This is a genomic window from Arthrobacter sp. Y3221159, assembly GCF_059089885.1.
The window spans coordinates 55,820-108,984 of the sequence record NZ_JBNHFC010000014.1; the positions used below are offsets into that span (position 1 = coordinate 55,820).

At 65.9% G+C, this 53,165-nt stretch carries 50 protein-coding genes and 1 tRNA gene (1 of these 51 cut by a window edge); 34 read left to right on the top strand and 17 right to left on the bottom strand.

Features of this window, described 5'->3' with window-relative positions; all coding sequences use genetic code 11:
• The 3 genes in view from AC5RT3_RS14935 to AC5RT3_RS14945 are tightly spaced (at most 60 nt apart) and all read left to right on the top strand, a layout consistent with a single transcriptional unit that may run on beyond the window.
• Positions 1-63, top strand: partial view of a circularly permuted type 2 ATP-grasp protein gene (locus AC5RT3_RS14935; protein ID WP_494124568.1) — the 3' end only. It extends 1,494 nt beyond the left edge of the window; 63 of the gene's 1,557 nt are visible here — the last part of the coding sequence; its start codon lies beyond the left edge, outside the window; it ends in the stop codon at positions 61-63.
• 60 nt (positions 64-123) lie between these two features.
• Complete coding sequence (locus tag AC5RT3_RS14940) at positions 124-1,050, top strand: alpha-E domain-containing protein (RefSeq protein ID WP_009358288.1); 927 nt, start codon at positions 124-126, stop codon at positions 1,048-1,050.
• Positions 1,047-1,898 (top strand): transglutaminase family protein, encoded by an 852-nt coding sequence (locus AC5RT3_RS14945; protein WP_494009145.1) that lies wholly within the window; start codon positions 1,047-1,049, stop codon positions 1,896-1,898. The genes AC5RT3_RS14940 and AC5RT3_RS14945 overlap by 4 nt, the downstream gene beginning before the upstream one ends.
• 36 nt (positions 1,899-1,934) lie before the next feature.
• Here AC5RT3_RS14945 and AC5RT3_RS14950 read toward each other — a convergent pair whose 3' ends face one another.
• The 3 genes from AC5RT3_RS14950 to glgC all read right to left on the bottom strand — a co-directional run bounded on the left by AC5RT3_RS14950 (position 1,935) and on the right by glgC (position 5,387).
• Entirely contained in the window at positions 1,935-2,420 is a 486-nt protein-coding gene (locus AC5RT3_RS14950; RefSeq protein WP_494124569.1) for a pyridoxamine 5'-phosphate oxidase family protein, read from the bottom strand.
• A gap of 15 nt (positions 2,421-2,435) precedes the next feature.
• On the bottom strand, positions 2,436-3,887 hold the full coding sequence (locus tag AC5RT3_RS14955) for an SDR family NAD(P)-dependent oxidoreductase (RefSeq protein WP_494124570.1): 1,452 nt from the start codon (positions 3,885-3,887) through the stop codon (positions 2,436-2,438).
• 90 nt (positions 3,888-3,977) lie between these two features.
• On the bottom strand, positions 3,978-5,387 hold the full coding sequence (glgC, locus tag AC5RT3_RS14960) for a glucose-1-phosphate adenylyltransferase (RefSeq protein ID WP_494124571.1): 1,410 nt from the start codon (positions 5,385-5,387) through the stop codon (positions 3,978-3,980).
• Positions 5,388-5,488: 101 nt separating this feature from the next.
• On the opposite strand from glgC, the gene glgA reads away from it, so the two are divergent.
• Positions 5,489-6,694, top strand: a complete 1,206-nt coding sequence (gene glgA, locus AC5RT3_RS14965; protein WP_494052320.1) for a glycogen synthase — start codon at positions 5,489-5,491, stop codon at positions 6,692-6,694.
• Between the two features lie 90 nt (positions 6,695-6,784).
• On the opposite strand, the gene AC5RT3_RS14970 is transcribed toward glgA, so the two are convergent.
• On the bottom strand, positions 6,785-8,893 hold the full coding sequence (locus AC5RT3_RS14970; protein ID WP_494052321.1) for an acyl-CoA dehydrogenase family protein: 2,109 nt from the start codon (positions 8,891-8,893) through the stop codon (positions 6,785-6,787).
• 1 nt (position 8,894) lies between these two features.
• On the bottom strand, positions 8,895-9,680 hold the full coding sequence (locus AC5RT3_RS14975) for a TetR family transcriptional regulator (RefSeq protein WP_494124572.1): 786 nt from the start codon (positions 9,678-9,680) through the stop codon (positions 8,895-8,897).
• Between AC5RT3_RS14975 and AC5RT3_RS14980 the strand changes: the two genes are divergently transcribed.
• The 3 genes from AC5RT3_RS14980 to AC5RT3_RS14990 are packed head-to-tail and all read left to right on the top strand — an operon-like array spanning position 9,679 to position 13,284.
• On the top strand, positions 9,679-11,025 hold the full coding sequence (locus AC5RT3_RS14980; RefSeq protein WP_494124573.1) for an acetyl-CoA C-acetyltransferase: 1,347 nt from the start codon (positions 9,679-9,681) through the stop codon (positions 11,023-11,025). The two genes, AC5RT3_RS14975 and AC5RT3_RS14980, sit on opposite strands and share 2 nt — an antisense overlap.
• Positions 11,026-11,035: 10 nt before the next feature.
• On the top strand, positions 11,036-12,376 hold the full coding sequence (locus AC5RT3_RS14985) for a 3-oxoacyl-ACP reductase (RefSeq protein ID WP_494124574.1): 1,341 nt from the start codon (positions 11,036-11,038) through the stop codon (positions 12,374-12,376).
• Positions 12,373-13,284 (top strand): MaoC/PaaZ C-terminal domain-containing protein, encoded by a 912-nt coding sequence (locus AC5RT3_RS14990; protein WP_494052325.1) that lies wholly within the window; start codon positions 12,373-12,375, stop codon positions 13,282-13,284. Before AC5RT3_RS14985 ends, AC5RT3_RS14990 begins: the two co-directional genes overlap by 4 nt.
• Here AC5RT3_RS14990 and AC5RT3_RS14995 read toward each other — a convergent pair.
• The 5 genes from AC5RT3_RS14995 to AC5RT3_RS15015 all read right to left on the bottom strand — a co-directional run bounded on the left by AC5RT3_RS14995 (position 13,281) and on the right by AC5RT3_RS15015 (position 17,900).
• The gene (locus tag AC5RT3_RS14995) at positions 13,281-14,333 is read right to left on the bottom strand and encodes an FUSC family protein (RefSeq protein WP_494052326.1); all 1,053 of its coding nucleotides are present in this window, start codon (positions 14,331-14,333) and stop codon (positions 13,281-13,283) included. The genes AC5RT3_RS14990 and AC5RT3_RS14995 overlap by 4 nt on opposite strands.
• Positions 14,334-14,488: 155 nt before the next feature.
• Entirely contained in the window at positions 14,489-15,598 is a 1,110-nt protein-coding gene (locus tag AC5RT3_RS15000) for a serine hydrolase domain-containing protein (RefSeq protein ID WP_494052327.1), read from the bottom strand.
• 31 nt (positions 15,599-15,629) lie between these two features.
• Entirely contained in the window at positions 15,630-16,721 is a 1,092-nt protein-coding gene (locus AC5RT3_RS15005) for a glutathione S-transferase family protein (protein ID WP_494124575.1), read from the bottom strand.
• A 9-nt stretch (positions 16,722-16,730) separates the two neighbouring features.
• Positions 16,731-17,459 (bottom strand): M50 family metallopeptidase, encoded by a 729-nt coding sequence (locus AC5RT3_RS15010; protein WP_494124576.1) that lies wholly within the window; start codon positions 17,457-17,459, stop codon positions 16,731-16,733.
• A 138-nt stretch (positions 17,460-17,597) separates the two neighbouring features.
• Positions 17,598-17,900 carry a DUF4193 domain-containing protein gene (locus tag AC5RT3_RS15015; RefSeq protein ID WP_494052330.1) on the bottom strand — a complete coding sequence of 101 codons (303 nt, stop codon included), beginning with the start codon at positions 17,898-17,900 and terminating at the stop codon, positions 17,598-17,600.
• Between the two features lie 209 nt (positions 17,901-18,109).
• Here AC5RT3_RS15015 and AC5RT3_RS15020 point away from each other — a divergent pair, with 209 nt between their 5' ends.
• Positions 18,110-19,252: a glycosyltransferase family 9 protein gene (locus AC5RT3_RS15020; RefSeq protein ID WP_494052331.1), complete on the top strand. Its 1,143-nt coding sequence runs from the start codon at positions 18,110-18,112 to the stop codon at positions 19,250-19,252.
• Complete coding sequence (locus AC5RT3_RS15025; protein ID WP_494124577.1) at positions 19,249-20,214, top strand: glycosyltransferase family 9 protein; 966 nt, start codon at positions 19,249-19,251, stop codon at positions 20,212-20,214. The genes AC5RT3_RS15020 and AC5RT3_RS15025 overlap by 4 nt, the downstream gene beginning before the upstream one ends.
• Before the next feature lie 305 nt (positions 20,215-20,519).
• Here the strand turns inward: AC5RT3_RS15025 and AC5RT3_RS15030 are convergent, their stop codons facing one another.
• Positions 20,520-21,203 (bottom strand): SGNH/GDSL hydrolase family protein, encoded by a 684-nt coding sequence (locus tag AC5RT3_RS15030; RefSeq protein ID WP_494052333.1) that lies wholly within the window; start codon positions 21,201-21,203, stop codon positions 20,520-20,522.
• A 146-nt stretch (positions 21,204-21,349) separates the two neighbouring features.
• On the opposite strand from AC5RT3_RS15030, the gene AC5RT3_RS15035 reads away from it, so the two are divergent.
• Together AC5RT3_RS15035 and AC5RT3_RS15040 are read left to right on the top strand one after the other, a co-directional pair.
• The gene (locus tag AC5RT3_RS15035; protein ID WP_494052334.1) at positions 21,350-21,850 is read left to right on the top strand and encodes a DUF805 domain-containing protein; all 501 of its coding nucleotides are present in this window, start codon (positions 21,350-21,352) and stop codon (positions 21,848-21,850) included.
• A gap of 1,157 nt (positions 21,851-23,007) precedes the next feature.
• Positions 23,008-23,859: a phosphotransferase family protein gene (locus AC5RT3_RS15040; protein ID WP_494124578.1), complete on the top strand. Its 852-nt coding sequence runs from the start codon at positions 23,008-23,010 to the stop codon at positions 23,857-23,859.
• A gap of 119 nt (positions 23,860-23,978) precedes the next feature.
• Here the strand turns inward: AC5RT3_RS15040 and AC5RT3_RS15045 are convergent, their stop codons facing one another.
• The 3 genes from AC5RT3_RS15045 to AC5RT3_RS15055 all read right to left on the bottom strand — a co-directional run bounded on the left by AC5RT3_RS15045 (position 23,979) and on the right by AC5RT3_RS15055 (position 24,991).
• Positions 23,979-24,212: a hypothetical protein gene (locus AC5RT3_RS15045; RefSeq protein ID WP_494009164.1), complete on the bottom strand. Its 234-nt coding sequence runs from the start codon at positions 24,210-24,212 to the stop codon at positions 23,979-23,981.
• A gap of 6 nt (positions 24,213-24,218) precedes the next feature.
• Entirely contained in the window at positions 24,219-24,695 is a 477-nt protein-coding gene (locus tag AC5RT3_RS15050; protein WP_494009165.1) for a hypothetical protein, read from the bottom strand.
• 213 nt (positions 24,696-24,908) lie between these two features.
• Positions 24,909-24,991, bottom strand: a tRNA-Leu gene (locus tag AC5RT3_RS15055).
• A 170-nt stretch (positions 24,992-25,161) separates the two neighbouring features.
• On the opposite strand from AC5RT3_RS15055, the gene AC5RT3_RS15060 reads away from it, so the two are divergent.
• Together AC5RT3_RS15060 and AC5RT3_RS15065 are read left to right on the top strand one after the other, a co-directional pair.
• A complete protein-coding gene (locus AC5RT3_RS15060) occupies positions 25,162-26,466 on the top strand; it encodes a M20/M25/M40 family metallo-hydrolase (protein WP_494052336.1) in 1,305 nt (434 codons plus the stop codon).
• Between the two features lie 12 nt (positions 26,467-26,478).
• Positions 26,479-27,639 carry an acyl-CoA dehydrogenase family protein gene (locus AC5RT3_RS15065; RefSeq protein ID WP_494009167.1) on the top strand — a complete coding sequence of 387 codons (1,161 nt, stop codon included), beginning with the start codon at positions 26,479-26,481 and terminating at the stop codon, positions 27,637-27,639.
• 80 nt (positions 27,640-27,719) lie between these two features.
• On the opposite strand, the gene AC5RT3_RS15070 is transcribed toward AC5RT3_RS15065, so the two are convergent.
• Complete coding sequence (locus AC5RT3_RS15070; RefSeq protein WP_494009168.1) at positions 27,720-27,953, bottom strand: DUF5703 family protein; 234 nt, start codon at positions 27,951-27,953, stop codon at positions 27,720-27,722.
• A gap of 39 nt (positions 27,954-27,992) precedes the next feature.
• On the opposite strand from AC5RT3_RS15070, the gene AC5RT3_RS15075 reads away from it, so the two are divergent.
• Entirely contained in the window at positions 27,993-28,256 is a 264-nt protein-coding gene (locus AC5RT3_RS15075; RefSeq protein WP_013600974.1) for a hypothetical protein, read from the top strand.
• A gap of 26 nt (positions 28,257-28,282) precedes the next feature.
• On the opposite strand, the gene AC5RT3_RS15080 is transcribed toward AC5RT3_RS15075, so the two are convergent.
• Entirely contained in the window at positions 28,283-29,218 is a 936-nt protein-coding gene (locus AC5RT3_RS15080; protein WP_494009169.1) for an aldo/keto reductase, read from the bottom strand.
• Between the two features lie 52 nt (positions 29,219-29,270).
• On the opposite strand from AC5RT3_RS15080, the gene AC5RT3_RS15085 reads away from it, so the two are divergent.
• Together AC5RT3_RS15085 and mshC are read left to right on the top strand one after the other, a co-directional pair.
• A complete protein-coding gene (locus AC5RT3_RS15085; protein ID WP_494009170.1) occupies positions 29,271-30,104 on the top strand; it encodes an undecaprenyl-diphosphate phosphatase in 834 nt (277 codons plus the stop codon).
• Between the two features lie 15 nt (positions 30,105-30,119).
• Positions 30,120-31,397, top strand: a complete 1,278-nt coding sequence (mshC, locus tag AC5RT3_RS15090; protein ID WP_494124579.1) for a cysteine--1-D-myo-inosityl 2-amino-2-deoxy-alpha-D-glucopyranoside ligase — start codon at positions 30,120-30,122, stop codon at positions 31,395-31,397.
• 88 nt (positions 31,398-31,485) lie between these two features.
• On the opposite strand, the gene AC5RT3_RS15095 is transcribed toward mshC, so the two are convergent.
• Positions 31,486-32,391: a PAC2 family protein gene (locus tag AC5RT3_RS15095; protein WP_494124580.1), complete on the bottom strand. Its 906-nt coding sequence runs from the start codon at positions 32,389-32,391 to the stop codon at positions 31,486-31,488.
• Between the two features lie 150 nt (positions 32,392-32,541).
• Here AC5RT3_RS15095 and AC5RT3_RS15100 point away from each other — a divergent pair, with 150 nt between their 5' ends.
• The 18 genes from AC5RT3_RS15100 (at position 32,542) to AC5RT3_RS15185 (ending at position 53,020) form a co-directional block, all read left to right on the top strand.
• A complete protein-coding gene (locus tag AC5RT3_RS15100; RefSeq protein ID WP_494124581.1) occupies positions 32,542-33,288 on the top strand; it encodes an HAD family hydrolase in 747 nt (248 codons plus the stop codon).
• Positions 33,275-34,447 carry a site-2 protease family protein gene (locus AC5RT3_RS15105; RefSeq protein WP_494124582.1) on the top strand — a complete coding sequence of 391 codons (1,173 nt, stop codon included), beginning with the start codon at positions 33,275-33,277 and terminating at the stop codon, positions 34,445-34,447. The genes AC5RT3_RS15100 and AC5RT3_RS15105 overlap by 14 nt, the downstream gene beginning before the upstream one ends.
• 96 nt (positions 34,448-34,543) lie before the next feature.
• Positions 34,544-35,608 (top strand): tRNA (adenine-N1)-methyltransferase, encoded by a 1,065-nt coding sequence (locus tag AC5RT3_RS15110; RefSeq protein ID WP_494009175.1) that lies wholly within the window; start codon positions 34,544-34,546, stop codon positions 35,606-35,608.
• A gap of 81 nt (positions 35,609-35,689) precedes the next feature.
• On the top strand, positions 35,690-37,441 hold the full coding sequence (gene arc / locus AC5RT3_RS15115) for a proteasome ATPase (protein ID WP_494052343.1): 1,752 nt from the start codon (positions 35,690-35,692) through the stop codon (positions 37,439-37,441).
• Complete coding sequence (gene dop / locus AC5RT3_RS15120; RefSeq protein ID WP_494052344.1) at positions 37,438-39,111, top strand: depupylase/deamidase Dop; 1,674 nt, start codon at positions 37,438-37,440, stop codon at positions 39,109-39,111. The genes arc and dop overlap by 4 nt, the downstream gene beginning before the upstream one ends.
• A gap of 85 nt (positions 39,112-39,196) precedes the next feature.
• Positions 39,197-39,400, top strand: coding sequence for a ubiquitin-like protein Pup (locus AC5RT3_RS15125; protein WP_009358585.1), 204 nt, complete (start codon positions 39,197-39,199; stop codon positions 39,398-39,400).
• Between the two features lie 79 nt (positions 39,401-39,479).
• Complete coding sequence (gene prcB, locus AC5RT3_RS15130; RefSeq protein ID WP_494052345.1) at positions 39,480-40,301, top strand: proteasome subunit beta; 822 nt, start codon at positions 39,480-39,482, stop codon at positions 40,299-40,301.
• 1 nt (position 40,302) lies between these two features.
• Positions 40,303-41,013, top strand: a complete 711-nt coding sequence (prcA, locus tag AC5RT3_RS15135; RefSeq protein ID WP_494009180.1) for a proteasome subunit alpha — start codon at positions 40,303-40,305, stop codon at positions 41,011-41,013.
• Between the two features lie 8 nt (positions 41,014-41,021).
• Complete coding sequence (gene pafA, locus AC5RT3_RS15140) at positions 41,022-42,386, top strand: Pup--protein ligase (protein ID WP_407709467.1); 1,365 nt, start codon at positions 41,022-41,024, stop codon at positions 42,384-42,386.
• 113 nt (positions 42,387-42,499) lie between these two features.
• Positions 42,500-43,429: an FKBP-type peptidyl-prolyl cis-trans isomerase gene (locus tag AC5RT3_RS15145; protein ID WP_494052346.1), complete on the top strand. Its 930-nt coding sequence runs from the start codon at positions 42,500-42,502 to the stop codon at positions 43,427-43,429.
• A 70-nt stretch (positions 43,430-43,499) separates the two neighbouring features.
• Positions 43,500-43,895 (top strand): FKBP-type peptidyl-prolyl cis-trans isomerase, encoded by a 396-nt coding sequence (locus AC5RT3_RS15150; RefSeq protein ID WP_009358590.1) that lies wholly within the window; start codon positions 43,500-43,502, stop codon positions 43,893-43,895.
• Between the two features lie 129 nt (positions 43,896-44,024).
• Positions 44,025-46,010, top strand: coding sequence for a helix-turn-helix transcriptional regulator (locus tag AC5RT3_RS15155; RefSeq protein ID WP_494052347.1), 1,986 nt, complete (start codon positions 44,025-44,027; stop codon positions 46,008-46,010).
• A 10-nt stretch (positions 46,011-46,020) separates the two neighbouring features.
• On the top strand, positions 46,021-46,368 hold the full coding sequence (locus AC5RT3_RS15160) for a hypothetical protein (protein WP_494052348.1): 348 nt from the start codon (positions 46,021-46,023) through the stop codon (positions 46,366-46,368).
• 32 nt (positions 46,369-46,400) lie between these two features.
• On the top strand, positions 46,401-46,673 hold the full coding sequence (tatA, locus tag AC5RT3_RS15165; protein ID WP_009358592.1) for a Sec-independent protein translocase subunit TatA: 273 nt from the start codon (positions 46,401-46,403) through the stop codon (positions 46,671-46,673).
• A 48-nt stretch (positions 46,674-46,721) separates the two neighbouring features.
• Positions 46,722-47,516 (top strand): twin-arginine translocase subunit TatC, encoded by a 795-nt coding sequence (gene tatC / locus AC5RT3_RS15170; protein ID WP_494009186.1) that lies wholly within the window; start codon positions 46,722-46,724, stop codon positions 47,514-47,516.
• A 20-nt stretch (positions 47,517-47,536) separates the two neighbouring features.
• Positions 47,537-50,470 carry a DEAD/DEAH box helicase gene (locus AC5RT3_RS15175; protein ID WP_494052349.1) on the top strand — a complete coding sequence of 978 codons (2,934 nt, stop codon included), beginning with the start codon at positions 47,537-47,539 and terminating at the stop codon, positions 50,468-50,470.
• 52 nt (positions 50,471-50,522) lie between these two features.
• Positions 50,523-52,178, top strand: coding sequence for an amidohydrolase (locus AC5RT3_RS15180; RefSeq protein ID WP_494052350.1), 1,656 nt, complete (start codon positions 50,523-50,525; stop codon positions 52,176-52,178).
• Positions 52,179-52,276: 98 nt separating this feature from the next.
• Positions 52,277-53,020: a polyprenol monophosphomannose synthase gene (locus tag AC5RT3_RS15185; RefSeq protein ID WP_494052351.1), complete on the top strand. Its 744-nt coding sequence runs from the start codon at positions 52,277-52,279 to the stop codon at positions 53,018-53,020.
• The last annotated feature ends 145 nt before the right edge of the window (positions 53,021-53,165 follow it).

Sequence of the window (53,165 nt, forward strand, 5' to 3'; positions counted from 1 at the left end):
CGGGTTTCCGTGTGGCCGGTGGAAAGCAACTGGCGCGACCGCCAGTCGGAGCAGCAGCAGTGAGCCGGGATGCAACCCGGCAGAAGTCTTTTCCCTTTTCGGGCCCGCAGGAGGTAGCCGCGAATGCTTAGCCGAATTGCCGAATCCCTGTTCTGGATCGGCCGCTACGTGGAGCGTGCGGACGGCACCGCACGCATCCTGGACGTCCACCTGGAGCGGCTGAACCACCTGCCCATGGAAGAACGCAAGAGCGTGGCTCAGGAACTCCTGGCCGTCATGGGCGCCCGGCCGCAGAACGAGGACTTCGGGCTGCCGGAACTCCTGCACGCCCTGGCGTATGACAAGACCAGCGCCACGTCCATCGCCGGCTCCCTCGGGGCTGCCCGCGAGAACGCACGGCGTGCCCGCGAAACAGTGTCCTCCGGCCTTTGGGAAAGCCTCAACACCACGTATTACGGTTTGAGCCAGCACCGCAAGGACGTGGTGGGCACTTACCGGTTCTGCAACTGGACGCTGGAACGCACCGCCATGGTCAGCGGCCTGGCGGACACCACCGTGAGCCATGACGAGAGCTGGCTGTTCCTGGTGCTCGGCCGCTCCCTGGAACGCGCGGACATGACCGCCCGGATGCTGTCCACCCGGGATGTGCTGTCCGCAGGCATGTCCTGGGTGAACATGCTCCGCTGCGCGGGCGCCTACGAGTCCTTCCTCCGGACCCGCCGGGCGGCCTTCGGCGACCAGCACGCGGCCGAGTTCCTGCTGCTGGATCGGCTGTTCCCCCGCTCCATCGTCTATGCCCTGCGCGACGCCGACGAATGCTTGGCCAAACTCGATCCTTCCGCACAGCGGGTGGGCTTCATCAACGATGCCCGCCGCATCGTTGGCCAGGCCCGCACGTTCCTTGAGTTCCACCGCACCGACGACCTCATGTCCGAGCTGCCCGAACACATGGAGCGCGTGCAGAAGGCAGTGTCCCAGGCTTCGGACGCCATTTCCCGTAAGTACTTCAATCAGGCGGACGAACTGGCCTGGGTGGGAGAAGTTTCATGACCCGGCTGAGCATCGCCCACAAGACGGCGTACAAGTACAACAAGCGCGTCACCCTGTCCTACAACGAGGCCAGGATGACGCCGTTAACGGACTCCCAGCAGGTGGTTCTGGAATCGGTGGTGAAGGTCTCGCCGTCGCAGGCGGCCGTCAGCACCTACCGCGACTACTGGGGCACCAGGGTCACGGCCTTCGACATGCAGATGCCGCATGAGCACCTGGAGGTGGTCTCCAACATCACCGTCGAGGTGCACCGGGCCGAGAAGATCCCGTCCGAGGCGGACATCGTGGGCTGGGACGTCCTCGCGTCGCCGGAAACCCTGAACACGTTCAGCGACTGGCTGCCGCAGTCCCGGCTCAGCGGCCCCGGTGGGGAGGTCCTGGGAATCATCCCGCAGGTGGTTGCCGGCAAGAACCCGCACGAGGCCGCCATGGCGATTTTTGCGTGGATGCGCGGCGAGATGACGTACATGTCCGGTTCCACCGGCGTCACCACCAACGCAGAAGAGGCCTGGGGCCAGCGCCAGGGCGTCTGCCAGGACTTGGCCCACCTTGCGATCGGGGCGCTGCGCAGCTGCGGCATACCGGCCCGCTACGTCTCCGGCTACCTGCACCCGCGCTCCAGCGCCGGCATCGGGGAAACTGTCGCCGGACAGTCCCACGCCTGGCTGGAGTGGTGGGACGGGGAGTGGCGGAGCTGGGATCCCACCAACCACAAGCCCGCCGGCGATTTCCACGTCACGGTGGCACGGGGGCGGGACTACCGCGACGTCTCCCCGCTCAAGGGCATCCTGTCCGGCGGCGGCGGTTCGGCCCTGAGCGTGAGCGTGGAGATCACCCAGCTCGCCTGACCACGCCCGCGGCCCAGCTCAGGGTCCCTGGCCGGATTATTCCGGCGAGGACTTTGCAGCGCTGCTGTGCTGGGTCCACCACGTCAAGGGTTCGGTCACCTTGAACCGGCGGCCGGTCACGCTGTCCGGCGTGATCCGGACAAAGGCGTCCTTGTGCCCAGCCTGCCAGGGAAAGAGGTACAGCCGGGCGGTGTCCAGGACGTCCTCGGTGCCCCTGACCACTGCAGAGGTGCCCTTGACCACCACGCTCCACGCCATGCCCGTCGAGGGATCCACGCCGTCGGCCTCAAGCGCCACGGCAGAGTCGCCCGAGGCACCGGACAGCTTGGTGCCTTCGCCGGTGCGGAAAACCACCGTGCCGCCGTCCACGGCGTAGTTGATGGGGAAGATGTCCGGGCGCCCGTCAGCCACAATGGCGAGCCTGCCGACGGATACCGTCCGGAGCATGGCCCAGCATTCATGGTGTTCGAGGTTCTGCACGGCGGACGGCGGCTGTTCAGTGGAGGCTGGCTCGGCGTTCATGCCGCGAGCTTACCGCTACCAGGGGCTGGGTTTGTAGTCCTTCAGGAACACGCCGTACTGGTCCTCTCCGGCCTCACCCATGACGATGGGATCGTAGACCCGGGCGGCGCCGTCCACGAGGTCCAGCGGGGCGTGGAAGCCTTCCTCCATGAGCCGGACCTTGGTGTAGTGCGGGCGCTCGTCGGTGATCCACCCGGTATCGACGGCGGTCATCAGGATCCCGTCCGTCTCCAGCATTTCCTGCGCACTGGTCCGCGTCATCATGTTCAGCGCGGCTTTAGCCATGTTGGTGTGCGGGTGGCCCGGGCCCTTGTAGGCGCGGGAGAACTGGCCTTCCATGGCGGAGACGTTGACGATGTACTTGCGCCGTGCAGTGGACCGTCTCATGGCTTCCCGCAGCCGGCTGACCAGCAGGAACGGGGCTGTGACGTTGCAGAGCTGCACTTCCAGCATCTCCAGCGGGTCCACCTCGTCCACCACCTGGGTCCAGCTGTTGATCGTGGCGAGGTCCGGCACCAGTCCGCCGGCGTCGATTGCAGTCCCGGACGCGATGCGTTCCAGTGAAGCCGAGCCCGTGGACAGCGCCAGTGACGTGATGGCGTCACCGGCCAGGACGGGATGCTCCGTGACGCTGCCGGCCAGTGCCAAAGGGTGTTTGTCGTGCGCGTGGCCGAACGTCAGCAGCTCCGGACCGCCGTTGGCCCGCTCCAACGCGGCGGGGAGGGGCTCGTCCTCGGCATCCACCAGCGGCTTGTAGGCATTGCCGGAGCGCCGGACGGTTTGCGCCGCGTTGTTGATGATGATGTCCAGCGGGCCTGCCTCGTTGAGGGAGTCCGTGAGGGCCATAACCTGCGCGGGGTCGCGGAGGTCGATGCCCACGATGCGGAGCCGGTGCAGCCAGTCACCGCTGTCCTCCATGGCAGCGAAGCGGCGGGCGGCATCCTTGGGGAAACGCGTGGTGATGGTGGTGTGGGCGCCGTCGCGCAGCAGCCGCAGCGCAATGTACATCCCGATCTTTGCCCGGCCTCCGGTCAGCAGGGCACGGCGGCCGGTCAGGTCGGTCCGGGCATCGCGTTTGCTGTGGCTGAAGGCAGCGCACTCCGGGCACAGCTGGTGGTAGAAGGCGTCCACCTGTGTGTAGTGCTGCTTGCAGATGTAGCACGGCCGGGACCGGATGAGGTGCCCGGCCACTTTCCCGGTGGCGGAGGGAGCGAGCTTGTTGCCGCGTGTTTCGTCGTCGATCCTGTCCGGTGCGGCGGTTGCCGTCTGGGCGAGGACGGCGCGGTCGGCTTCGGCGATGAGGTCCCGCTTGGTGACCCGGCGGTGCCGCTTGACGGCCTTGAACATCTTCCCGGTGGCGCGGCGCACCGAGACGTAGTCCGGGTGCTCCTCGTCATAGGCGTGGATGGTGTTCAGGACCTTGAGGCAGGCCTGGATTTCCTCAGGGGTCAGGTCGGGGGAGCTCATTAGGCTAATTTTACAGCCCGGAGCGGCAGCTTAAACGCGGCCGGCGGCACCCCAACGGGTGCCGCCCACCGTGGAAAAGCCAGTCAGCAGCTAGGAGAGCCGGGCCCGGGGTCCGGCGTCAGCCGCGGCAGCGGCGTGGGTCTGGGCCACCTTGTCTACGGACTCCCGGACATCCGGGTACTGTGCCGCGGCGGCCTTGACCGCGTTGGGGACGAGGTGCAGGTTCCTGGCTGCCAGCTGCCTCTCCTCTTCCCCGGGCTCGGGAACTTTCTGGCCTTTGGCGAGGACGGTGATGCCGGACTCGGTGACCTTGTAGCCGCGCGCCCGGTCCAGATCGGCGTCGAGTCCGATGGCTGCCCCGGCGGGAACCTTGACGTTCTTGTCGATGATGGCCCTGTTGATGACTGCGCCCGCACCCACCTGCACCTTGTCCATCAGGACGGAGTCGATGACGCGGCTGCTGGTTGCCACGTAGACGTCGTTGGACAGGACGGACCCCTCCACCACGCCGCCCGAGATGACCACGCCGCTGGAGACGATGGAGTCCAGCGCCGTGCCCACGGTGTTGTTCTGGCCGCGGACGAACTTGGCCGGCGGGGAGATGCTCTGGCGGGTGTAGATGGGCCATTCGGAGTTGTAGAGGTTGAAGACCGGCAGCGGGGAGATCAGGTCCATGTGCGCGTCGTAGAAGGAGTCGATGGTTCCAACGTCACGCCAGTAGGTGCGGTCCCGCTCGGTGGATCCGGGAATCTCGTTGAGCGTGAAGTCGTAGACGCCGGCCTCGCCCTGGTTGACGAAGTAGGGGATGATGTCCCCGCCCATGTCGTGCTTGGTGTCCAGCCGCTCGGCGTCCACGTGCAGGGCGTCCACCAGGGCGTCGGCGTCGAATACGTAGTTGCCCATGGAGGCGAGGAACTGGGTGGGATCGGCTGCCAGGCCGGGCGTGGAGGCGGGCTTTTCCACAAACGCGGCAATCTTCTGCGGATCGTTCTGGTCCACCTCGATGACGCCGAACTGGTTGGCCATATTGAGGGGCTGGCGGACGGCGGCCACGGTGGCCTTGGCACCGCTGCTGACGTGCTGCGCCACCATCTGGGCGAAGTCCATGCGGTACACGTGGTCGGCGCCGACCACCACCACAATGTCCGGGTTGGCGTCGTGGATGAGGTTCAGGGACTGGTAGATGGCGTTGGCGCTGCCCAGGAACCAGCTCTTGCCGACGCGCTGCTGCGCCGGCACCGAGGCAACGTAGTTGCCCAGCTGCGTTGACATCCGCCAGGTCTCGGAAATATGTCGGTCCAGGCTATGCGACTTGTACTGGGTCAGGACGACGATCTGCAGGTAGCGGGAATTCACCAGGTTGGACAGGGCAAAGTCGATAAGGCGGTAGCTGCCCGCGAAGGGCACCGCCGGTTTCGCGCGGTCTGCCGTCAGTGGCATCAGTCTGTTTCCCTCGCCGCCTGCGAGGACAATGGCCAGGACTTTTTTGTTCAACGGCATAGTGGTCGCTCCTGTACGCCTTCGTATCTCCCCAAACAGTCCGGCATGCCCGGACTCCTTCACACTAGAACAGTTATGCGTGAAGGACTACCTTGGGTCTTGTGCGAATAGACATTGTGACTAAAGAGTTCCCGCCGGAGATCTACGGCGGCGCCGGGGTGCATGTGGCCGAATTGAGCAGGGTGCTTAGTAAGCACGTTGACCTGCAGGTTCGTGCTTTTGGGGCTCCCCGCGACGCCGATTACCATGGCGCCCATGTGACGTCCTACTCCGTGCCGGAGGATCTGGGCTCGGCCAATGCCGCCGTCCAGACGCTCGGCGTGGACCTGCGGATCGTTCCGGACGTCGAGGGCGCGGACCTGGTCCATTCGCACACCTGGTACGCCAACATGGCAGGGCACCTGGCCTCGCTGCTCCACGGCATCCCGCACGTCCTGAGCGCCCACAGCCTGGAGCCGCTGCGTCCGTGGAAGGCCGAGCAACTCGGCGGCGGGTACGCGCTCTCATCCTGGGTCGAGAAGACCGCTTACGAGGCAGCAGCGGCAATCATCGCGGTGTCCGAAGGCATGCGCCAGGACATCCTGCGCAGCTACCCAAGCGTGGATCCGGCCAAGGTCCGCGTGGTGCACAACGGCATCGACGTCGAGCTGTGGAACCGGGACGAAAACGACGACGCCGTCCGTACCCTGGGCATCGACCCCGCCAAGCCGAGCGTCGTGTTTGTGGGCAGGAACACCCGCCAGAAGGGTGTGCCCTACCTCCTCCGGGCCGCAGCGAAGCTGCCCGATGACGTCCAGTTGGTCCTGTGCCTCGGCGCGGCAGACACCCCGGAACTGGCCGCCGAGACCGCCCGGCTGATCGAGGACCTGCAGAGCCAGCGGACCGGCGTTGTGCTGATCGAACGTATGCTGCCCCGGCATGAACTGATCCAGGTGCTCAGCCACGCCACCGCCTTCGCCTGCCCCTCCATCTACGAGCCGCTGGGCATCGTGAACCTCGAGGCGATGGCCTGCGGCGCCGCCGTCGTTGCCAGCGCCACGGGCGGCATCCCCGAAGTAGTCGAGCACGGCCAGACCGGCCTGCTGGTGGACCTGGAGCAGGTCACGGACGGCACCGGCACGCCGCTGGACCCGGACAAGTTCGTCAGCGAGTTCGCCGCGGCCCTGACCGAGGTGGTGTCGGACCCCGAACGCGCCCGCGCCATGGGACAGGCGGGCCGGCTCCGCGCCGAGAAGCACTTCTCCTGGGAGTCCATCACCGAAACCACGCTTGAGGTGTACCGCTCGGTGCTGCCCGCGGCACGCTGACCGTTCCTTACAACAGAACGACGACGGCGCCGCTTCCCTCGCGGGGAGGCGGCGCCGTCGTCATGTCCTCAGTCAGCAGCCGGGCCTGGGTCAGCTGTGGCGCCCGGCCGCGGTCCTGGCCAGCAGCACCTTTTCGTCGACAGGTGCCTTGCCGCTGGCCCGCTGGGTCCGGAAGTGCGCCCGGGCTTCGTCCTGGCGGGTCTTCTCGGCGCCGGTGGCAATGGCTGCCCGGACGTGCTCGTCGCCGTAGCCGAAAGCATCAACCAGGTCCAGGGCGTGCGGGCGGATCTTCACCAGCAGCCGGTTGATGTATTCACCCACGGTACGGCCGCGCTGCATGGAGAGGCGGCCGTTCATGAGGTACCACGACAGGTTCTTTTCGATCAGGCTGAGTCCGAAGAGGTCCCGAAGCCAGGTCAGCACTGTTTTCGTGCCGGGATCGGTGACGTCGCGGAGCGCCTCCGTGAAGGCCTCCCACTGCAGCAGCTCGGCATGGGCCTGCGCTGCGTCGATCAGCTCGTTCTGATGCCGGTTGAACAGAGCGGCGCCCTGTTCCTGCGAGAGCCTGTTGCTGCCTTTCAGCGCCGCGGCCGCCTCGGCCACCATGGTCTGTACCCGGTCGGTGAGGAGGGCGCGCTGGCCTTCCTCGTCACGCAGGGCAATCGCCGCCTTCTGCACCGAACCCGTGTCCGCCATGAACTGGGCCACCTGCCGCAGCCCTGTGCGGTGGATGGCAGCGCCGGTGGCCTGGCCCACCACGTAGCGGGCCAGGACGCCGAAGTCCACGCTGCGGAATTCCTTCGCGTAGTCGGCCAGTAGGCGTTTGGCCACCAGTTGCAGCAGGACGGTGTTGTCCCCCTCGAAAGTGGCATAGACGTCCAGGTCCGCCCGGAGCGATGCGAACCGGTTCTCGATCAGGAAGCCGGCGCCGCCGCAGGCTTCCCGGCATTCCTGCAGCGTATCCAGGGCGTGCCAGGTGCTGAGCGGTTTCAGTGCCGCGGCGAGGGTTTCCAGGTCCTGGCGGTCCGCGTCTGTGTCGGTGGCGCCGGAGAAGACGTCGTCGAACTTCTGCAGGAGCTGTTCGTGGGCGAAACCGGCGGCGTATGTGGTGGCGAGCCGGGTGAACAGCCGCCGCTGGTGGCGCTGGTAGTCGAGCAGGACTTCTTCGTCCGTGTGGCTGGACGCGTTGAACTGGCGGCGCTCGGCGGCGTAGTGGACGGCTGCCTTGAGGGCTACCTTGGAGGCAGCCACTGCCGCCCCGTCCAGGGAAACCCGCCCCTGGACCAGGGTGCCGAGCATGGTGAAGAAACGGCGGCCCGGGCTCGCGATGGGGGACGAGTAGGTGCCGTCGGCGGCCACGTCACCGTAGCGGTTCAGGAGGTTGGCCCGGGGGATGCGGACGTTCGTGAAGTGCAGCCGGCCGTTGTCGATGCCGTTGAGCCCGCCCTTGACGCCGTCATCCTCACCGCCTATGCCCGGAAGGAATTCCCTCGTCCGGGGATCGCGAAGGTCGACGTAGAAAGCGTGGACGCCATGGTTGACCCCCCGGGTGATGAGCTGGGCAAACACCACTGCTCCCAGCCCGTCGATGGCGGCGTTTCCGATGTAGTCCTTCCATGCGGCGCGGAAGGGAGTGTGCACCACAAACTCTTCGGTTTCCGGGTGGTAGGTGGCGGTGGTGGCAATGCTGGCCACATCGGAGCCGTGGCCGGTTTCGGTCATGGCGAAGCAGCCAGGGATTTCCAGGCTCATGATGCCGGGAAGCCATTTGGCGTGGTGTTCTTCCGTGCCCAGGTGCATGACGGCCGAACCAAAGAGGCCCCACTGCACACCTGCCTTGATCTGCAGGGACGGGTCGGCCACGACAAGTTCCTCGAACCCGGCGATGTTGCCGCCGTGGTCGTCCGAGCCGCCCAATGCGGAGGGGAAGGCGCGGTGGACGGCGCTGTTATCCACAAGGTACTGCAGCTGCCCGGACACCCGTTCGCGGTGCTCCGTAAACGGAAGCCCCTCGATCTTGTAGAGTTCGGGGCGCCCTGCCAGGTCCCTTGACTGCAGGCGGACGGCCGCCCACTTGCCGAGGAGCTGCTTGCCCAGCGCGTCAACGTTGACCGCAGGCTGGGCGTGGTCGGTTACGGGGTGGGCCGTGGTGGCAGGCTTGTGGCCCTTGCCGGCGGGGCGGTCCACTACTTCGGTCATGTCAATATCCTTTGCTGGTGCTGACAGGCGGTTTGGTGGTGCTTGAAGGGGTCAGTTCGGGGGCAATGCCAACGCACAGCCAGGCGGTGATCTGCCGTGCCATGGCTTCCTGGCCCGGCTTTGCGGGGGAATCAGGCGTGCTCAGCCACTGTTCGCCCGCATTGCGGACCAGGCCGATGGCTGCCTTGGGCCAGTAACCGATAACGGATTCCTTGCCGTCGCCCAGATGCGAGCGCATGGGCGTTGCGATCATCTCCGCTACGGCGTCAAAGAAGTGTCCCAAGGCGCCGGACACCGGCCCTCCCGGGGCAGCGTCGGCAGACTCCGCGGCAGCGGAACGGGTTACGAAGGTATAGACATTCGGGCTCGTGTCGGCCATCTGCAAGTAGGCCGCCACCATCGCCAGCAACCCCTCCCGAGGCGTCAGTGCGCTCTGGGCAGCCTCCCGGATGCGGCGCTGCATCTGGTCGAGGACTACCTCACCCACGGCCTGCTGCAGGCCGGCCTTGTCTCCGAAGTAGCGGTAGAAAACCGACTTGGATGTTCCAGCAGCCGCGGCGATGTCTTCCATGGAGGCGTCGCTGCCCAGCGCGTGGACCGCGCGCCGCGCCTGCTTGATCAGTTCGCGCCGCCGCTCCTCCCGGTGGGTCTGCCAGCGTGACGATCTGCCGTCCTCGGTTGCCCCGGCAGGTGACGCGTCAGGGAAGGGTTCTGAAATATTCACGATACTCAGCGTATCAGGTACGCTGGGTATCGGTAATTGCTTGTGACCAGAGGAGACAGCCATGTCCAATGACGGACCGTCCATCAACGGCCCCGCAGCCGGTTCAACCCCCGCCCTCCGCAGGGCGGTGGTTGTGGGAGGAAACAGGATTCCGTTTGCCCGTGCCGGTGCCGCCTACGCCAAGTCCTCCAACCAGGACATGCTGACGGCGGCCCTTGACGGCCTAATCGCACGGTTCGGGCTCCAGGATGAACGGCTGGGCGAGGTGGCGGCCGGTGCGGTTCTGAAGCACTCCAGGGACTTCAACCTCACCCGCGAGGCAGTCCTGGGTTCGGCCCTGTCCCCGGAGACACCGGCCTATGACCTGCAGCAGGCCTGCGCCACGGGACTGGAAACCGTGGTGGGGCTTTCGAACAAGATCAAGCTGGGACAGCTCGACTCGGCAATTGCCGGCGGCGTGGACTCCGCCTCCGATGCGCCGGTGGTGGTGAGCGAGGGGCTCCGGGAAGTGATCCTGGACCTTAACCGCGCCAAGACCCTTCCCCAGCGGCTGCAGATCCTCAGCCGCCTTCGGCCCAAGGACCTGGCCCCGCTGGCGCCGGGTACCGCTGAACCGCGGACGGGCCTTTCAATGGGGGAACACCAGGCGCTCACCACGGCGCAGTGGAAGATCTCCCGTGAGGCGCAGGACGAGGTGGCCCTGAACAGCCACCGGAACCTTGCCGCGGCATACGACTCGGGATTCTTCGACGACCTCATCACGCCATACCGCGGGCTCACGCGGGACGGCAACCTCCGGGCTGATACCTCGAGGGAAAAGCTGGCGTCCCTGAAGCCGGTATTCGGCAGGAGCCTGGGCTCCGATGCGACCATGACGGCCGGCAACTCCACCCCTCTGACCGACGGCGCCTCCACCGTCCTGCTGGCCTCGGACGAGTGGGCCGACGCCCGTGACCTTCCCAAGCTCGCCGCGGTGGTGGACGCCGAGGCCGCTGCGGTGGACTTTGTGCACGGCAAGGACGGGCTGCTAATGGCGCCGGTCTTCGCTGTGCCCCGGCTGCTGGCCCGGCACAACCTCACCCTGGCGGACATCGACTACTTCGAGATCCATGAGGCGTTCGCCGCCACTGTTCTCAGCACGCTTGCCGCCTGGGAGGACGAGGAATTTGGCCGGACCCGGCTCGGCCTGGACGGGGCATACGGCAAGATCGACCGGGCACGCCTCAATGTCAACGGATCGTCGCTGGCAGCCGGGCACCCCTTCGCCGCTACCGGAGGCAGGATTGTGGCCTCACTCGCCAAACAGCTGCACGAAAAGGGCAGCGTCGACGGTCGCCCGGCCCGGGGACTGGTCTCTGTTTGCGCGGCCGGTGGACAGGGCGTCGTCGCTCTTCTCGAATCGCTGTAGGGGGAACCTGATGACGGACAAGTACGCCCAGCTGGTGAACCAGGGGCTCGGCAAGAATGTGGCCAGGAAGCTGGGACTGCCGCAGCCGGCAGTCCTGCGCAGGTATGAACCCGGGCAACCGCTGGTTACCGGACCTGTTGTAGTCCTGGGTGAATCGGCAGCGGCCGACAAACTGGCCGCAGAACTTTTGTCATGGGACCTCGATGTCCAGCGGCATGCCGTACCGCGGGAAAAGCTTGGCGCCATCATTCTGGTCTTGGACGAGGTGGCACATCCCCAGGATCTTGAGAAGCCGGTCCTTGCCGCAGCGGGCTCCCTCCGGGACCTCGGCCCCTCTGCCCGCGTGGTGACCGTTTCGCGCCCGTCCCGGGAGGCAGACACGCCGGCGGCGGCCGCTGCCCGGCAGGGCGTCGACGGGTTCCTCCGCTCCCTGGCAAAGGAGCTCCGTGCCGGTGCCACCGGGAACGGTATCCTCCTCGCCGGGGGAGTGGAGGCAGCCAGTCCTTCTGTTCTGGCTGCGCTGCGGTTCTTCCTTTCCGGCCGTTCGGCCTATGTGGACGGCCAGTTCCTGACCGTATCCAGCGCCGCCGGAAGCCTTCCGGACGACGTCGAGAGGCCGCTGGCATGCAAGGTGGCCGTGGTAACCGGGGCCGCCAGGGGTATTGGCGCCCAGATTGCCCGCACGCTGCACCGCGACGGCGCAACGCTGGTGCTGGTGGACCTGCCCTCGGCAGGAGACTCTTTGGCTGCTGTGGCCAATGCGGTGAAGGGGACCGCCCTCCAGCTGGATATCACCCGGGAAGACGCCGGCCAGAAGATCCTGGAACATGCCGTGCAGCGGCATGGGCGGCTGGACATCATGGTCCATAACGCAGGCATCACCCGGGACAAGCTGCTGGCCAACATGGACCACGGGCGCTGGAGTTCGGTGATCAACATCAACATCTCCGCCCAGTTGCGGATCAACGAGGCACTGCTCGCATCTGAACAGTTCGGGCCGGCACCACGTATTGTTTCTGTTGCCTCCACCAGCGGCATTGCCGGCAACCGGGGGCAAACCAACTACGCCGCGTCCAAGGGGGGAGTGATGGGGATGGTCCGCGCAACGGCACCACTGCTGGTGACTGCCGGTGGCACCATTAACGCCGTCGCGCCGGGGTTCATCGAGACCGAAATGACCGACCGGATTCCGTTCGCCCTGCGGGAAGTGGCGCGCCGGGCCAACTCCCTGCAGCAGGGCGGCAAGCCGTCCGACGTCGCCGAAACCATAGCGTTCCTCGCCAGTGACGCCGCCGGGGGCATCAACGGTGAGGTGTTGCGGGTCTGCGGGCAGAACATGGTGGGGGCATGACGCCCGCGCAGCCGGTCATCCTCGGCGACATGCCGTCGCTGTCAAAGCTGTATGTCAACGCGGCCGCCCAAGCGGCCAGGCGCCGGCTGCTGGGGACCCACGACCAGGCGGCCCTTCCGTCGGAGAGCCATGAAGTCCGTGGCGTGACCGTGGATGTGGCCAACCTGACCGCCTACCAGCACCTGCTGGGAGAGACGGCCAGTGACGTCCTGCCCGCCGGGTTCATCCACGCCCTGTCCTTCCCGGTGGCCATGAGCGTGATGAACAGGGATGACTTCCCGCTGCCCCTGCTGGGCATGATCCACCTGCACAACAGCGTGGAACAGCGCTCGCCCGTCCTGTTCACGGACGCCTTGGACATCACGGCCAGGGTGGAGAACCTCCGGGGTCACCGCGCAGGTACGCAAGTGGACGTCGTCGCGGAGGTGCGCCTCGCAGGAAAAGAGGACATCTCCTGGCGGGGAACCTCCACATATTTGGCCAAGGGGGTGTTCCTGCCCGGAGTCGATAAGCCCTCGGCGGCACCGCCGAAGGGCGATTTCAAGGCGCCGGATCCGACCGCGCTGTGGCAACTGGGTGTGGACGCAGGACGGGCGTACGCCGCCGTGTCCGGCGACTTCAACCCGATCCACCTCAGCGTCCTGTCGGCGAAAGCCCTGGGTATGCGGCGTTCCATCGCCCATGGCATGTACCTGGCCTCACGGGCGCTCGCCGACGTCGGTTCCGTCCGCGGCGATTCCTTCACCTGGGAGGTCGATTTCGACGCGCCGGTGTTCCTCCCGTGCAGGGTGGCCCTGGAGATCGGAAGCGAGCAGACCGATTCGGGGGCCTGGCGGCGTTCGGGCTTTGTCGCCTGGAACCCCCGGTCCGGCCGACGCCATTTCAGCGGTTCCGTCAGCGCGCTTTAGTCGGCTGGCCGGACGGCCCGCAGGATGCGGTGGAGGCTCAGCAGGATCGATTCCGACGCCGGAACCGTGCCGCCCGTTGTTTTCCGGGATGCGGTGGCGGCCATACTGGCCTCCACCGCATCCCTCGCTGCCTGGAACCGCTCGCACTGCGTCGGCTCATCGCTGTCGCTGTACGAGTGCAGCAGCTCACCGGTCGCCGTCAAGGCATCAGCAAGCGGGCCGCTGTCCTGCACCGGCACCGCGTAAGGCACGTCGCTGACCCAGATCACGTCCGAGAGCACATCGGTCATGTCCTGGATGTAGAAAGTCACGCGTTCAAGCTCACGAAGGGTCCGGTAGTCAAGGTCCACGTCCCGCGGGTGGCGTTTCCGGCGGGGATTCGCCCGGCGGCTTGCGTCCGCTTCGTTGACCAGGTGCCGGACGGAACGGGCAGCCTCCGCAAGTTCGTCCGATCGGCGGGACCAGTCTTCATGCTCCGGAGGCCACTCCTCCTTCAAGGCCGTTCCCATATCGGTCAGTTGCCGGCCGAGGGCACGCCGGAGATCGTCCAGGCTGGCTGCTGCTGCCTTGAAGTGCAGCGGCGGCCAAAGCAGGAAGTTCACGGCGATGCCCACCGAAACGCCCACGCCCATCTGGAGCAGGTAGCCGAACGAAAAGTCGTCCGCATTGCTACCGCCCACCAGCAGGACCAGCAGGGCCGCCGTCGGAATCCAATCGCTGCCTGACCCGATGCGGGGGAGTCCACCCAGCAGCACACCAATCCCCATTAGCGCTGCGACGGCGAGCGGGGACGGGTCGGTGATGGTGACCAGGACGATGGCGATGCCGATGCCCAGGGCGAGCCCGACCAGGGCCTGCAGGCCCTGCCTTACGGAGCCGGCAACGTTGTGGTACATCGCCACCAAAGCGCCCAGCGGTGCGTAGTAGGGATAGTTGGCGGCGGCTCCCGGCATGAACGGCGCGATGGCGAAAGCCAGTCCGGCCGCAACGGCGGCCTTCGCCGCCAGTTGAAGCCGCTGGGCGGCGAATGCCGCCGACAGTCCTTCCAACGACTGCTTCAGAAGACGGGTTCCCCTGGCCCACCGGACTTGCTGCCGTACTTGAGTATTACCCATCCGTTCCACACTATGGCGCATTCCGGGAGCGTCCAAAGCCGCTGGTCAGGCCCGGAAAAGCACGCGAAAAGTGGGCTGCCGAGGTACTCCTAGGACAATGCAGCCGCCGAACGGCGTACCTCTGCAGCGAGCCGGTGGGCCTTTCCAGGGGTGCGTCCGTCCTCCTGCCGGCGGGGGATGTAGCCGAAGGACAAGGAGTAGGCCGGGTCGGCAAAACCCAACGCGGCGCTGGCCCCTTCATGGCCGAAAGCGCGGTGGCTGCCGAAGTTCCGGGAGGGGTGCGGCTTCATGAAGACGACGGCGAAGGCGTTGTCCAGCCCTGAGGACCGATCGAGCCCCCACACCTGTTCCTCCGCCATCAGGTCAATTGTTTCGGAAGTGAGGAACGGCGACTCGCCCTCCGCGCCGGTGGTGGCGGCAGCATAGAGCCTGGCGAGGCCTTCGGCCGATCCTACGCCGCCGGCTGCTGACATTCCTGCCGCGCGGACGCTGCGGATGTTGGGGAGCTCCATGATGGTGCTGACCGGAGCGTTGCTGTTCAGGCCATCCAAACTGAGTGGATCGAGCCAGGGCTGCCCGGCCGGTTCCTGGTAGAGGACGTTACGGTAGCGCGGTTCCAGGTCTACCGGCAGGCCCAGGAAGAAGTCGACGTTCTCCGGCTTGCGGATCCGGCGCTCATAGACGCTTTGCAGCGATTCGCCCGCCGCACGCCGGCAGAGCTCCTCCATGAGGATCCCGATGGTCAGGGCGTGGTAGCCGAACTGGCGTCCCGGCTGCCAGGTGGGTTTGGCCGCAGCCAGCCGTGCCGCAGCAGCAGGCGTGGTGAACTCGTCCAGGCCGAACCCTCCCTCAAGGCCCATCAGCCCCGCCTGGTGGGACAGGGCCTCGCGGACCAGCAGCCGGTCCTTGCCATGTGCAGCGAACTCGGGCCAGTAGCTGGCCACGGTGTTGTCCAGGTCAAGGAGTCCGTCCTGTACCAGCAGGGCCACGACCATCGCTGCCACGCCTTTGGAACAGGAGTACGCCCCGGTGAGGGTATCCGGGCTAATGTCGGGGCCGCCCGTGATGTCTACAACGCGTGTCCCGTGATGATAGGCAGCCACTTGGGCGCTGTAGCCGGGATTCTCGGCGAGGAAGGACTCGAACAGGTCCAGGACGTTGTCAAAACCGGGCGCTACGAAGCCGTGGGGTGTCTGCACCGGGACAGTCTATCCAGAAAACGCTTTCCTTCTAGTGGCCGGCTCCGTGTCCTGCTGCCACTTCCTCACCCTTCCTGACGGGGCCCGGGGGAGTCCCGTCCCCGAAAGGCCGCCCGCCCAGCGCCTCGCGGCCGTGCTTTTCGAGCCAGCCGCCAAGGTCGGGGCCGGCAGGGACGATCCCGGTGGGGTTGATGTCTTCATGGACGATGTAATAGTGCTGCTTGATCTGCACGAAGTCCGTGGTGTCCCCGAAGCCAGGCGTCTGGAACAGATCCCTTGCGGAAGCCCAGAGGGCCGGCATCTCGGTGAGCTTCTGGCGGTTGCATTTGAAGTGGCCGTGATAGACGGCGTCGAAGCGCGCCAGCGTGGTGAAAAGCCGGACGTCTGCTTCCGTGATGGTGTCTCCCACCAGGTAGCGCTGGCGGGACAACCGGTCCTCCAGCCAGTCCAGGGCGGCCCACAAACGCTCATAGGCTGAGTCGTAGGCCTCCTGGGACCCGGCAAAGCCACACCGGTAGACCCCGTTGTTCACCTCGGTGAACACCCTCTTATTGACCTGGTCGATCTCTTCGCGCAAATTTTGCGGGTAGAGCCTTGGCGCCCCTGGCCGGTGGAATTCGGTCCACTCAGTGGAAAAATCGAGGGTGATCTGTGGGAAATTGTTCGTGACCCCCTCTCCACTCGCGACGTCCACGATCACGGGGACCGTGATGCCGCGGGGATATCCCGGGAAACGCTTGACATATGCTTCCTGGAGCCGTTCGATCCCCAGGACAGGATCCACGCCGCCCGGGTCGAGGTCGAACGTCCAGGAACGTGCGTCATGGGTGGGGCCAGGCTGTCCCAGGGAAATGGCGTCCTCCAGGCCCAGCAAGCGCCGGACGATCACAGTCCTGTTGGCCCAGGGGCATGCCCGCGCTGCAATGAGGCGGTAACGCCCCGCTTCCACCGGCCAGCCCGGCTCTCCGTTGTCCCCGGGCCTGGCGTCCCGGGTGATCCGGTCCTCGATGTAGTTGGTATCCCGGGTGAATTCGGCACCCCCGGTCACGTACGCGCCGCGGGTGCTGTGGTCCGCCGTCGTGCCGCTGGCGGCCTGCTGGATGCTGTCCGTTTCCTGGCTCATGGCACTAGCCTAGGCGCCCCGGGCAAGGATCAGGGAGATGGGCTGCCAGGCGGCCAACCAGGAGACGGCCACAAGAACGGCGAACAGGGCAATCCATACAGCGGACGGCACGGCGGTGGCGCGGTACAGGAGGTAGGCGTCGGACGTCCCCAGCCGGTCCCTGCGGCGGAGGTGGACGTTTGCCAGTTTGAAAAGGTCCCTGACGGCTGCCACCAGCATGGCCACGCCCAGGACGACGGCGACATGGCCCACGAAAGCGTCCGGCACCAGCAGGATGAGGGCCAGCGCACAGGCAATGGCAAGGGCGGTGACAAGGAATCCCGCCACGTTCCGGAGGAAGAGCATGGATGCCGCCAGGACAAGGATGCTGGCCGCAATCGCTGCCGGTCCCCATCCGCTGAAACCGGCGATCACGAATCCGGCGCCGACGATGGCGGGCACGGGGTAACCCCAGAAGCAGGACCAGGCCGCCGCGGCCCTGCTCCGGCTGTAGCTGGTGGTGGTTCCGGAATGGTCGAGCCGAAGCCTGATGCCGGACAGCCGTTGCCCGCTGGTGACTGCGGCGAAGGCGTGGCCCATCTCGTGGACCGCTGTTGCCAGCAGGCCAAAGTACCGCCAGGAGCGCCGGGGAATGGAAAGCGCCGTTGCCACGAGCAGCACCAGCAGGAGCTCCTGGAAGGTAATGGCCGGAACCTCCGTACGGCGGAGCGATTCGACCAGGGTTTGCCACAATTCCATAGCCACCTACAGTACTAGCGGCTGCTGGACGCTGCCTTGACGCCGGCTTAAAAGCGGAATGGCACGCTGCCGGGCAGCGTGCCATTCGAGCCGGCGGGGCCACGGACTAATCCGCAGCGCCGCGTCTGGCCTGTCTTCCTAGCCCTCGCACTCGGTGCAGTAGCTGTGCCCATCCTTCTGGCGGGCAATCTGCGACCGGTGGCGGACAAGGAAGCAGGAGTAGCAGGTGAACTCGTCGTCAGCCTGCGGAATGACCTGTACCACGAGCTCCTCGGCGACGAATTCGCCACCGGGAACGCCGGCGCCGTCGAGCCCGTCAGCTTCATCCAGCTCAAGGACGACGCTGCGCGCGTCGGGAGCATTTGCTGTCTGGAGCTGCTCGAGGGAGTTGTCCTGCGATTCCTTGACGTCGGAGCGCAGTTCGTCGTAATCGGTTGCCACTTTGGGTGCTTCTCTTTTCTTTGGTTCGCCTGTCGCGTATGAAACGTACAGCATCGGACGGCTATTCCCCAATAAGCGGAGTATATTTGCCCCCGCCTGGGTACGGGTTCAGGGGAGGCGGCCATCACACCTGGCGGGTAGCATGGCCGCGCAGGCAGCGGAGGCCCGCGGCAAGCGGCGCGGTCTCCGCCCGAAGCGAAGGGGCGTATGTGGAGCAGCTCACTGCAGAGTTCGGTGGTGCCGGGCAGGTTGGCCTAGGAGTCGGCCCGGTGCTGGAAAAGTTCGACTCCGTGTCCAGGATCGCTGTGTTGCGGGGCGGCGGTTTGGGCGACTTGATCTTCGCCATCCCGGCCATGGCCGCCCTAAAGGCGGCATATCCGGATGCCACCTTGACCCTTTTGGGCTCACCAATCCATAAGTCGCTGCTTACGGCAGTGAAAAGTCCGGTGGACGAGGTGTGCATACTCCCGTATTCAGAGGGAGTCCGTCCCGGTGATGAAGACCCGGAAGCGCTGGAGGCTTTTTTTGCGGACATGCGGGCCCGGCACTTCGATCTCGCCGTCCAGGTGCACGGCGGGGGCAGATATTCAAACCCTTTCCTGCTCCGGCTCGGAGCCCGTCACACGGTGGGCACCCGGACGCCCGACGCCGCCAGCCTGGAACGGACTGTTCCATACCTCTACTACCAGCACGAACCCCTGCGGGCGGTGGAGGTGGCGGGGTTCGCCGGCGCGTTCCCGGTTGACCTCGAGGCCCGCCTCGAACCTCACGCAAAGTTGCGCGGCGAATATAACGGAACGGACGACGGCGGCCAGCCCCTCGTGGTGATCCATCCCGGCGCGACTGATCCCCGCCGTCGTTGGCCGGTTGGGCAGTTCGCCGAACTTGCCGGCGCCTGCGCAGCCGACGGCTGCCGGGTGGTGATCGTCGGGGACAAGAGCGAGCAGGAACTGGCGGAGCAGATTGCGGAACAGGCGGCATCGGCAGCCGTCACCTCGGTGGCCGGGGCACTGGACATGGCCGGGTTAGTGTCCCTGATGGCGGAAGCCGCCGTGGTGGTCGGAAATGACAGCGGCCCGCGCCACCTTGCCCAGGCCCTCGGTGTGCCCACGGTAGGGATCTTCTGGGCAGGAAACGTTATTAATGCTGGGGCACTGGGCCGAAGCCTGCACCGGATCCATGCCGCCTGGGTGACCACGTGCCCCACCTGCGGCATTGATGTCACGCAGGTAGGCTGGACCGCCCCGCGCTGCGTGCACAACGACTCCATTGTTGCAGGCGTCCCGGTGCGTGATGTGTACGAGGATGTGCGGAGCCTGATGGCAACGGCAGCAGTCAGGCAGGGCGCGTGAGCGTGGGGCAGAACCTTGAACGTGGCAGCGACGTCCTCGATGGAAAACCGGAGCTTTTGGTCCTGCGTGCCCTGAAGCTGGGTGACCTCCTGGTTGCTGTCCCGGCGCTGAAGGCGCTCCGGCGGGCGTATCCCGAACACAGGCTTCGGTATGCGGCGCAGGGGTGGCTTTCGGAAGCTTTGGGGCTGGTGGGCGGTTACGAGCTGCTGCCCACACACGGCCTTGACGAGCCGCTTGCTATGGAAGCGGGAGTGGTGGATGTCGCGGTCAATCTGCACGGAAGCGGCCCGGAAAGCCAGGGACGGATCGACGCGCTCAAGGCCCGGCGGACCATCGGGCATCGAAGCCCGGACCGGGAGGGCCCGCCGTGGCGCGCGGAACTGCATGAACGGGAACGCTGGGTCCGGCTCTTGGAGTGGCATGGCATCGACGCGGACCCGTTGGATGTAGGGCTGCACCCGCCGCACGTCCCGAGCCCCGTTCCCGGCGCCACGGTCCTGCACGTCGGGGCAGCCTACGGCAGCCGGCTGTGGCCGGCTGAGCGTTTCGCTGCGGTTGCCGCCATACTCGTGGAAGCTGGCCACAAGGTCGTTTTTACGGGGGGCAGCGGGGAGAAGGACAGGGCCGTGGACGTGTGCCGCCGGGCCGGCCTCCCGCCCGGGGCTGTGCTGGCCGGTGAACTTTCGCTGGGGGAGTTCGCGGCGACGATCGCCGCGGCACGCCTGGTGATCTCTGCGGATACCGGGGCCGCGCACCTGGCCTCGGCGTACGGCACCCCCTCTGTGGTGCTGTTCGGGCCCGCGCCGCCTGAAATCTGGGGGCCGCCACCGGGCCCGCATATTGTCCTGACTCGTGCGGATTTGCGGCGGGGTGACACGTTCTCAGCGGAGCCGGACCCTGCTTTGCTGGCGATTAAGGTCCCGGACGTTCTGGCTGCCGTTCGGGAGTTGGGCCTGTTCTAGGTGGTGATTACCCTGATCGGCGGGACGGCTCATAAATTGTCGCCGCAGCCCCGCCGGCGGGAGCCCGGCAGCCTAAAATTAAGCATGGGCACTGAGATGGAAATTGGCTTGGTGTTTTTGGCAGCGTTGCTGTGGGTCACGGTGACGCTGAGCATCCTTTCGGCCATCGACCGTTCGGAGCGCAAGGCGCGCCGACAGCAGAAGCGCGCGGAGCGCATAAAGCACCGCCGGGTTCAGTACCGTCCGGCAGTATCCGGTGCAGACCCGGGGAAACGGGGCAGGCATCCGCGGAGATTAAGGCCCCATTAGAACAGCGGGTACTGCTGTTGCGGCCGCCCCAGCACCACAACGGAGTTCGCGCTTTGCTGCGGCATTCGCGCGAACTCAGCCACGGCCTTGGCGATCTTGAGCCCGCCCTGTGACGAGGGTTCGATCGGGTTCGCGTAATCCCCGTCTTCACTGCAGATCAGGCGGAGGTCAATCAGGGTTGCCTGCCGGGAGAAGGCCACCCTGGTAATCGGATCATTGAAAAGGCACAAAGCTGCCTTGAGGACCGGATGGTCTGGTCCGGATGGGGGCGTGTCATAGATGGTGCAGGCAGCGCAGGGCAGGCCGGTTGCCGCCAACTGTTTGAACATGGCGTCGTATTCCGCGGCGAACCTTTCCCGTGCCCGTGCCAGCATTGCGAGCGCCCCTGCAACCGAGGGGGCCTGCTCCTCCAGCAATGGGGCATAGCCAAGGGCATCGTTCCCGCCGGCACTGACCACGAGATGGGTTGCGTCCCCGGGCAGCGCCCGGAGCTGCCGGTGGACGCCCTCTATAGTGTCGCCGTCGAGGGCCAACAGCGAGCACCGCCAGGACGGCAGTTCCTGCCTCAACTGGTTAACGACGTCGGGGCCTCCGTCAACGTAGGCGGCATTGTCAAAGATGGAATCACCCAGCAGGACCACGTGGCCAGGAATGGCATCCGTCGTCGTCATCTCCTTCATCTGCCCATGGTGCCGCGGGCGGGCGGCACTTGCCAGCGGTAAAGCCGGGGAAATATTTGGTGAAGTTTATCCATCGAAAGGAATTTGGGCGCGGGGTGGTCCTAGGATGGGCTGGTCTCATCACTTAACAACTTCCGGGGGAAACCATGAGCTATCCGCAATACCCGAGCCAGCACCAACAGTCCTACCAGCCCGGCACGGCCGGGGAGCCGCCGCTGTGGGCGCCCTACTACGGGGCCACGCTGCCCTTGGCCGTCCGGCGCTTTTTCAAGAAGTACGCCACCTTCTCCGGCCGGGCCAGCCGGAGCGAATACTGGTGGTGGGCGCTTGTTGCCTTTGCCGTAGGCGTCGTCCTCAACATCATCACCTCCGTGGCCGGCGCTGCCGGGTCCACGGTGACAGCCGACGGCACGCCGGTTCCCGGCCCCGGAGCGCTCGTGGGCAGCATCCTTTTGATCGTATGGGGACTGGCCGTCATTGTTCCGTCCATCGCTTTGCTGGTCCGCCGACTGCATGATGCCAACCTGAGCGGCTGGCTGGCCCTGCTGATCCTGGTGCCATTCCTCGGCGCACTGGCCCTGGTCGTCATGGCGATCCTGCCGTCCAACCCTGCCGGGCAGCGCTTCGACCGGCCGGTTGGCTATTAGCCCCGGCCTGAGCAGCAAGAAGCCCGCTTCCCTGGAGGCGGGCTTTTTGCTGCCAGCAAACTGTTGGGATTTGCGGCGGAGAGCGAAGGGGCCATCACCGGACTTTTTTCAGGCGCAGTCTGTGGTGGCGCCGCGGGGAAATTTGCGTCGTCGCTGGACGGACGCGCCGCCAGGGCCTGTAGTGCAGGCTTCCGCTGTCAGCAGACCGGGGAGCGGAGGCCACGAGCGTCGACCCATTCCGGCGGCGCCGCAGCCTCAGGATCACGAAAACCGTCATGCCTATCCAGGCCAAGGCGGCCCCGATAATCAGGGCCACACCAGTGATCGTATCCATGGCTCAGTGTAGGAGCAGGTGTGCCACTGAAAGCTGCTCGGGCACCAAGGGTTACGGACACGTAATGGCAGCTCGACGGGTGTTATCTGATCATGATTTTTGCGCTGCGACGGGCTACCGATACCGGTCCGAGTCCAAGGACGCCGGGGAGTAAGCACAGAGGGAACGTTAAACGCGTCAACCGGCCCCAGTCACACGGACGCCGCCCACTGCCCCTGTCCAAGGCGTATCTCCCGGGCCGGGCAACACCAGATGAGCAAACACGGACCCCTGTTGAAGAGTCATAACTTCGGACGTGGTTCCGGTGCAGTCCAGCGCGAGTTCCACCGGCCGAAAAGGGGCCCCTGGATGCTCCTGGCCTACCGAGACCTTCGCCCCGGAGGCGCCGACGCAGGCTGCTGTGACGGTGTACTGCCCGGACGCAGGCACCGCAGCCGTCGCGCCGAAGCCCCTGACAGGTCCGTCCAGTGGCCCTACCTCAAAGAGGAGGGCTGGACCCGGCGATGCCCTAAGGAGCCGGTACAACTCAGCGTAATTTTGGGCCTCCTGCTCCAGGATCTGCGAATCGCTGTAAGGCTCGAGGGTGGCTGTTTGGGACGGGCTGCCAGCTGTTGGCGTAACCGGCGGTCCGGAAGCAGTTGGCTCCAAGGGTTCGGGGTAGTCATAGACGCACCCCGCAGTGCCGCAAAGCAGGCTCAGCAGGCACAGCGCAAACGCAGGTCCGTGCCGGCTGTGCTTCATGTCCACGTTTCCATGGTGGGCACGCAGGTTATTCAAAACAACCACCTCCGCTTCCCGGCGACATGTTGGTAGGCTCCGACGCATGGGGCGATGGGATGCCGGGCGGTTGTCACAGCAGCAGGCAGAATTGGTCAGCTCCCGGCACGGCTCGCCTGAGCTCATCGCTGACCTGTCATGGGGCCAGGTGGACACCAAAGTACTACACGTACGCGACGGCGATACGGATGTCATCGTCAAAGCTGCAGCGCAAAACAATCACCATATTGGGCGGGAAATCAGGGCCCACTCCTCCTACACCGGGCCCCTGGTCAGCCAGGGCCGGGTGGCGCGGCTGCTGTACTCCAGCCGGGAGCTGAACCTTCTGGTTCTTGAGTACCTGGACGGGAAACTGGTCGGGGGCACCGGACTTGAACTGGACGGGGATACGCACGCACAGGCCGGCAAGATCCTGAAGACACTACATAGCCAGGACTCGCGGGCTGACGAGGAATACGATCCGGCGGCCACGGCTAAGGCCTTGAGTTGGCTGGACCGGGAACACCGTATCGAAGCAGAGGTGGAGTGCGAAGTCCGGCGGCGCCTTGCAGAGTACCGGCCGGGCTGCAGGGAAGTGGTGCCAACGCACGGGGACTGGCAGCCCCGGAACTGGCTCAGCGATGGAGCGGAGGTCAGGGCAATAGACTTCGGCCGCTTCGATTTCCGTCCTGCAGCCACTGACTTTTGCAGGCTGGCGGTCCAGCAGTGGCAGCATTGCCCGGGCCTCGAAGCAGCTTTTATCGACGGGTACGGTGACGACCCCCGGCACAACGTTGTCTGGCGGATTGACCTGCTGCGTGAAGCTGTGGGCACGGCCGTTTGGGCATACCTGATCGGCGACGAGCGCTTTGAGTCCCAGGGCCACCGGATGTTGCAGGAGGCACTACAGCTGTTTTGAATGGGGGACAGGCTGCTGGCGGCCCTGGCCGGCTCAAATGTTGACGTAGCAGACTCCGCAACAAGAAGAGCCAGCCCCCGTTCGCGGTGGAGCTGGCTCTTCCGTGTGGAAAGTTCGTGTTATGACGCCTGCGGTTCTTCCCGGGCGAGTTCCTTGATCCACTCCGGAGTGGTTCTTCCGAGCCGGCGGTCAGTCACGAGCCTCAACTGAGCGGCCGCAATCTGCACACCGCGGTCATAGGACGCGGGCCGGTGGGAGAGTTTCGGGGAGCCAGCGGCATGCTTGGGTTCTTTCACCGCGGCGCCGTTTGAGTCATGGTCGCGGTCTGATTCCGGGGCGGTCATCATGCTCATCGCCTCCTACACCTCATCCTTGGTTGTTGATTCATTGTCGCCCGGTTCCGGCCCGTCGTCCACCCTGCCCGGACGCGCCTGCTGACGCAATTCCGCCCGGGTTTGCTCGGCGACTTCCAGCGGGTCCACCCACGCGGACGTGATGATCTGCAGTTCCTCCGGCCCCGCAAGGGTGCTCTCGGCCAGCACCGACATCACCCGAAGCCCCAGCTTCGCCCGGTCAGGCTCGTCGGACATCGAGCTGTCGATCGCCCACTGCGTACGCTTCCACCATTCTGCCCGATTGTCAGCCTCCCGTTTCTGCGCGAGGGCCTTCTCGTCGGCCGTGGTCCGCTGCCGGAGGGTGTTCCACCCGATGAAAGCGGCAAGCAGGGCACCAAGCAGCACGGCCAGCGGACCCAGGGCCGCCAGAATCTGCCACCACTCAGCCGGACCGGTGTCCACTATGACTTGGACGGGGCTGGGGGAGGGAGTCGGATCCACTGGACCAGCTTAGGTGGGGCATGAGCGGATCCGGTGTTTTGGCGCCCGTGCCGCGGTCAGTCTCCAGCTACTCCCGGGCACGAGAGCGGAAACGCGCACCCGGAGGACGGGGACCTGCGGCGATGTCGTATCCAACACATCCTGCCCGGGAGGGTATGGGTGAGGGCACGAAAAAGCCCCGGAAAATCTGTGATTTTCCGGGGCTTCCCTTTGTGCGCGGAGGGGGACTTGAACCCCCACCCCCTTTCGAGGACTAGCACCTCAAGCTAGCGCGTCTGCCATTCCGCCACCCGCGCAGGTGGTATTCCGGGACCCGTTCACACCTTCCGGTGTTTCGCGCCTCTCCGAAGCAGCGAGAAAAACTCTAACACGACTTTCCGGGAACAACGAATCGGGCCATATGGGTAGGCTGAGGGCAGCGGTTTCCGCCCGTGCCAGCCAGTCATTCGCTAACGAGGAGCTCTCAATGCCTGACGTCCTGCCCGAGGATGAAGTTGTCCGGATCTGCCAGGAGCTCATCCGGATCGATACCTCGAACTACGGGGACGGATCCGGGCCGGGGGAGCGGGCGGCCGCTGAATACGCCGCCGGGCTGATCGAGGAAGTGGGCCTGGACGCCGAAATCTTCGAGTCCGCCCCGGGCAGGGCGAACGTGGTGACCCGCCTGGCGGGCGAGGATCCGTCCGCCAGCGCCCTGGTGGTGCACGGCCACCTGGACGTCGTCCCCGCCCTTCGCGACCAGTGGTCTGTGGACCCGTTCGGTGCCGAACTGAAGGACGGGCTGATCTGGGGACGCGGCGCCGTCGACATGAAGGACATGGACGCCATGATCCTTTCCGTCCTGCGCAGCTTCGCCCGGACAGGAAAGAAGCCCAAGCGGGACATCATCTTCGCCTTCTTCGCCGATGAGGAAGCAGGCGGGGCCCTGGGCGCCCGCTACGCTGTGGACAAGCGCCCCGAACTCTTCGAGGGGGCCACGGAAGCGATCTCGGAGGTGGGCGGGTTCTCCGCCACTATAGGCGGCCAGCGCACCTACCTCCTGCAGACGGCGGAAAAGGGCATCTCCTGGCTCCGCCTCGTGGCGCACGGCCGCGCCGGCCACGGCTCCCAGATCAGCACGGACAACGCCGTCACCCGCCTGGCCGCGGCCGTCACCCGCATCGGCGAGTACAAGTGGCCCATCGAACTGACGTCCACCACGCGCCAGTTCCTTGACGGCGTGACCGAACTCACGGGAGTGGAGTTCGACGCCGACAATCCGGACCGCCTGCTTGACCAGCTGGGCACGGTGTCACGTTTCGTGGGCGCCACCCTCCAGAACACCACCAACCCCACCCTGGTCAAGGGTGGCTACAAGCACAATGTCATCCCAGAATCGGCAGAAGCCCTCATAGACTGCCGGACCCTGCCCGGCCAGCAGGAGCAGGTCCTGGAGATCGTCCGCGAACTGGCCGGAACCGGCGTCGATGTCAGCTACGTCCACCAGGATGTTTCCCTTGAGGTGCCCTTCGCCGGGAACCTTGTGGACGCGATGATCGACGCCCTCCACTCCGAAGACCCCGGAGCCAAGGTACTGCCCTACACCCTGTCCGGTGGCACGGACAACAAGTCCCTCAGCAGGCTGGGCATCACCGGCTACGGCTTCGCACCCCTGATGCTCCCGGATGAACTCGACTTCACCGGCATGTTCCACGGCGTCGATGAGCGCGTTCCCGCGGACTCGCTCAAGTTCGGCGCCAGGGTCCTCAACACCCTGCTCACCAACTACTGACCAAGGAAGCCCATGACGCCTGAAGACGTGCTGCCGGACTCCCTCCTGGAACGGATCCGCAACAGGGCGGCCGGCTACGACCGGGACAACAGCTTTTTCCACGAGGACCTGCAGGAGCTTGCTGCCGCAGGTTACCTGAAGTTGTTTGTCCCCGCGTCCGACGGCGGCGTGGGCTTTGGCCTGGAAGCGGCGGCGCAGTGCCAGCGGAGGCTCGCAACGGCTGCCCCGGCCACCGCCCTGGCCGTGAATATGCATCTGGTATGGACCGGCGTCGCCTATGTTCTGAAGAGCCGCGGGGACAGCTCGCTGGAGTTCGTCCTCAAGGAAGCGGCAGAGGGCGAGGTCTTCGCATTCGGCAATTCCGAGGCTGGAAACGACGCGGTCCTTTTCGATTCCCGCACCGAAGCTACTCCTCTTCCGGATGGTGGTTACTCATTCACGGGCACGAAGATCTTCACCAGCCTGTCACCGGCCTGGACGCGGCTGGGGATTTTCGGAAAGGATCCGGAGGCAAGGGGCGGCGACGGCGAACTCGTCCACGGGTTCATCACCCGCGAGACGGCCGGCTACCGCATCCTCGATGACTGGGACACCCTGGGCATGCGTGCCAGCCAGTCCGCCACCACTGTCCTCGAGGGCGTGCAGGTCCCGGCGGAACGGATCTTCCGCAAGCTCCCCGTCGGGCCCAACCCGGATCCCCTGGTCTTCGCCATCTTTGCCTGCTTTGAAACGCTGCTGGCCGCCGTCTACACGGGACTGGGGGAGCGGGCGCTGGCTGTGGGCGTCGAAACAGTTACTCGCCGCACCTCATTCAAGAACGGCGGCCGGAGTTACGCCCAGGATCCGGACATCCGCTGGAAGGTTGCCGAGGCAGCAATGGCCATGGACAACCTTTACCCGCATTTGAAATCGGTGGCCGCCGACGTGGACACCGTTGCCGACCATGGCGCCCAGTGGTTCCCGAAGCTGGTGGGGCTAAAGGTCAATGCGACCGAGACGGCCCGGCGGGTGGTGGACCTGGCGATCCGGGTCAGCGGCGGATCCAGCTATTTTCGTGGTTCCGAACTTGAGCGGCTCTACCGGGATGTCCTCGCCGGCATGTTCCACCCGTCCGACGACGAATCGGCCCACAACACGGTGGCGAACGCCTGGCTGGGGCCACTCGAGAACTAGACAGTCCGTTGGACGAGTGAATACCTAGACGGTCCGTTGGACGAGTGAATACCTAGACGGTCCGCTGGACGGATGAATACCTAGACGGTCCGCTGGACCTGCAACACCTTGCGGCGGAGCCAAAACCGCCGGCCGCCGCCCACATACAGCTTGCTGCGTTCCAGTTCCCACTTGCCGTACTCGGAGTGTTCCACCAGGCGGCGCCGTGCGTCATGAAGCGAATCGTCGGGACTCACCGTCAGTACGAGGTACTCGTACTGCCTCAAATAGTCCCGTTCCCGCTGGACCGAGCTGGTGAGAAATTGTTCCTTCATTGCTCTCCATTTTCGTCCTTTTCCGGCTAACGTGAAGTCATGAGCATCGATCCGCGTGTCGCGCTTTCGTCCCTGACCACCGCTTTGGAAGAACACCTTATAGCAGCATCCAACCGCCGCGGAGATGGTGATCCGTCCGTTGAGGCAGCATTTTTCGCAGTGGCAGACGCCTTCGAAGTTTATGAAGATGCACTGTACGAGGCCTACAACGAAGTAACCCCGCTGCAGGTCTTTGATGACGAGGACGAAGAGGACGAGGAGAGCGACGTGGACGACGAGGATCTGGAGATCGTCGAGGAGTAACTCCCGGACAGCGGATCGGACTGAAGCTACCGCGCCGCGGACACGTCCTCCAAGGCCAGGGCAATTTCAGGCGGCAGCGGCGCCAGTTGCGCCTCTAGTATTTCCTTCAGCTGCACGGGTGTCCGTGCGCCCACGATCGCGGTGGACACGCCATGCTGCGACAGCAGCCAGCTAAGCGCCACATCCTGCGGTGACCTGCCCAGCCCTTTTGCCGCCATGCAGACCGCTTCTACCGTCCGGGACGGCTGCTCTGCCAGGTACGGCTCCACATACGCCGCCCCGGAAGCGGAAGCGCCCCGCGACCCGGACGGAATGCTGCCGCGGTACTTTCCGGTCAGGACGCCGCGGCCCAGCGGAGCCCAGGCCATCAGGCCCAGGCCGGCATCCTCCACGGCCGGAATGAGCTCGGCTTCCGGCTTCCGCTGGACGAACGAATATTCCGCCTGCACCGCCACCAGCGGGAAGCCCGCAACAGCCGCCGCCTTCGCCGCCTGCCAGCCGGTGAAATTGGACACACCCGCGTACCGGGCCCTGCCCGTCCGGACAGCAAACTCCAGGGCAGACAGGGTTTCCTCCAACGGAACGTTCCCGTCCCAGGCCTGGGCGAACCAGATGTCCACGTAATCGGTGCCGAGCCTGGCCAGGCTGGCCTCCAGCCCGGTGAGCATCGCGTTACGGGAGGTATCGACGGCGCGACGGCCATCCGGCGTCGTCATTCCCGCCTTGGTGGAGATGGTGACCTCGGTCCGGGCCACCACGTCGCCCAGCAGCGAACCCAGCATGGCTTCGGCGCGTCCTTCGGAGTAGGAGGCTGCCGTATCCACGTGCCGCCCGCCGGCGTTGAGGAAGGTGCGCAGCAGCTCGGAAGCGTCCTGTTCGTCGGTCTCGCCGGCCCAGTCCATGGTGCCGAGCGAGATGGCTGAAACACGCAATCCACTGTTGCCGACGTAACGCTGCTGCATAGCAGCAAGCTTACGGGCAGAACCACCCGTACCCATGCCGTAGGGTCTTAGCGTGAACTGGTTTGAGGTGGCCCTGCTGGGCCTAGTGCAGGGACTGACCGAATTTCTTCCAATTTCTTCTAGTGCGCATCTGCGGATCGTGGGTCAATTCCTTCCCAACGCCGCTGACCCGGGAGCAGCCTTTACCGCCATCACCCAACTGGGTACCGAAACGGCCGTGCTGGTGTATTTCTGGCGGGACATCGTCCGGATCGTCAAAGCCTGGGCAGGTTCTCTGCGTGGACAAGTGTCCCGGCAGGATCCCGACGCCCGGATGGGCTGGCTGGTCATCCTGGGCAGCCTCCCCATCATCGTGCTCGGCCTGCTGTTCCAGGATCAGATCGAGTCGGTGCTGCGCAGCATGTGGATCGTGGCCACCATGCTCATCGTCTTCGGCCTCTTCCTGGCCATCGCTGACGCGGTCGGCAAGCAGAAGCGCGACCTCAACCACCTCACCTACAAGCACGGCATCCTCTACGGATTCGCGCAGGCCATGGCACTGATTCCCGGCGTCTCCCGGTCCGGCGGCACCATCACGGTCGGCCTGCTCATGGGATATACCCGTGAGGCCGCGGCGCGCTACTCCTTCCTTCTCGCCATCCCCGCAGTATTCGGCAGCGGGCTCTACCAGCTATACAAGGTGGTCTCCAAGGAGGGCATCACCGGACCCTACGGACTGCCTGAAACGGCCCTGGCGACGGCCATCGCCTTCGTGGTGGGCTACATCATCATCGGCTGGTTCCTGAAATTCGTCTCCACCCGCAGCTACCGCCTGTTCGTCTGGTACCGCATATTGCTGGGCCTGGGCCTGTACCTGCTGCTCGGTTTCGGAGTCATCAGCGCCTAGCACTAGGCTTGGTGTGTGAAATCCTGGTCTTCCCTCCCCGTTCCTGCCCTGCCCGGAAGCATGCCTGCCATCCGGTTGTTCGATACTGCGGCAGGCCGCGAGGTGGAGCTTGAGCCTGAGGCCCGGCCGTCCATGTACGTCTGCGGCATCACCCCTTACGACGCCACGCACATGGGCCACGCAGCCAGCTACGTGGCCTTCGACCTGCTCAACAGGGCGTGGCGCGATGCTGGCAAGGACGTCTCCTACGTCCAGAACGTGACCGACGTCGACGATCCGCTGCTGGAACGGGCCACGGCCACCGGAGTGGACTGGCGGGACCTCGCCGCCAGCCAGATCGAGCTGTTCCAGACAGACATGGAGGCGCTCAACGTCCTCTCCCCGGACCATTACGTGGGTGCGGTTGAATCCATTGGACTGATCGTGCCCGAGGTGGAGCGGCTGGTCAGCCTCGGCCTGGCCTACACGGTTGAAGGCACCAACGGGGAGCCGGATGGTGACGTCTATTACGACGTCGAAGCGGCCGGCAAGCAGTCTGTGGCACCGGGAGCATGGAGCCTGGGCAGCATTTCGGGACTGCCGGAGAGCGAAATGCTGGAGCTTTTCGCGGAACGCGGCGGCGATCCCGGCCGTGCAGGAAAGCGCCAGGCCCTTGACCCGCTGCTGTGGCGCGTGGCACGCGACGGCGAGCCGAGCTGGCCCGGCGGCAGCCTCGGCGCGGGCCGGCCCGGCTGGCACATCGAATGCACAGTGATCGCGCAGAAGTACCTGCCGTCCCCGTTCACCGTCCAGGGCGGCGGCTCTGACCTGATCTTCCCGCACCACGAAATGGGCGCCGGCCACGCGTTCTCGCTCGCGGGTGTGCCGCTGGCCAGGCACTTCGCGCATGCGGGCATGGTGGGGCTCGACGGCGAGAAAATGAGCAAGTCCAAGGGCAACCTGGTGCTGGTTTCCAAGCTGCGGGCCGCGGGGGAGGACCCCGCCGCCATCCGGCTCGCCATCCTGGCCCACCACTACCGCTCCGACTGGTCCTGGACTGACGAAGGCTTTGGCGCTGCGAAAGCCGACCTCGCCGCCTGGCGCCGGGCCCTCGAGCACGCCCCGTCAGGTTCCGCCAAACCCCTGATTGCCGACATGCGGGCTGCGCTGGCCGCTGACCTTGACGCACCGGCGGCCGTTGCCGCAGTGTCGCGGTGGGCACGCGAGGCGACCGACGGCGGTGCTGCCGCCAGCCCCGCCGACCGGGACCTCGTGAAGGATGCGGTGGACGCCCTCCTGGGCATCCGGCTCTAGGCCTTCACACACGGTTCCGGGGCTTAAAGCAAAGGGACCTGACGGGAAGGTTTTCCCGTCAGGTCCCTTTGAATCGGGTTATACGGGGTCAGGGCCTGTCCTGGCCCCGTCTCTTCAGGTAGCGCTCGAACTCGCGGGCAATGGATTCCCCGGTTGCTTCCGGCAGGTCCGCGGTGTCCTTCGCTTCCTCCAACTGACGGACATACGCTGCAATCTCGGGGTCTTCGGTGGCAAGTTCGTCCACGCCCCGCTCCCAGGCATCCGCTTCCTCTGCCAGCTCGTGCGTATCCAGCGGCACCTGGAGCAGTTCCTCGATCCGGTGCAGGAGGGCCAGCTGTGCCTTGGGTGACGGCGCCTGCGCCACATAGTGCGGTACGGCGGCCCACAGCGAAACGGTGGGAATGCCCGCCAGGAGCGCCACCTCGGCCAGAACGCCCACAATGCCCACCGGACCTTCGTACTGCGAGGCTTCAAGGTTCATGCGTTCCCGCAGCGGCGCATCGTCCGAGGACGTGCTGACCGGGATGGGCCGGCTGTGCGGGACGTCCGCCAGCAAGGCACCCACCAGCACCACGTAGTCAACGTTCAGCGTTTCCGCATGCACCAGCAACTCGGCCGTGTAGGCGCGCCATTTATAGGACGGCTCCGTACCCTGGACGAAGATAACGTCCACATTGGAGTTGGGTGCGCTTGCCTTGTAGATACGGGTGGAGGGCCACTTGATCTTGCGTTCGCCGGCGGCATTCCTGCGGACCGTAGGGCGGGTGAACTGGAAGTCGTAATACTCATCGGCGTCTATGGACGCCACCTTCTTGCCACCCCACAGCTTGTTCAGGTAGCGCAGCGAATCGCTGGCCGCCTCCCCGGCGTCGTTCCAGCCTTCAAAGGCGGCAAGCATCACGGTTACGCGTTCCCCGTCAGCCACGGGCTGCAGGAACCGTTCCCGCTCGGGTCCGGCACCCGGTGCGTCGGTGTCTCCCTCGAAGCTATTCATTTCTTCACCCTACGTCCAAGGTGCTTCCCCGCGCATGACTGAAGCGCCGCAAATCACCGGATACACATCCAGCGGCCGGGAACCATCCCGGATTCGGCCAAGGGCGTAAGCCCACAGGGTCCGTCCAGCAAGTCCCCGTAGACTGGGCACATGCGATCGCCTGCCTCCAGTTCCCCGCTCAAAGCCGTCCTCTGGGATATGGACGGGACCATCGTGGACACCGAGCCCTACTGGATCGCCGCGGAGCGCGCACTCGTGGAAGCCCATGGCGGCTCATGGTCCCATGAACAGGCCATGCAACTGGTGGGTCAGTCCCTCACGTTTTCGGCGGGGCTCCTCCAGGAGGCCGGGGTCCGGATGGGGATCCGCGAGATCATCGACAGCCTTACCTCCACGGTCATCAGCAGCGTACGGCAGCAGGTGCCCTGGCGGCCCGGTGCACGGGAACTCCTTGAGGAGCTTCACCAGGCCGGGGTCCGGTGCGCCCTGGTCACCATGTCCGAGGGCCCCCTCGCGCGGCAGGTGGTGGAAAGCCTGCCCCGCCCATACTTCGAAATCCTCGTGACCGGCGATACCGTGTCCCGGGGAAAGCCCCACCCCGAGGCCTACCTCACGGCCGTAGAGCGGCTACAGGAACGCGACCCGGACCTGGGCATCCAGCATTGCGTGGCGCTCGAGGACTCGGCGCCGGGCGTGGCAGCAGCCGTTGCCTCTGGGGTGCCCACGGTGGCCATACCCCACATTGTTCCGCTGCCGGGGGACAGCCGCTACACGCTGTGGGACTCCCTTTCCGGCCGGTCCCTGCCTGACCTGGAGGCCCTCCTGCCAGCAAGCCAGGCCCTTGCCGCGGGCAGCGCAGGGGAGCCGGCCTCCGCCGTCGGACATGCCCGTGACTGAGACTCCCACTCCAGTGCGCCGCGAAGGCATCCCGCTCGGCAGAATCGCCGGCGTGCCCGTGGTGCTCGCCTACTCGTGGTTCATCATCGCCGCCTTCACAGTGATCGCTTACGGCCCGGTCCTTGGCCGCAGCAACCCCGCCCTCGGCGCCAGCGCCTACATCATTGCGTTCGCCTACGCAGTCCTGCTCCTGATTTCCGTGCTTGTCCACGAACTGGCCCACGCCCTGACCGCCAGGATCTACGGCTGGCCCACGCAGAAGATTGTCCTTAACCTCTGGGGCGGCCACACCCAATTCGAAAGCTTCACCGCTTCGCCGGGAAGGTCGGTGCTGGTGGCCCTGGCCGGGCCTGCAGCCAACTTTGTGCTGGCCGGCGGCGCCTGGCTGCTGCTTTCCTCTGCAACGCTGGGCAGTGTGGCGGATATCCTCATCAACATTTTCATGTGGGCCAACTTCCTGATCGCCGTTTTCAACGTGCTGCCCGGGCTGCCGCTCGACGGCGGCCGGCTGGTGGAGTCTGCAGTCTGGAAAGCCACCGGAAGCCAAGCCAAGGGAACCATCGCCGCCGGCTGGGGCGGCCGTATCATCGTGATCGCCATTGCGTACTGGTTCCTTCTCCGCCCCCTGCTCGCCGGCGAAGAACCTGAATTCAGCCTGGTCCTGATCACCGTCCTGGTGGGAGGGTTCCTGTGGATGGGCGCCTCCGCTTCAATCCAGCAGGGCACGCTCCGCCGCCGGCTGCCACTGGTCAGCGCGCAGGCCCTGGCGAGCCCCGCCGTCGGACTTCCCGCTACCGCGACGGTCCAGGACGCACTGCGCCACGGGGCCGCGGGACAAAGCTTCGTGGTGGTGTACGGACCTGACGGCCGGCCCCAGGCTGTGGTGGATGCCACGGCACTGGCTGCCGTTCCGCCTGCTGCCGCCCCTTCCACCCCCGTTACAGCAGTCTCCTTTGCGCTGGCCCCCGGCGCGTACGTCCCGGAATGGGCGAAAGGACAGGAGCTCATCACCTTCCTTTCCCAGGTGGCAGGGCACCACTACGCCGTGATCGACCATAACGGCAGGGTCACCGGCCTGCTCTCGCAGGAGGCGGTGCTGGCAGCCATCACCGGGAAGCGGCCGCGGCCCGATAGGCGCCCGCAGGGCCAGAACCGGTAGAGTTACCTGCCGGTGTGCATCGCCGCCGCAGAAGCCACCATGTCTGCCACAGCACATCTCTGCGCGGCCCACAGGTTTACAGGAGCGAGGAACATCATGAGCAGCGAAACCGCCGTCAACGACGCCACAGCAGCAGCCGGGTCCGGCGCCGCCGCCGGCAGCTCGCAGCCGGTGGGAGCGGCCAGGCGCCGCGGGCCGTTCCGGGAAGGCGAACGCGTCCAGCTCACCGACGAGCGCGGACGCATGAACACCGTCACCCTTGAGCGCGGCGGCGCGTTCCACACCCACCGAGGCTTCCTCAACCATGACGACATCATCGGCAAGGTGGACGGCTCCGTGGTGGTCAACAACGTTGGCCAGCAGTACCAGACCCTGCGCCCGCTGCTCTCCGACTTCGTGCTGTCCATGCCGCGGGGCGCGGCCGTCGTCTACCCCAAGGACGCCGGCCAGATCGTCACCATGGCGGACATCTTTCCGGGCGCCCGCGTGGTGGAAGCAGGTGTGGGCTCAGGCGCCCTCTCCATCTCCCTGCTCCGCGCCGTAGGCGACCAGGGCTACCTGCACTCCTTCGAACGGCGCGAGGAGTTCGCGGACATCGCCCGCGGAAACGTGGAAACCATCTTCGGCGGCCCGCACCCCGCATGGCAGATCTCCCTCGGTGACTTCCAGGAGGAAGTGGTCCGCAGCGAGGCGCCCGGCTCTGTGGACCGCGTGGTCCTGGACATGCTGGCACCTTGGGAGTGCCTCGACGCCGTCGCCACCGTCCTGGCCCCCGGCGGCGTCTGGATCAATTACGTCGCCACGGTCACCCAGCTTTCCCGCACGGCCGAAGCCATCCGTGCAGATGGGCGCTTCACCGAACCGGACGCCTGGGAGTCCCTGGTCCGCGGCTGGCACCTCGAGGGACTGGCCGTCCGCCCCGACCACCGCATGGTGGCCCACACCGGTTTCCTCCTGGTCACGCGCAGGCTGGCCGACGGCGTCACCGGCATCTCGGTCAAGCGCCGCCCGTCAAAGACCGAATTCAACGAAGAAGACGTCAACGCCTGGACGCCCGGTGCCGTGGGGGAGCGGCTGGTGTCCGACAAGAAGCTGCGCCGCGCCGCCCGCGACGCGATTGCCGGCACCAATGTCAAGGACGGCCCGGAGGTCACGAACTAGTCCACATTTCGGGAGTCGCCATCCCTACCTGCCTTCTTGGGGCTAATGTCTTAATAGAAGCGCAGGAAGGGGCTGATACAAATGGAGACTCCAAACCAGGACTCCGGACGTACACCGGCAGAGCAGTCTGCCGCCAATGACCTCTCGGTTGCCGACCGCCAGGTCAACATCCTCCGGGACAAGCTCAGGCACATCGACCGACAGTTGGCTGCCGCAACGCAGAACAACACCAAGCTGGTCAGCATGCTTGAGACCGCGAAAGCCGAGATCCTCCGGCTGAAGAACGCGTTGGACCAGGAAGGACAGCCGCCGTACAGCTTCGGCACCATCCTCCAGCTGAACCCCAAGCGCCCTCCGGTGCCCGGTGGCAGCGGGCAGGCTGCCACGGAGGAATCCGCTGACATCTTCAACGCCGGCCGGAAAATGCGCGTCGGCATCAGCCCGCTGGTGAACATCAACCAGCTCGCCGTGGGCCAGGAAGTCCTGCTGAATGAAGCACTCCTCATCGTGGCCGGCCTCGGCTACGAACGGGCCGGCGAACTGGCCACGCTCAAGGAAATGCTCGGCGCCGACCGCGCCCTGGTGGTGGGCCGCGCCGACGAAGAACGGGTGGTCCGCCTCTCCGGCGCCCTCCTTGCCGAGAAACTCCGCGTGGGCGATGCGCTCTCCATCGATTCCCGGACCGGGTACGCGCTGGAAAAGGTGCCCCGCTCCGAGGTGGAAAACCTCGTCCTGGAAGAAGTCCCGGACATCACCTACGAGGACATCGGCGGCCTCGGCCCGCAGATCGAACAGATCCGCGACGCCGTCGAACTTCCGTTCCTGCACCCGGACCTCTACCGGGAACACGGGCTGAAGGCGCCCAAGGGCATCCTGCTCTACGGGCCTCCGGGCTGCGGCAAAACCCTCATCGCCAAGGCCGTTGCCAACTCCCTCGCCGCCCGCGCCGCGGAGCGCTCCGGCAACGTGGACCTCAAGAGCTACTTCCTGAACATCAAAGGTCCGGAACTCCTAGACAAGTACGTCGGCGAAACCGAACGGCACATCCGCCTCATCTTTTCCAGGGCACGGGAAAAGGCCTCGGACGGCAGCCCGGTAGTAGTGTTCTTCGACGAGATGGATTCGCTGTTCCGCACGCGCGGCACCGGCATCTCCTCCGACGTCGAAACAACCATCGTGCCGCAGCTGCTGAGCGAAATCGACGGCGTGGAGCGGCTGGACAACGTCATTGTCATTGGCGCCTCCAACCGCGAGGACATGATCGATCCGGCCATCCTCCGGCCCGGCCGGCTGGACGTCAAAGTCAAGATCCACCGCCCGGACGCCGAAGCGGCGGCCGATATCTTCAACAAGTACATCACCACCGACCTGCCCTTCCACGAATCCGACCTGGCCGAGCACGACGGCGATGTCCAGGCAACGGTGGACGCCATGGTCCAGCGGACGGTGGAGGCCATGTACTCCACCGACAAGTCGAACGAATTCCTGGAAGTCACCTACGCCAACGGTGACACCGAGATGCTGTACTTCAAGGACTTCAACTCCGGCGCCGTGGTCCAGAACGTTGTGGACCGCGCCAAGAAGTACGCCATCAAGGACCTCCTGACCACCCACCAGAAGGGGCTCCGGATCGAGCACCTGCTGCGGGCTGTCGTGGACGAATTCCGTGAGCACGAGGACATGCCCAACACCACCAACCCCGATGACTGGGCCCGGATCTCCGGCAAGAAGGGCGAGCGGATCACCTACATCCGCACCATCGTGCAGGGCAAGGCCGGCCAGGAGCCTGGCAAGTCGATCGAAACCATGCCCACCACGGGACAGTATCTATGACGGCTGCACCGGAACCCGCCGCCGGGGGAGCACTCCCCGCCGGCGGGGCCATGCGGGTGATGGGCGCGGAAACCGAATACGGCATCCATGCCCCGTCCGCGCCTTCCGCCAACGCCACCATGATGAGTGCCCGGGTGGTCCAGGCCTACGCCCAGGTCACCCGGCAGCGCGCCGCCGGGGGCGCCGAAACGCGCTGGGACTACACCGACGAGGAGCCGCTGCACGACGCCCGCGGCTGGACCGTGGACCGCGGCGCGGCACACCCCAGCCAGCTGACCGACCAGCCGCCCGTCCTGGACGCCGAGGCGGTAGCCCTGGCGTACGGCCGTGAGGAACTCGAACTCGACGGGCAGGACGAGTCCGGCACGCTCCTGATGAACATGGTCCTCGGCAACGGTGCACGCCTGTACGTGGACCACGCCCACCCCGAGTATTCGAGCCCCGAGGTCACCAACCCGCGCGACGCAGTCACCTGGGATGCCGCCGGCGACCTGGTGGGGCTGGCGGCCGTGCGGCGGCTGGCCGCGGACCCTGACCTCCCGCCGGTTAACCTGTACAAGAACAACACGGACAACAAGTCCGTGTCCTACGGCTCGCACGAAAACTACCTCATGCCGCGCTCGGTGCCCTTCGGCGACATCGTGCGGGGGCTGACGCCGTTCTTCGTGACCCGCCAGATCTTTTGCGGGGCCGGCCGGCTGGGGATTGGCCAGGACGCTTCCGCGTCCGGCTACCAGATCAGCCAGCGCGCCGATTTCTTCGAGGCCGAGGTGGGCCTGGAAACAACCATCCGCCGGCCCATCATCAACACGCGGGACGAGCCGCACGCCACCGCCGACAAGTACCGGCGCCTGCACGTGATCATTGGTGATGCCAACCTCAGCCAGGTGTCCAACTACCTGAAGTTCGGGACGACCGCCATGGTCCTCAGCCTGATCGAGGCAGGCCTGGCGCCAAAAGTCGAGGTGTACGAACCTGTGCAGGCCCTCCAGACGGTCAGCCATGATACGTCCTTGACGGCAACAATGCGGCTGCTCGACGGACGGCGGGTCACCGCCCTGGACCTGCAGTGGATGTACCACGAGGCAGCGGCCAAGCTGGCACAGGATACGGGCGTCGGCGATGCCGTGGACGGGGACGGACACACGCATGATGTCCTGGAGCGGTGGGCCACAGTGCTCACCCAGCTGGACAGCAACCGGGCGGCGGCAGCCAGTTCCGTTGAATGGCTCGCGAAACTCTCGCTCCTGGACGGATACCGCCAGCGGGACAACCTGGACTGGGATGACGCCCGGCTGGGACTCGTGGACCTGCAATGGTCCGATATCCGGCCCGAAAAGGGGCTGTACTACCGCTTCCTTGCGAGGGGTCGCATGCAAAGGATCGTGGACGACGCCGCGATCGCCGCCGCCGTCGGGGAGCCCCCGGCCGACACCCGCGCATTCTTCCGGGGCAAGTGCATCAGCAGCTTCGGCAAGGATGTGGTGGGCGCGAGCTGGGACTCGGTGATCTTTGACGTTCCCGGATATGGCCGGCTGCAGCGGGTGCCCACCAGGGAGCCGCTGAGGGGAACCAAAACCCTCACCGGAGCGTTGTTCGAACGCTATCGGGAAGCGGGTCCCTTCCTCGCAGAGTTGTTGGGACACAATACCGCTCCGCCTGCGGCGTAAACCGCGCCGGACGGCCGCCAGCGTGGCAGGATTGGCATATCGGAGGATCCGCCGGATCCAATGATCCATAGAAGGAGGGAAAACGATGGCAGGCCAGGAGCAAACGCAGCCGCAATCACGCGACAGCCAGGTCGACGAGGACATTCCTGAGGCGCCACCCGCACCGCCGGAAGCCCAGGCTTCGGCATCCACGGAAGGCGTGGACGACCTTCTGGACGAGATCGACGGCGTTCTGGAATCCAACGCCGAAGAATTCGTCCGGGCATTCGTCCAAAAAGGCGGCCAGTAACCCGGACCGGAAAGGTGGCGGAAGCCCCGGACGGACGGAATCTGTACCGACTTTAGTACTACGTTCAAGGAGTTCATGAGTGCAGGAATCAACCGCCAACCAGGTAGCCGCCAACGCCACCTCGTCCTTTACGGAACATCTGCAGCGGGACCGGCCGGAGCTTTTGCCCTTTAGCCGGTCCCCTCAGGGTGCTGCGTCCGCAGCTGCCCCGCTGCAGGTTCCGCACGCCACCACGATCGTCGCCATGAGCTACGACGGCGGCGTGCTGATGGCGGGGGACCGGCGAGCCACCATGGGGAATGTCATCGCCAGCAGGCACATCGAAAAGGTGTTCCCCGCGGACCGGTTCTCGGTTCTGGGCATCGCGGGGACTGCCGGCATTGCCATAGACCTGACGCGGTTGTTCCAGGTTGAACTTGAGCATTACGAAAAAATCGAAGGCACGCTCCTCAGCCTCGAGGGCAAGGCCAACCGCCTGGGGGCCATGATCCGCGGCAACCTGCCGCTCGCCCTGCAGGGCCTGGCCGTCGTCCCCCTGTTCGCCGGATTCGACACCAGCGCCGGCGTGGGAAGGCTTTTCTCCTATGACGTGACCGGTGGCCGGTACGAGGAGCACGAACACCACAGCGTGGGGTCCGGTTCGGTCTTCGCACGCGGAGCCCTGAAGAAACTGTGGCGGCCCAACCTCACGGCGGCAGAAGCGCTTGCCGTCGCGGTGGAGTCCCTTTACGACGCCGCCGACGACGATTCGGCCACAGGCGGCCCCGACACCGTCCGCCAGCTGTGGCCCGTGGTCTATACGGTGGACAGCTCCGGCGCCCGCCGGATTCCCGAGGCTGAACTCGCCGCCGCGGCACGCAACGTCATCGAAGCCCGCACCATTGCCGGACGGGAGGCCTGAGATGACGCAGCAGTTTTACGTATCGCCCGAGCAGCTGATGAAGGACCGTGCGGATTTCGCACGGAAAGGCATCGCCCGAGGCAGGTCCGTGGTGGTCATCAGCTGCGCCGACGGGATAGCGCTCGTGGCGGAAAACCCGTCACCGTCACTGCACAAAATCGGCGAGATCTACGACAAGATCGCGTTCGCCGCCGTCGGGAAATACAACGAATTTGAAAGCCTCCGGCAGGCCGGCGTCCGGTACGCGGACGTCCGCGGATACTCGTACGACCGCGAGGACGTCACCGCGCGCGGCCTTGCCAGCGTCTACGCACAGAGCCTGGGCGCCGTCTTCACCGCGGAGCAGAAACCTTTCGAGGTGGAACTCGCTGTGGCCGAGGTTGGTCCCACCCAGGAGGAGGACCACCTCTATCGGCTGACCTTCGACGGTTCGATCGCCGACGAACACAGCTTCGTGGTCATGGGTGGCCAGGCGGAGAAAGTTTCTTCAGCCATTGAAGGCGGATGGCGCAGCACGCTCAGCTTCTCCGAGGCCGTCCGGCTGGCCCTGTCCGGGCTGGCGCCGGCAGCCGATTCGGATGAATCAGCCAAGGCGATGCCGGCCAGGGCGCTGGAAGTTGCAGTCTTGGACAGGCTGTCCGAGAGTACACGCGGCTCCCGGCGCGCCTTCCGCCGGCTGAACGACGCGGACATCACTGCACTGCTGGCCTAGGAGGAAACATGGACAAGAGAATCTTCGGTATTGAAACCGAGTTTGGGATCTCCTATTCGAGCCCCGATTCCAGGCCTCTTGCCCCGGAGGAGGTGGCCCGGTACCTCTTCCGCAAGGTGGTCAGCTGGGGCCGCTCGTCCAATGTGTTCCTCACCAACGGTTCCAGGCTTTACCTGGACGTGGGTTCCCACCCCGAGTATGCCACCGCCGAATGCGACGACCTTGCCCAACTGATCGCGCACGACCGGGCGGGCGAGCTAATCCTGGACGACCTCGTGGATGAGGCCCAGGCGCGGCTGGCCGCGGAGGGGTTCAACGGCACCGTCTACCTGTTCAAGAACAACACGGACTCCGCCGGCAACTCCTACGGCAGCCATGAAAACTACCTCATCCCGCGCCGCGGTGAGTTCTCCCGGCTGGCCGAGATCCTGATTCCGTTCCTGGTCACCCGCCAGCTCATCGCCGGTGCGGGCAAGATCCTGAAGACGCCGCACGGGGCGACGTACGCGTTCTCGCAGCGCGCGGACCACATCTGGGAGGGCGTCTCCTCGGCCACCACCCGCTCGCGCCCCATCATTAACACTCGCGACGAACCCCACGCCGACGCCGAGTTCTACCGCCGGCTGCACGTCATCGTGGGCGATTCGAACATGTCCGAAGCTACTGCCCTGATGAAAGTGGGCACGGTGGACCTCGTCCTGCGGATGATCGAGGCCGGTGTGATCATGCGGGACATGAGGATGGAGAACCCCATCCGCAGCATCCGCGAGATCTCGCACGACCTCAGTGGCAGGGCCCTGGTCCGGCTGGCCAATGGCCGCCAGCTCACCGCCCTCGAAATCCAGCAGGAATACCTGACCAAGGTCACCGCCTTCGTGAAGGAAAACGGTGCCCACAACCCGCATGTCCCGTTGATCCTTGATCTGTGGGAGCGTACGCTCAAGGCCATCGAAAGCGGGGATTCCCGCGGTATCGAGACCGAAATAGACTGGGCGATCAAGAAAAAGCTGATGGACAACTACCGCGAACGCCACGGGCTGGGCCTGGATGCGCCCAGGATTGCGCAGCTTGACCTGACCTACCACGACATTTCCCGCGGCCGCGGCCTGTACTACCTGCTGCAGTCCCGCGGTGCGGTGCGGCGGATCGTGGACGACACCGTCATCAAGGACGCCGTCGACGCCCCGCCGCAGACCACCCGGGCCAAGCTGCGCGGCGACTTCGTCCGGCGGGCCCAGGAACTGGGCCGCGACTACACCGTGGACTGGGTACACCTGAAGCTCAACGACCGTGCCCACCAGACCATCCTCTGCAAGGACCCGTTCAGGAGCGTCGACGAGCGCGTGGATGCGCTTCTTGACTCTATGGGCTGACACCCAGCTTCAGGGTCTATTCTGGATAAGGCCCTTTACCAGGGCCTGCCGCGATCACGGCCGCTGCAACGCGGAGCATCGCATCCATCCTGCCCCGACGAAAGTTCTCTTACGTGCGCCGACTACTAGCAATCCTTCTTCCCGGCCTGCTGCTGCTCACCGCCTGCGGCGGCTCAAACCCCGCAGAGCCGGAACCCACCAGCCAATCCGCTGGCGAGACTGCAAAGTTCGACACCCTTAAACTGACCGACAACGGTGACAAGAAGGCCCCAGGCGTGGAGTTCACCAAGCCGCTCGAGGTGGCCGAACCCACCATCAAGGTGGTCAGCGAAGGCAGCGGGGAAACGGTGAAGGCAGACCAGATCGCCAACATCTCCATCCTTGCCCTCAACGGCACCGACGGCGCCACCCTCGAAGATACGTTCCCCAACGATCCGGAACCCCTGGAACTCAACGAGGAACTGAAAACCGGCAGCCCCGTCATCTACAACGCCTTTGTAGGCAGTAAGGTGGGCTCAAGCCTTGCGCTGGCAGTTCCGGGACAGGCTGCCACCGCCGGTGCGGAGGCCCAGCCCACCCAGCTCCTCGTGATCAAGGTCCTCTCGGCCACCGATGTGACGCCGGCGCTTGAGAAGCCGGAAGGCGAGACCGTCACCCCTCCCGCGGGACTGCCCACCGTGACCGAGAAGGACGGCGTACCGGAGATCAACGTCGAAGGCGTAGCCGCGCCCACCGCGCTGGTGTCACAGGACCTCATCAAGGGCAACGGCGCCGTGGTCAAGGAAAGCGACACCCTGACAGTCAACTACGTGGGCGTGACACTGGCCGGCGGCACCAAGTTCGATTCCAGCTTCGACCGCGGCGAACCGGCAAGCTTCCCGCTGACCGGTGTCATCAAGGGCTGGACACAGGGCCTGGCCGGCAAGACCGTCGGTTCCCGCGTCCTGCTGGTCATCCCGAAGGACCTGGCCTATGGCGACGCGGGCCAGGGCGAGGCAAAGGGCGATCTTGTCTTCGTAGTGGACATCCTCGGCGCCAAGTAGCAAGACTTACAAGGAGGCCGCAGCCGGCTGGCTTGTGGTACCAACCATCAGCACCCACAAAGGAGCAACCATGTCATTCGGACAGCGGGAATTCGACCGCCAGAAGCCCGAGATCGATTTCCCGGAAGGCGACGTTCCCACCGAACTCGTCATCAAGGACCTCATCGAAGGTGACGGCCGCGAAGCCAAGGCAGGGGACACCGTCTCCACCCACTACGTCGGAGTGGCCTGGTCCACCGGTGAAGAATTCGACGCCTCGTGGGGCCGCGGCGCGCCGCTGGACTTCCGTGTGGGCGTTGGCCAGGTCATCCAGGGCTGGGACCAGGGCCTGCTGGGCATGAAGGTGGGCGGCCGCCGCCGGCTGGAGATCCCCTCCGAGCTGGCCTACGGCTCCCGTGGAGCAGGCGGCGCCATCAAGCCCAACGAGGCTCTCATCTTCGTTGTGGACCTCGTCGGCGTCCGCTGACCCTACAGCTGCTGACGGGCGGCATCGAACGGTTCCGCCCCTTGAAAACGCGGCAACCGCCGGGACGTTCAGTTTCCGGCAGTTGCCGCGCTTTCTGCGTTCCGCCCGGAGTTTAGTAACGTAGCCAGAGTGTCCGCATCCCGCACTGAACGACTCCTCAATCTGCTGATCGCGCTCCTGAATACCCGGTACGGCCTGCGCCGCAGCGAATTGCGGGAAAAGGTGTACCACGACACCTCTGGCAATGATGTTGCCTTTGGCAGGATGTTCGAGCGGGACAAGAACGACCTGCGCCAGTTCGGCTTCGAGGTGGAAACACTGACGGACCTTGGCTGGAGCGGGGACGATCCCGCCACCACCCGCTACCGCATCGGCAAGGAATCCAACCGCCTGCCGGACGTCCAGCTGGACCCGGAAGAATGGACCGTGCTCCTCCTGGCTTCACAGCTGTGGGAGCGCGCCGCCCTGGGCACAGCCGCGCAAAGCGCCCTCCGCAAGCTCCAGGCGTCAGGCCGGATGGCTGACGTGGAACTGCCCGCCGGCCTGCAGCCGCGCATCAAGCCCGCCGGGCAGGCCTTCGACGACCTCGTTGCTGCCATGCATGCACGGCACCCGGTCACCTTCCGGTACCTTGCGGGCAGCACCGGCAAGGAGGAAGAGCGGACTGTGGAGCCGTGGGGCCTCGGCAGCAGGTTCGGGCAGTGGTACCTGGTGGGCCACGACCGGGCACGCCAGGCCACGCGACACTTCCGCCTGTCCCGCTTCACCAGTGCCGTGGCCACCCTGGACAACGACCAGTACTCGGCACCGGCCGACTTCAACATCCGCGCGGAACTGGACCGCCTCCCCGAACTGCCGCTCCGCACCGCCGTCGTACAGGTGAGGGAGGGCCGCCTGCTCGCCCTGCGGCGCCGCGCCCTGCCGGTTTCCCCTCCCACTGATGGCGCAGGTCCCGCCGCCGGCTATGACCGGATCAGCCTGCACTACCGAGACCCCGAAATTCTCGCCGAGGAACTCGCATCGTACGGGCCCGACGCCGTCGCTACCGCCCCGGAAGAGCTGGTGGAAGCGGTCCGAAGGAGGCTGCGCGCTGCCGCCGCCTTCAGTGACTCGCCGGCGCCGGACTACTCCTTCCCGCCGGCCCGTGCACGGCAGTCGCGTCCCCGGACCTCCGAGGACCAGCTCAAGCGGATGCTCCAACTGGTTCCGTTCCTGGTGCACAACCAGGGCCTGCACATCCAGGACGTGGCACGCCACTTCGGCGTGAGCCGGAAGGAGCTCGAAGACGACCTGCGGATCCTCATCTGCTCGGGGCTTCCGGAAGGGTATCCGGATGACCTGCTGGACATCCAGTGGGAGAACGACCATGTCTTCATCACCCAGGACCTGGACCTCAAGCGGCCGGTCCGGTTCACGGTGGAAGAGGCTTGTGCGCTCCTGACCGGCCTCGAAACCCTCAACGGACTCCCCGGCATCGCCGAGGGCGGCGCCCTTGAGTCCGTTACCCTCAAGCTGCTGGCTGCTGCGGGCGAGGAGGGCCTGCGGGCGGCGTCCCTCGCCGGACCGCAGATGGAACCTGCCGATGCCGCCACCCACGCCACCGTCCGGCAGGCCATCGAATCAGGAGCCCAGCTGCATCTGACATACCTGTCCCCGCAACGCGACAAGGTCACCGAACGTGACGTGGATCCGCTCAGGCTCTACTCCCTCGACAACACCTGGTACTTCGAGGCGTACTGCCACCTGGTGGACGGTTTTCGGAACTTCCGCCTTGACCGCGTCCAGGATGTCCGTCCCAATGGACGGCCCGTGGCGGAGGGCATCACGCCTGCTGCGGGAGTCCCCGCCAAACTCTTCACCCCGAACGACGACGACACCACGGTCACCGTCCAGCTCACCCGGCAGGGGAGGGGACTGGCAGACGACTACTACGCCGAGCGGACGGCAGAGCTTCCCGACGGCGGCCTGGTTGCCGAGATCCGGTTCGGCAACACGGCGTGGCTCCCGATGTTCGTGGCCCAGCACGGCGGTGCGGCGCGGATCCTGGCACCGGGGGATCTGGCGTCAGCGGCGCGGGAGTGGCTGGCGGCGTCGCTGGCCCGGTACGGCGGATAGACTTCTCAGCATGCCTTGGTGGTCCTGGATCCTTTTGTGGGTGGCGCTGGTCGCGCTCTCCTTGCTGTTCTATGTCCTTCTGGGCATCCGTCTCTTCCGCCAGTTCATGGCGACGGTCAAGGACCTGGGGGCGGCTGGGGAAAAGCTGGGGCAGCTGGGCCCGTTCCAGGAGCAGGAGGAGCCGGCAGCAACGCTGGCCACCATGCCCGGATCCGCGGTTTTTGCCTCGCCTGCCGTCATGCGACATGATTACGAGGCATCCACGTCAGCGCGGCGGGAAGAACGCCGCCGCCGGAGGGTCCAGCGCAAAGCGGACCGGGGCCAGCCGCAGGCGCTCGGGGATCTCGACTTCACATAGAAGTAGGATGTATTTAGAGGAAAGGATTTCCCATGGGAAGACTCTTTGATGGCCCCTGGCCAATCGTCATTATCATCGTCGTCGCGTTGCTTCTCTTTGCCGCGCCCAAACTTCCGGCCATGGCACGCAGCCTCGGCCAGTCCATGCGGATCATCAAGTCCGAGGTCAAGGAAATGAAGAACGACGGCAAAACCGACACCACCGACGCCTCCGGCCCGGTGGAAGGCACCATCGTGAACCACCCCAAGGCGAAGCCCGGTGAGCCGACAGACGGCACGGACGTCCCGCCGTCGAACCGCGCCTGACCCCCAGTGGCACTGTCGCGGGCCCGTAAAGCCAACCCTGAGGGGCGGATGTCACTCTGGGACCACCTCAAGGAACTCAAGAACCGGCTGATCAAGTCCGCCATTGGCGTGGTCCTCGGCGGTATTGGGGGCTGGATACTTTACGATCCGCTGCTGAAGGCGCTGGCCGACCCGGTCAACCGCATCTCCCAGCAGACCGGGGGACTCTCGGCAATCAACTTCGGGACCATTGCCTCCCCGTTCGACTTCAAGCTGCAGATGTCGCTCCTCATCGGGGCGGTTATTTCCAGCCCCATCTGGATCTACCAGCTGTGGGCCTTCATCACTCCGGGGCTTACTTCCAAGGAGCGCCGGTACACGCTGGGCTACATGGCGGCAGCGGTTCCGTTGTTCCTCGCCGGAATCTGGGCGGGCTGGCTCGTGGTGCCGCAGGTGGTCCGGGCACTGACCCAGTTCACGCCGGACGGCTCGTCGAGCGTCATCGACGCGCGAACGTACATCGAGTTCGTCACCCGGATGGTTCTGGTACTGGGGATCGCATTCCTGGTTCCCGTGGTGCTGGTAGGCATCAACATGGCGGGTGTTATCACCGGCCGTACCATCCTCAAGGCGTGGCGCATAACGGTCTTCCTGGTCTTCGTCCTTGCCGCAATTGCGGCCCCCGGGGCTGACGCCATCTCCATGTTTATGCTGGCGGGCCCGCTGCTTGTTCTTTTCTTCGCGGCCATTGGCATCTGCCTCATGAATGACAAGCGCCGTGACCGCCGCCAGGCCAAGAGGGCGGCGGAAACAGAGGCCACGGCTGACATCGCCACCCCGAGCAGTGAGCTGAAGAACCTCTGAGCTCCCATTAGGCTTGGTGTATGTCCACCAACACCGGGCCGTTTGCTTCAGGCCCATCTTCCAGCGGACCTTCCTCCACGGCTCCCGGCGATGACGAGCCCTCACCGGCGGAACGGTACAGGGCCAGCGCCGAGCGAAGGGCCGAGGCCTCCTCGGACCTCGGAGCGTTCATCCGCACGCTGGACTTTGAGCTGGACGACTTCCAGAAGCAGGCCTGCCGGTCCCTCCAGGACGGCAGGGGTGTCCTGGTGGCTGCACCCACGGGCGCCGGCAAGACCATCGTGGGCGAGTTCGCCATCTACCTCGCCCTGCAGCGGGGTCTCAAGGCTTTCTACACCACCCCCATCAAGGCGCTGAGCAACCAGAAGTTCACTGAGCTGGCCGACAAGTACGGCGCCGAAAAGGTGGGCCTGCTGACGGGGGATACCAGCATCAACGGCGATGCCCCCGTGGTGGTAATGACCACCGAGGTCCTGCGGAACATGCTGTATGCCGATTCCGCCACCCTGGACGACCTGGGCTACGTGGTGATGGACGAAGTGCATTACCTTGCCGACCGCTTCCGCGGTGCCGTGTGGGAGGAAGTGATCATCCACCTTCCCAGCGAGGTCCAGGTGGTTTCCCTCAGTGCCACAGTCTCCAATGCTGAGGAGTTTGGTGCCTGGCTGGACACTGTCCGCGGCGATACCGACATCATTGTGTCCGAGCACCGGCCTGTTCCCCTTTGGCAGCACGTCATGGTGGGCCGCCAGATCATGGACCTGTTCGCCGGCGAAACCACGTTCGACGAGATTGCCCCGCCGGTGGATGCCGACGATCCCGGGCAGGCACAGGTGCAAAACACCGGCACAGGCCGGGGGTTCGATGTGAATCCCGACCTCCTGGCCATTGCCCGCAGCGAGGGCCAGCAAGGCTTCCGGAGCAGGCCAGGCCCGGGCCAGCGCGGCCGCCGCGGCAACGACCGCCCTGTCCGGGGAGCCGAACCGAACGGCGTGCGCAGGGCCAGCCGGCCCCAGGTGATTGCCAGCCTGGACAAAATGGACCTGCTGCCGGCCATCACCTTCATCTTCTCCCGTGCCGGCTGTGACGCCGCGGTGGCCCAGTGCGTCGGCTCGGGGCTGTGGTTGACCACTGAGAAGGAACAGCGGATCATCGCCCAGCGGGTGGACGAGGCCGGCTACGATATTCCCCCGGATGACCTGGACGTACTGGGCTTTTGGACCTGGCGGGACGGCCTGCTCCGCGGGTTCGCCGCGCACCACGCCGGAATGCTGCCCACGTTCAAGGAAGTGGTGGAGAAGCTCTTCGCGGATGGCCTGGTCAAGGCCGTCTTCGCGACGGAGACCCTCGCCCTGGGCGTCAACATGCCGGCCCGTTCAGTGGTGCTCGAGAAACTGGACAAGTTCAACGGCGAAGCCCACGTGGATATCACGGCCGGCGAGTACACGCAGCTGACTGGCCGTGCCGGCCGGCGCGGGATCGACGTCGAAGGCCACGCGGTGGTGCTGTGGCAGCCGGGCACGGATCCGACGGCGGTGGCGGGCCTGGCATCCCGGCGCACCTACCCGTTGAACTCGAGCTTCCGGCCAACCTACAACATGAGCATCAACCTCCTGGCACAATTTGGCCGTGCGCGGGCGCGCGAGATCCTGGAATCCTCGTTCGCCCAGTTCCAGGCTGACCGGTCCGTGGTGGGCCTGGCCAGGCAGGTTCGCAGCCGCGAGGAATCCCTCGCCGGTTACGCCAAATCCATGACGTGCCACCTGGGCGACTTCACCGAATATGCACGGCTGCGCCGGGAACTGTCGGATGCGGAAAACGCCACCTCCCGGGCGAAGTCCCGGGCCAGGAAGTCGCTCAGCGACGACTCGCTGGCCCGGCTCCTCCCAGGCGACGTGGTCAACGTCCCCGGCGGCAGGGCGCCCGGCCCGGCCATCGTCCTGAGTTCCGACCACAGCAGCCGCGAGCCCCGGCCCGCCGTCCTGACCCTGGACAACCAGCTGCGCCGGATCAGCACCGACGATCTGGAAGGCCCCATTTCGCCCGTTACCCGGATCCGGATTCCGAAGTCGTTCAATGCCAAGGTGCCAAAGTCGCGCCGTGACCTGGCGTCTTCCGCCCGGAACGCGCTGCGGGAAAACCGCCCGCCAGCGCCGGGGCACAACCGCAACAACGATTTCGGCCGCGCCAGCGCCATGCCCAACCAGGAGAAACGCATCGCGGACCTGCGGCGGGCCCTGCGCGCACACCCGTGCCACGGGTGCAGCGAGCGTGAGGACCACGCCCGGTGGTCGGAGCGCTGGTGGAAACTCCGGCGGGAAACGGATGGACTGGTCAGGCAAATCCAGGGCCGCACCAACACCATTGCCAAGACCTTCGACCGCGTCTGCGATGTCCTCTCCGCCTACGGTTACCTGGAGGACGCCGGGGAGGGGCGGCTGCTCATCAGCCCTGACGGCCAGCGCCTGCGCCGGATCTACGGCGAGAAGGACCTGTTGATCTCCCAATCCCTGCGGCTGGGCGCCTTCGACGATCTTGACGCGGTGGAAGTCGCAGCCCTTGCCAGTGCCCTGGTGTACCAGGCCAAGCGGGAAGACCGCGGCCTCCGGCCCCGGATGCCCAGCGTCTCCCTGGAGACCGCGGTGGACATCGTGGTGCGTGAGTGGTCGGCGCTGGAGGACGTGGAAGAGGAGAACAAGCTTCCGCTGACCGGCGAACCGGAACTGGGACTGGTGTGGCCCATCTACAAGTGGGCACGGGGCCGGCATCTCCAGGATGTCCTGAGCGGGACGGACCTGGCGGCGGGCGACTTTGTCCGCTGGGTGAAACAGGTGGTGGACCTGCTGGACCAGCTGGCCAAGATCCCCGGCCTTGAGCCCCGGATCGCCCGGCTGTGCGCCGAGGCCATCACCCTGGTCCGCCGCGGCGTCGTGGCGTATTCCTCTGTCCTCTAACTTTTCCCCGGCCCAGCCGCCGGCACGCAATTTCCAGGAGCCCTGCCCAAATATGACCCAGCCCGGTCCCGCAAACCCGTCCCGTCCGCCAGTTGTCCTCTACCGCAACGGTTCCGTCTACAGCGCTGCCGACCCCTTCGCCACCGCCATGCTCGTGGACGGTGGCACCGTGGCGTGGGTGGGCTCGGAGCAGGCCGCCTCCTCCATAGCCGACAATTCCATGGACGTCATCGACCTGCGGGGCGCACTCGTCGCTCCCGGATTCGTCGATTCGCACATGCACCTGACCGAGACAGGGATCGCGCTGGAATCCCTGCAGCTGGGCGGAATCTCCTCCGCGCGGGAGCTGCTGGATGCAGTGGCAGCAGCGCCCGGCGACGGACCGGTCCTGGGCCACGGCTGGGATGAGACCACCTGGGCGGACGCCGCCCTGCCCACCGCTGAGGAACTGGAACGGGCGTCAGCCGGCAGGCCCGTCTACCTCTCCCGGGTGGACGTGCACTCGGCCCTGGTTTCGGCGTCGCTGGCCCGGTCCGCTGGGCTGCATGACCAGGACGGGTTCGACGGCGGTCCCCGGGTCAGGCGTGCCGCCCATACTGCGGCGAGGCAGGCTGCCCGCCGACTTCCGGCGGCCGACCTCCGCCGGCACCAGGCCCGTGCCCTGTCCGAGGCGGCCGCCAACGGTTATGTTGCTGTGGCGGAGATGGGCGCTCCGCATATCGGCGGGGCCGACGACCTGCGCCTGGCAGCATCATGGAACAGCACCGGGCCCGAGGCCCCCTCCGTCCCGGAGGTCCTAGCTTACTGGGGCGAACTTGTGTCCTCGGAAGACCACGCCCGCAGCGTGCTGGACGGATTTGGCTTCGGACTCCGCGGACTGGCCGGCGACCTGAACATCGATGGATCGGTCGGGTCGCGGACTGCCGCCTTGCGGTCCGGCTACAGTGACGCCCCGGAAGAACGGGGCTCGCTTTACCTGGGTGTGGACGAGGCCGCAGCGCATCTCGCCGCCTGTTCCCTGCTGGGCGTCCCGGGCGGCTTCCACATCATCGGGGACGCCGGCCTGGACACTGCGCTGTCCGCCCTGGACCTCGCCGCCGGGCAGGTGGGGGAGCAGCGCGTACGGGCGGCGGGCCACCGCTTCGAGCACGTTGAGATGGTCGACGCTGCTGCAACCGAAAAGCTGTCCCGCTACTCGGTGACAGTCAGCGCCCAGCCCGCGTTCGATGCCGCCTGGGGCGGCACCGGGGGGCTGTACCAGCAGCGACTGGGGGAGCGCAGCGCCGCCATGAATCCCTTCGCCACCTTGTACGCTGCCGGCGTCCCTGTCTGCTTCGGCAGCGACAGTCCGGTGACCCCGCTGCGGCCGTGGTCCAGTGTCCGCGCCTGCCTGGAGCACCACAACCCGGAGGAACGGATTTCTGCCCGCGCCGCGTTCCTGGGCCACACCCGTGCAGGCTGGCGGGCGGCCAGATACCACAACCCCATGGCGGGCCAGCTCGTGCCGGGTGCCCCCGCCAGTTTCGCCGTCTGGGAGGTGGAGGAGCTGATGGTCCAGGTGGCCGACGGGCGCGTCCAGTCGTGGAGCACCGACCCCCGCGCCCGGACTCCTCTGCTGCCCGCCCTGGATACCGGCAACGACCCGGTATGCCTGCAGACCGTTCGGGACGGCGTCGAATTGTTCTCCAGCCAGGCACTGCGTTCCTGAGCCTGCGCCCCGCCGCCCTATAATGGGTAGCTGCGCCTGCCGGCGGCTAGCCAGGCCGTCAGGTGCACACCGACCGCTCCTCCCAGGAAAGGCCCTTTGTGCGCGTCCTAACGATCATTCCCACCTACAACGAACTGGAATCGCTGCCCAAAACCCTTCAGCGGCTCCGCTCGGCTGTTCCGGCGTCGGATGTCCTGGTGGTGGATGACAAAAGCCCTGACGGCACCGGCCAGCTTGCGGACGCTATCGCTGCCGAAGACTCCCAGGTCCATGTCCTGCACCGGAAGGGCAAGGAGGGCCTGGGCGCCGCATACATCGCGGGTTTCAAGTGGGGCCTGGATGCCGGCTACGACGTGCTCGTGGAAATGGACGCGGACGGCTCCCACCAGCCGGAGCAGCTGCCCCAGCTCCTGGAAGCCATCGATCACGGCGCGGACCTGGCGATGGGTTCGCGCTGGGTGCCCGGCGGACGCGTGGTGAACTGGCCGCTGTACCGCCAGGCGATTTCCCGCGTGGGCAGCACGTATGCGCGCCTCATGCTGGGCCTGAAGATCAAGGATGTGACAGGCGGTTACCGTGCGTTCCGCCGGACCACCCTGGAGAAACTCAACCTGGACCAGGTGGACTCGGTGGGCTACGGCTTCCAGGTGGACCTGGCCTGGCGGGTGTCCCGGATGGGCCTGCGCATCGAGGAACGTCCCATCACCTTCGTGGAGCGTGAACTCGGCGCATCGAAGATGAGCGGCAATATCGTTCTCGAGGCCATGGTCAACGTGACCAAGTGGGGGCTCGCTGCCCGCTGGAACGCGCTCACCCGGAAAAAGGCTTCAGCCCAGCCGTAGGCCGCGCGCCGTACGGCAACAAAAAAGGGGGCCGTTCCCGCACAGCAGTTGAACTGCTCCCCGGGAGTTGGACTGAGAAATTCAGTTCCGACTCCCGGGGAGCAGTTTTATGCGTGCGTCTAGTTCGTTGTCTGAGGATCAGCGC

Excerpts from the sequence above, each read along its gene's own strand:
- AC5RT3_RS15035 (WP_494052334.1), top strand. The coding sequence starts at position 21,350 with ATGAGCTATCCGCAATACCCGAGCCAGCACCAACAGTCCTACCAGCCC.
- AC5RT3_RS14990 (WP_494052325.1), top strand. The coding sequence starts at position 12,373 with ATGACGCCCGCGCAGCCGGTCATCCTCGGCGACATGCCGTCGCTGTCA.
- prcA (WP_494009180.1), top strand. The coding sequence starts at position 40,303 with ATGACGCAGCAGTTTTACGTATCGCCCGAGCAGCTGATGAAGGACCGT.
- AC5RT3_RS15080 (WP_494009169.1), bottom strand. The coding sequence starts at position 29,218 with ATGCAGCAGCGTTACGTCGGCAACAGTGGATTGCGTGTTTCAGCCATC.
- AC5RT3_RS15045 (WP_494009164.1), bottom strand. The coding sequence starts at position 24,212 with ATGAGCATGATGACCGCCCCGGAATCAGACCGCGACCATGACTCAAAC.
- AC5RT3_RS15150 (WP_009358590.1), top strand. The coding sequence starts at position 43,500 with ATGTCATTCGGACAGCGGGAATTCGACCGCCAGAAGCCCGAGATCGAT.
- AC5RT3_RS14950 (WP_494124569.1), bottom strand. The coding sequence starts at position 2,420 with ATGAACGCCGAGCCAGCCTCCACTGAACAGCCGCCGTCCGCCGTGCAG.
- AC5RT3_RS15100 (WP_494124581.1), top strand. The coding sequence starts at position 32,542 with ATGCGATCGCCTGCCTCCAGTTCCCCGCTCAAAGCCGTCCTCTGGGAT.
- AC5RT3_RS15040 (WP_494124578.1), top strand. The coding sequence starts at position 23,008 with ATGGGGCGATGGGATGCCGGGCGGTTGTCACAGCAGCAGGCAGAATTG.
- AC5RT3_RS15070 (WP_494009168.1), bottom strand. The coding sequence starts at position 27,953 with ATGAAGGAACAATTTCTCACCAGCTCGGTCCAGCGGGAACGGGACTAT.
- AC5RT3_RS14945 (WP_494009145.1), top strand. The coding sequence starts at position 1,047 with ATGACCCGGCTGAGCATCGCCCACAAGACGGCGTACAAGTACAACAAG.
- AC5RT3_RS15125 (WP_009358585.1), top strand. The coding sequence starts at position 39,197 with ATGGCAGGCCAGGAGCAAACGCAGCCGCAATCACGCGACAGCCAGGTC.
- AC5RT3_RS15030 (WP_494052333.1), bottom strand. The coding sequence starts at position 21,203 with ATGAAGGAGATGACGACGACGGATGCCATTCCTGGCCACGTGGTCCTG.
- AC5RT3_RS15160 (WP_494052348.1), top strand. The coding sequence starts at position 46,021 with ATGCCTTGGTGGTCCTGGATCCTTTTGTGGGTGGCGCTGGTCGCGCTC.
- AC5RT3_RS14985 (WP_494124574.1), top strand. The coding sequence starts at position 11,036 with ATGACGGACAAGTACGCCCAGCTGGTGAACCAGGGGCTCGGCAAGAAT.
- AC5RT3_RS15075 (WP_013600974.1), top strand. The coding sequence starts at position 27,993 with ATGAGCATCGATCCGCGTGTCGCGCTTTCGTCCCTGACCACCGCTTTG.
- AC5RT3_RS15010 (WP_494124576.1), bottom strand. The coding sequence starts at position 17,459 with ATGGAATTGTGGCAAACCCTGGTCGAATCGCTCCGCCGTACGGAGGTT.
- AC5RT3_RS15110 (WP_494009175.1), top strand. The coding sequence starts at position 34,544 with ATGAGCAGCGAAACCGCCGTCAACGACGCCACAGCAGCAGCCGGGTCC.
- AC5RT3_RS14955 (WP_494124570.1), bottom strand. The coding sequence starts at position 3,887 with ATGAGCTCCCCCGACCTGACCCCTGAGGAAATCCAGGCCTGCCTCAAG.
- AC5RT3_RS14970 (WP_494052321.1), bottom strand. The coding sequence starts at position 8,893 with ATGACCGAAGTAGTGGACCGCCCCGCCGGCAAGGGCCACAAGCCTGCC.
- arc (WP_494052343.1), top strand. The coding sequence starts at position 35,690 with ATGGAGACTCCAAACCAGGACTCCGGACGTACACCGGCAGAGCAGTCT.
- pafA (WP_407709467.1), top strand. The coding sequence starts at position 41,022 with ATGGACAAGAGAATCTTCGGTATTGAAACCGAGTTTGGGATCTCCTAT.
- AC5RT3_RS15105 (WP_494124582.1), top strand. The coding sequence starts at position 33,275 with ATGCCCGTGACTGAGACTCCCACTCCAGTGCGCCGCGAAGGCATCCCG.
- AC5RT3_RS15005 (WP_494124575.1), bottom strand. The coding sequence starts at position 16,721 with ATGAGCCAGGAAACGGACAGCATCCAGCAGGCCGCCAGCGGCACGACG.
- AC5RT3_RS15065 (WP_494009167.1), top strand. The coding sequence starts at position 26,479 with ATGACGCCTGAAGACGTGCTGCCGGACTCCCTCCTGGAACGGATCCGC.
- AC5RT3_RS14940 (WP_009358288.1), top strand. The coding sequence starts at position 124 with ATGCTTAGCCGAATTGCCGAATCCCTGTTCTGGATCGGCCGCTACGTG.
- tatC (WP_494009186.1), top strand. The coding sequence starts at position 46,722 with ATGTCACTCTGGGACCACCTCAAGGAACTCAAGAACCGGCTGATCAAG.
- AC5RT3_RS15175 (WP_494052349.1), top strand. The coding sequence starts at position 47,537 with ATGTCCACCAACACCGGGCCGTTTGCTTCAGGCCCATCTTCCAGCGGA.
- AC5RT3_RS14975 (WP_494124572.1), bottom strand. The coding sequence starts at position 9,680 with ATGGCTGTCTCCTCTGGTCACAAGCAATTACCGATACCCAGCGTACCT.
- dop (WP_494052344.1), top strand. The coding sequence starts at position 37,438 with ATGACGGCTGCACCGGAACCCGCCGCCGGGGGAGCACTCCCCGCCGGC.
- AC5RT3_RS15060 (WP_494052336.1), top strand. The coding sequence starts at position 25,162 with ATGCCTGACGTCCTGCCCGAGGATGAAGTTGTCCGGATCTGCCAGGAG.
- glgC (WP_494124571.1), bottom strand. The coding sequence starts at position 5,387 with ATGCCGTTGAACAAAAAAGTCCTGGCCATTGTCCTCGCAGGCGGCGAG.
- AC5RT3_RS14980 (WP_494124573.1), top strand. The coding sequence starts at position 9,679 with ATGTCCAATGACGGACCGTCCATCAACGGCCCCGCAGCCGGTTCAACC.
- tatA (WP_009358592.1), top strand. The coding sequence starts at position 46,401 with ATGGGAAGACTCTTTGATGGCCCCTGGCCAATCGTCATTATCATCGTC.
- AC5RT3_RS15180 (WP_494052350.1), top strand. The coding sequence starts at position 50,523 with ATGACCCAGCCCGGTCCCGCAAACCCGTCCCGTCCGCCAGTTGTCCTC.
- AC5RT3_RS15095 (WP_494124580.1), bottom strand. The coding sequence starts at position 32,391 with ATGAATAGCTTCGAGGGAGACACCGACGCACCGGGTGCCGGACCCGAG.